This window comes from Massilia sp. (assembly GCF_032106685.1).
Taxonomy (GTDB): Bacteria; Pseudomonadota; Gammaproteobacteria; order Burkholderiales; family Burkholderiaceae_D; genus Telluria.
Genome location: NZ_DAMCPG010000039.1, coordinates 1 through 55,669, shown reverse-complemented (window position 1 = coordinate 55,669; position 55,669 = coordinate 1). Strand labels below are relative to the sequence as shown.

The following is a 55,669-nucleotide window of genomic DNA, read 5'->3' as shown; positions in this document are numbered from 1 at the left end:
CCAATGGCAATGGAAGCTGCTGCGCATGTACAGCAAGGCGACCATCGCGATGGTCAACGGCTGGTGCTTCGGCGGCGCGTTCTCGCCGCTGGTGGCCTGCGACCTGGCGATCGCCGCCGACGACGCCGTGTTCGGCCTGTCCGAAGTGAACTGGGGCATCCCGCCGGGCAACCTGGTCAGCAAGGCCGTGGCCGACACCATGGGTCACCGCAACGCCCTGCACTACATCATGACCGGCGACACCTTCACCGGCAAGGAAGCGGCCGCCATGGGCCTGGTCAACAAGAGCGTGCCGAAAGAGGAACTGCGCAATGCCGTGATCGAGCTGGCGAACAAGCTGCTGGAAAAGAACCCAGTGGTGCTGCGCTACGCCAAGATCGGCTTCAAGCGCGCCCGCGAACTGACCTGGGAGCAAGGCGAAGACTACCTCTACGCCAAGACCGACCAGTCGAACTACCGCGACCCCGAAAAGGGCCGCAAGGAAGGCCTGAAGCAGTTCCTGGACGATAAGACCATCAAGCCCGGCCTGCAGACTTATAAGCGGGCGTAATAGATAAAGCCCCGCATTCAGAACAAAACAATAATAATGGCGGCGGCCCTCCGAGGGCAGGTGAAAAAGCGCCAGGGCAAGGCGCATCGTTGAAGCCAGTACGCGCGTACGGCCAGACGATGCAACACAGCCATGGCGATTTTCACCTGCCCCGAACGTAAGGCCGCCTTCTATCCGATAAAACAGAGGAGACCTCTGATGTTCCAGACCGATCTGCTGATCAACGGGGAAGTCCGCCCCGCATCCAACGGCGCGACCTTCGAGCGCCGCAATCCCGCCACCGGCGACGTCGCCACCCGCGCCCCCGCCGCCACGCTCGACGACGTCGACGCCGCCGTCGCCGCGGCCCAGGCCGCCTTCCCCGCCTGGTCGGCCATGCCGCCGGGCGCGCGGCGCGCCCTGTTGCTCAACGCCGCCGACAAGATGGAAGCCCTGCGCGGGCAATTCGTGGAAGCGGCCGTGGCGGAAGCCGGCGGCGCCCCGGTGTGGTACCAGTTCAACGTGACCCTGGCCGCCAACATGCTGCGCGAAGCGGCGGCGATGACGACCCAGATCGCGGGCGAAGTCATCCCGTCCGACGTGCCGGGCTCGCTCGCGATGGGCGTGCGCCAGCCCTGCGGCGTGGTGGTCGGCATCGCGCCCTGGAACGCGCCGGTGATCCTGGGCACGCGCGCGGTCGCGATGCCGCTCGCCTGCGGCAACACCGTGATCCTGAAGGCCTCGGAGCTGTGCCCGGCCTTGCACCGCCTGATCGGCCAGGTCTTCGTGGAAGCCGGCTTCCCGGCCGGCGTGGTGAACGTCATCACGAATGCGCCGGACGACGCGCCGGCAATCGTCGAGCGCCTGATCGCCGCCCCCGCCGTACGCCGGGTGAACTTCACCGGCTCGACCAAGGTCGGCCGCATCATCGCCCAGACCGCCGCCAAGTACCTGAAGCCGGTGCTGCTGGAACTGGGCGGCAAGAACCCGGTCGTGGTGCTGGACGACGCCGACCTCGACGCCGCCGTCGAAGCGGCGGCCTTCTCGGCCTTCTTCAACCAGGGCCAGATCTGCATGTCGGCCGACCGCATCCTGGTCGCTAGCCAAGTAGCCGATGAATTCACCCGCAAACTCGCCGCGAAGACCGCTACCCTGAAGGCCGCGCGCAGCGACGCGCCGCTGGCCGGCATGGTCGACCCGGCGGCGGCCAGCCGCGTCGACGCCATGCTGCGCGACGCGCGCGAGCGCGGCGCGACCGTCACGCAAACCGAACAAGGCGTCGATGGCAACATCATGCAGCCGGCCATCGTCGACAAGGTCACGCCCGAGATGCTGGTCTACCAGGAAGAATCCTTCGGCCCGATCGTCTCGGTCATCCGTTTCGAGTCCGACGAGGAAGCGATCCGCCTGGCCAACGACAGCGAATACGGCTTGTCCTCGGCGGTGTTCAGCCGCGACATCGGCCGCGCGATGGCGGTCGCCCAGCGCATCGAGTCGGGCATCTGCCACATCAACGGTCCGACCGTGCACGACGAGGCGCAGATGCCCTTCGGCGGCGTGAAAGGCAGCGGCTACGGGCGCTTCGGCGGCAAGGCGGCGATTGCCGAGTTCACCGACCTGCGCTGGATCACGGTCCAGACCACCCCGCGCCACTACCCGATCTGAGCGGAGGCCGCCATGACCCAATCTTCGATTGCGGCAGGCGGCAGCGACGTGAAGCGGCGATTCGTCGAGCTCGGGCATCCCGAGGTCGCAGCGTACCAGGCGGACGGCGCCTGGCACGTGGACGCCGTCACGCCGCTGGCCCCCGTGCCGAGCCGCTTCACCGACCGCCTGGTCGAAGGCGCGCAGCAGCATCCGGATCGCACCCTGGTCGCCCAGCGCGGGCCGGATGGCGAATGGATCCGCCTGTCGTATGCCGAGGTGCTGCGGCGCGCGCGCCGCATCGGCCAGGCCCTGCTCGACCGCGGCCTGTCCGAGGAGCGCCCGCTGGCGATCCTGTCCGGGAACGACCTCGAGCACTTCCAGCTTGCCCTCGGCGCCATGTATGCCGGCGTGCCCTATTCGCCGCTGTCGCCGGCCTACTCGCTGGTGGCGTCCGATCCGGCCAAGCTGCGCGACCTGGTCGAGCAGCTTACGCCGGGCGCGCTCTACGCGACCGACGGGAATGCCTTCGCAGGCGCCATCGACGCCGTGCTGCCCGCCGGGACCGAACTGATCCTGGCCGATGGCGAGGTGCCCGGCCGCGCCGCCACCCGCTTCGCGGCGCTGCTCGAGACCGAGCCGACCACGGTCGACCTGCGCAACGTCCAGGTCGGACCGGCGACCATCGCCAAGTTCCTGTTCACCTCGGGCTCGACCAAGAAGCCGAAGGCGGTCATCACGACCCATGGCATGCTCTGCAGTAACCAGCAGATGCTGCTCCAGACCTTCCCCTTCCTCGGCATCGATCCGCCGGTGCTGCTCGACTGGCTGCCCTGGAACCATACCTTCGGCGGCAGCCACAACGTCGGCATCGTGCTCTACAACGGCGGCACGCTCTACATCGACGACGGCCGCGCCACGCGCCAGGACTTCGCACGCACGCTGCGCAACCTGCGCGAGATCGCGCCGACCGTCTACTTCAACATCCCGGCCGGCTTCGAGATGCTGGCCGAAGCGCTCGAGCACGACGACCGGCTCGCCGCCAACTTCTTCTCGCGCGTGAAGCTGTTCTTCTGCGCCGGCGCCGGCCTGTCGCAGGCCTGCTGGGACCACCTCGACCGGGTGGCCATGCAGCGCTGCGGCGAGACCATCCGCATCATGACGGGCCTGGGCATGACCGAGACCGCGCCGTCCTGCACCTTTGGCACCGGCCCCATCGTCAAGGCGGGCTACGTCGGCGTGCCGGCGCCCGGCTGCAAGGTCAAGCTGGTGCCGATCGGCGACAAGCTCGAAGCGCGCTTCCATGGGCCGCACGTGACGCCCGGCTACTGGCGCGCGCCGCACCTGACCGCCGAGGCCTTCGATGCCGACGGCTACTACTGCACCGGCGACGCACTGCGCTTCGTCGACCCAGGCCAGCCGACCCTGGGCTTCATGTTCGACGGCCGCATCGCCGAGGACTTCAAGCTCAGCTCGGGCACCTTCGTGAGCGTCGGGCCGCTGCGCGCGCGCGTCATCAGCCAGGGCGCGCCCTACGTGCAGGACGCGGTGGTCACGGGCCTGAACCGCGGCAGCATCGGCGTGATGGTGTTCCCGCGGATGGATCACTGCACGGCGCTCTCGGGCCTGCCCGCGGGCACGCCGGCCGCCGAGGTGCTGGCAAGCGGGCCGGTGCGCGATCACTTCAAGCGCCTGCTCGACCAACTGAATGTCGACGCCACCGGGTCATCGAAACGGATCGAACGCATGCTGCTGCTGGCCGAGCCGCCCTCGATCGACCACCGCGAGCAGACCGACAAGGGTTCGATCAACCAGGCGGCGGTGCTGAACCGGCGCGCGGCCCTGGTCGACGCGATGTACGACGGAACCGAGACACAGACGATTTTCAGCACGGTTAACGGTAATTAGCGGCACCTTTCAGCGGCACCTACCTAAAAAAACGAGGAGACGACATGAAACTGAAGACCCTGGCCTGCATCGGCCTCGCATTCCTGCCCTTCGCCAGCAGCGGCGCTTACGCGCAGAACGGCGACACGATCAAGATCGGCGTGATCGCCGCCCTGACCGGCCCCTTCGTCAACATCGGCAAGCCTTTCGAGGACGGCATCAAGACCTACATGAAGCAGCACGGCGACACCGTGGCCGGGAAGAAGATCCAGGTCATCTACCGCGACGACGGCGGCAGCAACGTCGAGCTCTCGAAGCGCGCGGCCCAGGAGCTGATCGGGCGCGAGAAGGTCAGCTTCCTGATCGGCTTCTCGCTGACCCCGAGCGCGCTGGCCGTGGCGCCGGTCGCAACCCAGGGCAAGACGCCGATGATCGTGATGAACGCGGTCACCACCGGCATCACGGCCAAGTCGCCCTACATGCTGCGCACCTCGATGACGATGCAGCAGATGACCGAACCCTTCGGCACCTGGACCGCGCAGAACAAGATCGGCAACGTGTACTCGCTGGTGAGCGACTACAGCACCGGGCACGACGCCGAGGCCAAGTTCGCCAAAGGCCTGACTGACGCCGGCGGCAAGATCGTCGGCTCCTCGCGCGTGCCGCTGGCCAATCCCGACTACTCGCCTTTCGTCCAGCGCGTAAAGGACCAGAAGCCCGACGCCCTGTTCTTCTTCGCCCCGGGCGCCGAGGACGGCGCCGGCCTGCTGAAGGCCTTCAGCGACAAGGGCCTGGACAAGGCCGGCATCAAGTTCCTCGGCGTGGGCGACATGACCAGCGACTCGCCGACCCTGGAAGCCCTGGGCGAACGCGCGCTGGGCGCGGTCACGGTGCTGAACTACTCCACCGCGCTCGACAACGAAGCGAACAAGGCCTTCCTCAAGGCCTACGCCGACGCCAACCCGAACCGCCCGGCGCCGACCTTCGTGACCGTTGCGGCCTACGACACCATGGGCATGATCTACGAGACCGTGCGCAAGCTGAACGGCAAGGTCACGGGCGACGCGGCCGTGAAAACCCTGTCGGGCATGAAGTGGAACAGCCCGCGCGGCCCGATCAGCATCGACCCCAAGACCCGCGACATCGTCCAGAACATGTACATCCGCGAGGTCAAGAAGGTGAACGGCAAGCTGGTCAACCAGCCGATCGGCGTGCTCAAGGACGTGATGCCGGACTAAGCCGCCAGCCGGTCAAGTCCAGACCCTACCCTATTCCCTGTAGTGCAGGTCCTGCCGCAGCCCGTCCACGGGCTGCGCCGGACCGATTCATCCCGACGTTTCGCCAATCCAACGGTTTCGCAATTGGAGAACATACGCATGCACCTCAAGCATTCCAGAACAATGCTCGCCGCGATCGCCGCCATCGGTCTCGCGGGCTGCAGCGGCAACGACAACGGCCACCAAGAACCTGCGCCGCAACAGCCGCCCCCAGTCGCCCAACTGCCCCAGTTGGCCCCGGCCGTCGGCGCCACGCTCGGCGCCTGTGCGGAGCTGGCCACCCGCGTCAATATTCCCGACACCACCATCACCGCCGCCAGCGAGATCGCGGCCGGCACCCTGGCGATTGCCGGCAAGCCGGTCGCTGCCCACTGCCAGGTGCTGGGCCAGATGTTCCGCCGCGTCAGCCCGGTCGACGCCAAGAGCTATGCGATCGGCTTCGAGATGCGCCTGCCGCGCAACTGGAACGGCCGCTTTTTCTACCAGGCCAACGGCGGCGTCGACGGCAGCGTGGTCACGGCCACCGGCCCGGTGGGCGGCGGCGGCCCGCTCGACAACGCGTTGAACCAGGGCTTCGCCGTGCTCAGCTCGGACGCCGGTCACGGCGCACCGACACCCTTCTTCGGCCTCGACCCGCAGGCCCGCCTCGACTACGGCTACCAGGCGGTCGGCAAGCTTACGCCGATGGCGAAGAGCCTGATCCAGGTCGCCTACGGCAAGGCGCCGGACCGCTCCTACATCGGCGGCTGCTCGAACGGCGGGCGCCACACCATGGTCGCGGCGGCGCGCTATGCCGAACAGTACGACGGCTACCTGGTCGGTAATCCCGGCTACCGCCTGCCGCTGGCCGCGCTGGCCAACATCGCCGGCGCCAAGACCTATGCCGCGCTGGCCTCGACCCCGGGCGACCTGGCGACCGGCTTCACCCAGGCCGAGCGCGCGCTGCTGTCGAACGCCGTGCTCGGCAAGTGCGACGCGCTGGACGGCGCCGCCGACGGCCTGGTCCAGGACACCGGCGCCTGCCAGGCCGCCTTCAGCCTGGAGCGCGACGTACCGACCTGCGCCGGCGCGCGCGACGGCACCTGCCTGTCCGCCGCCCAGAAGAGCGGCATCGCGGCCCTGTTCGCGGGTGCAAGCAGCGAGAGCGGCACGACGATCTACACCAGCTTCCCCTACGACGCGGGCTTCGCCACCAACGGCTGGGCCAGCTGGAAGTTCGGCGCCCCGATCGACCGCGATTCCGGCGCCGTCGCCTTCATCTGGGCGGTGCCGCCGGAAGACCCGGCCAGCTTCGACGGCCGCGACTTCGTCCTGAACGCGAACCTCGCCAGCCTGCTGGCGCGCATCAATGCGACGAACGCCGCCTATACCGAAAGCGGCACGTCCTTCATGACGCCGCCCGACGGCGCCAACCTGGCCAGGCTGAAGAACCGCGGCGCCAAGATGCTCGTCTACCACGGCACCAGCGACCCGATCTTCTCCAGCGCCGACACGACGAGCTGGTACGAGGCGCTGCGCAGCGCCAACGGCGGCGACGCCGCCAACTTCGCGCGCTTCTTCCGGGTACCGGGCATGAACCACTGCTCGGGCGGGCCGGCGACGGACCAATTCGACATGCTGACGCCGCTGGTCAACTGGGTGGAAAAGGGCCAGGCGCCCGACAGCGTACTGGCCAGCGCGCGCGGCGCCGGCAATGCGGGCGGCACGAATGCCGACCTGCCGGCCGCGTGGTCGGCGGCCCGCACCCGGCCGCTGTGCCCGTATCCGAAGGTGGCGCGCTACAAGGGCAGCGGGAATATCGAGGACGCGGCGAGTTTCAGCTGCCAGTAATCTTGCCGCTATCCGGTTTCAACGTAGGGTGGGCGCCCCTGCCCACGCGTGAACGATGCGTAGACGCGGCGCTTCATAAGCGTCGACACGACGCAGACGTCACGCGTGGGCACAGGGGCGCCCACCCTACCCGAACCGGCGCCGGTCAACGCCGCAGGAACTCCGTCGCCTGCGCCGCCGACATCGGCTGGCTGAACAGGAACCCCTGGAACAGGTCGCAATTCGCGGCCGCTAGCGCGTCGTGCTGGGCGCGCGTTTCGACGCCCTCGGCCACCACGTGCATGTCGAGCTTGTGCGCCAGCGCCATGATGCCGGCGCACAGGTCGGCGTCCTTCGGGTCGTCGGCGATGTTGCGCACGAAGGAGCGGTCCAGCTTGAGATAGTTGACCGGCAGCTGGCGCAGGTAGGCCATCGACGAGAAGCCGGTGCCGAAGTCGTCGATCGAGAGCGCGACGCCGCCGCGCCGCAGCCGGTTCAGGATGGCGATCGCCAGCTCGGGATCGGACATCATCATCGATTCGGTCAGTTCCATCTCCAGGCTGCCCGGGGCGAGCGCGTGGCGGCGGATGGTCTCGAACACGTAGTCCGGCAGCTCGGCGCTGGTCAGCTGGCTGGTCGACAGGTTGACCGCCACCGGCACCTCGCCCATTCCTTCATTGCGCCAGCGCGCGACCTGGCGGCAGGCCTCGTCGATCACCCAGCGCCCAAGGCCCAGCAGCAGGCCGAGCTGCTCGGCCAGCGGGATGAAACGGTCCGGCGCCACCAGGCCGACGCCGGGCCGGTTCCAGCGGATCAGCGCCTCGAAACCGGCCACCGTGCCGTCGCGCCGCATCTTCGGCTGGTAGTGCAGCATGAACTCGCCCGACCCCATCGCCGCGCGCAGGTCGCGCTCCAGCGCCACCCGCTCGGCGACGGTGGCGCCGAGCGAGCGCGAATAGAAGCGGTACTGGTCGCGTCCGTTGTCCTTGGCCGAGTACATCGCCGCCTCGGCCCGGCCGAGCAGTTCGTTGGCGCTGTTGCCGTCCGTGACCGACAGGCTGATGCCGGCGCTGAAGGTCAGGTGCAGGGGCTGCTGCAGGACCGGATAGGGTTGCGACAGGAAGGCGCGGACCTGCTCGACCTCGCGCGCAAGCTCCTCGACCGATCCGTCATAGGGCAGCGTGAAGGCGAATTCGTCGCCCGACAGCCGCGCCAGGTTGCCGATGCGGGCGCCGCATTGCTGCAGGCGCAGCGCGACCAGCTGGATCAGCTGGTCGCCGACGGCCTGGCCGAAATTGTTGTTGATGTACTTGAACTGGTCGAGGTCGAAGATGGCCACCGCCAGCCGGGTAGCGGACGCGGCGCCCGCGCGGGCTGCCAGCAGCTGCTCGTCGAGCGCGGCTTCGAACCTGAGCCGGTTGGCCAGCCCGGTCAGGGAATCGGTCACGCGCTCGTGCTCGAGCCGGGTGCGCAGGCCGCGCAGTTCCGTGATTTCGGTCGACAGGCCGAGCAGGCCGTTCGGATGCCCCGGCAGCGCGATCGGAATCTTGCGCGTCCAGAACAGGTGCTTGCGGCCCTGCGCGTCGGTGACGTGCTCCTCGACCGCTTGCGCCTGGCCGGCCAGCACGGCAAGGTCGTTCTCCAGCAGCGGCTTGGCGACCTCGGGCGGCAGGAAATCGGCATCGGTATGGCCGAGCAGTTCGCCGAGCGCGACACCCAGCAGGTCGAGCACGCGCTGGTTCGCATACAGGTAGCGCCCTTCGCGGTCCTTCATGAAGATGGAACTGTCGACGTTGGAGAGGATCGTGTCCAGCAGGAGGTTGCGCTTGATAAGCTCGTCCAGCGTGCGCCGCTCTTCGGTGATGTCGGTCGAGATACCGCACAGGCCGATGACGCGGCGCTGGGCGTCGAACAGCGGCAGCTTCACCGTGCGGAACACGCGGCGTCCGCGTTCGGGCAGGTAGAGTTCTTCGTCGCGCTCGAGCTTGGCGCCGGTGGCGAATACCTCGCGGTCGGTGACGAGGATCGAGTCGCAGCGGGCCAGGTCGACGAAGTCGCCGTCGCCGCGGCCGACGATGGCGACGGGGTCGGCATCGAACACGAGCCCGAGCGCGCGGTTCGCGAACAGGTAGCGGCCGTCCACGTCCTTGACGTAGAAGCAGGCGTCCAGGTTGTCGACCAGGGTCCACAGGCCCTGCAAGGGACCGGGACCGGCCGGCCCGGCCTTCTCCGACGCGTCCATGCGGCCTCCGGTGGCGGATTCGGGGCGCGGCCCGCCCCGGCAGGCGCGTGCGGTATTGCCCGTGCCCGGGAACAGTGTAACGCCGTCGCTGCGCAGCGCACGCGCGGCAGGACTTGTCGGGCGGCGAAACCGCGCAGAGGGCGTGCGCGCGCCGCAGCGCCTGCCCGCACCCGGCCCGAGCTTACTTGGTGACGGCCAGGACCGTGCGGCGCCCGCCCTTGAAGGTGTACAGGGTGATGGTGCCGTCGCGGATGTCGCCGCGCGCGTCGAAGGCGATCGGTCCGGTGACGCCCCTGGTCTCGATCTTCGCCAGCACCGGCAGGTACTTCGCCGGCGCCGAGGAACCGGCCTTGACCATGGCCTCGGCCATCGTCATCACGGCGTCGTAGGCGTAGGGCGCGTTGATCTGGACGTCGATGCCGAAACGCTTTTTGTAGTCGGCGCGGAACTTGTCCATCGCCGCCTTGCCGGAAGCATCGACGCCGCCGGCCTCGGCGCAGAATACCTGACCGTCCGCCATCGCGCCGCCCGACAGTTTATGGATCTCGTCCGAGCAGATGCCGTCGCCGCCCATCATCTTCACGTTCATGCCGAGCTGCTTCATCTGGCGAAGCATGGGGCCGGCCACCGCGCTCATGCCGCCGAAAAACACGAGGTCGGGCTTCTGGGCGCGGATCTTGGTCAGGATGGCGCTGAAGTCGCTGGCCTTGTCGTGGGTGAACTCGCGCGCGACCACGCTGGCGCCCTGCTGGCGCAGCCCCTTGGCGAATTCCATCACCAGGCCCTGGCCGTAGGCGGTGCGGTCGTCGATCACGGCGACGCGGCGCGCACCCATGTCCTTCACCGCATAACGCCCCAGTGCCTGGCCCAGCTGCACGTCGTTGGCCACCACGCGGAACGCCGTGTTGAAGCCCTGCTGGGTGTACTTCGGGCTGGTGCTCGACGGCGAGATCTGCGGGATGCCGGCCTGGTGGTAGATCTTCGAGGCCGGAATCGTGGTGCCCGAGGTCTCGTGGCCGACCACGCCGTTGACGCGGCCGTCGACCAGTTTCTGGGCCACGTTGGTGGCCTGCTTCGGGTCGCCGCCGTCGTCCTCGGCCACCAGCTCGAAGCGCGCCTTCTTGCCGGCGATCGTCACGCCCCGCGCGTTCAGGGCCTCGATCGCCATGCGCGCGCCGTTCTCGGTGTCCTTGCCGAAATAGGCGACCGGGCCGGTGACCGCGGCCGAGTGGCCGATCCGGACGACTTCCTGGGCCGATGCCAGGCTCGAAACCGCCAGGGCGGCGGCGGCCAGTGCTTGCTTCTTCATTGCTTCCTCATTGTTCGGTATTGCCACGCGCCGGGAGCGCGAAAGGAACAACTATAGCAAGGATGGGCCGTCCCGGTGCGGCGCCGTCAGACGGCGGCGCGGCACATGTAGAGCGCCACCGGCGGATAGCTCGCCAGCGCCAGCCGCGCGGCGTCGTCGCCGCAGGCGGCCTCGCGAAAGCCGAGCCGCTCCCAGAAACGCCGGGAATCCTGCACCGACACCAGCGCGCAATGGCCCAGCCCCTGCGCGCGCGCCAGCGCCAGCAGGCGCTCGACCAGCTGGCGCGCCAGGCCCTGGCCGGCGGCGGCCGGCGCCACCGACAGGTCGTGGATGTAGAGCGTGTCGCCCGCTTCCTGCACGTCGAAGGGGGCATCGAGCGGGGTGACCGCGCCCTTGCCGCTGCGGTAGGCGAACACGTAGGCACAGACTACGCCGCCGGACTCGGCGACGAAGGAGGTGGCGCCGGCGGCGCGGATGCGCGCGCGCACCACCTCGGCGTCTTCCTGCATGACGGGCGGATAGCAGGCGGCCTGGACGCACAGGACGGCGTCGAGGTCGTCTTCACGGATGGATCGGAGGGCGATGGGATCGTGCCGGGACATGTTAATGCTTGAGGGCAAAAGCGACATGCTACCGCATGCCGGAGGACAGCGCCGGGTTCACCCGGCCGGGCCGCCAGGTTCCGCCACGTTTTTGTCATTGAGCAATTTGTTTCCGCACGGTTTGATGCGCCCCGGCGGCGATCGCATTGCTTGCGGCATACTGGCGTCTCGTTTCCAACGCATCGGTCGGCGCCCGGCTGTCGGGGCCGGTTCTCCGGGAAAGGCCAGCATGACGCAGCAGCAGCCTCAGCAACGCGCCCAGGCGGAACAGGCCGCGGAACTGCCCTTCCGCACCCTGCTCTACCGCTTCATCTTCTTCGACTGGCTGTTCGCCGACGTCGGCCGGGCGCGCAACGCCATCGAGCGCCACGCCGCCTTCCAGCACAACCGGCGCATGAGCAAGTACCTGCCGGTCTACCTGCGCCGCTGGTCCTTCCTGACCGCCTTCGATTTCGCGCTCGGCTTCGTGCTCGAGCGCGCCATGCAGGCGACCCTGCTGTCGGCCTGGTTCTTCACCTGGTCGTGCATCACGGCGACCGGGATGGTGGTGATCGCGGTCGCCTGGTTGTTCCTGAACCAGCCGCCGCAGTCCTAAGCCGCGTGCTGCGTGCAAGCAATTTGCGCGGCGTATTCCCCGTCTTCGTTTCGTACGTACGCAACAGTTCAATAAAATCGACGCTTGACACCGAACTATATTCGGCCTACAGTCTCCTCAATGTCTATCCAACTGCACCTGTCGACTTCCCTCCCTGCCGCTGGCGCGCTATCGCTAGCGTCGCACCTACTACGCGCTTAATTGCCGCCGCCGCATCCGGCCCAGGGCCGGATTCCCGAAAGTAGTCGAAGGAAAGTTGTACGATGCAAACCATCACCCATCCCGTCGTTTCGTTCACCCGCAAGGCAGCATCGCTGTCGCCGGCTGCACTGCGCCTTCTGCCGGACGCGCTAGAACTACCGATCGGTTGCCGGGCCTAGCGTCCCGTGGCCCGTCCGGCAGCCCTCGCCACTCCCCACGCCTTCCAGGCAATCCAGCGCAGTCGTCCCGATTTTTTGTTTTCAAGCAGGAGCATTCGATCATGTTGAGCAATCCAGCCGCCAAATACCGTCCCTTCCCCGCCATCGCCCTCGAGAACCGCCAGTGGCCGGGCAAGACCATCACCCGCCCGCCGATCTGGATGAGCACCGATTTGCGCGACGGTAACCAGGCGCTGATCGAGCCGATGAGTCCGGAGAAGAAGCTGCGCTTCTTCCAGATGCTGGTGAAGATCGGCCTGAAGGAGATCGAAGTCGGTTTCCCCTCGGCCTCGCAGACCGATTTCGACTTCGTGCGGATGCTGGTGGAAGACAATCACATCCCCGACGACGTCAGCATCATCGTCCTGACCCAGGCACGCGACGAGCTGATCCGCCGCACGGTGGAGTCGGCGGTCGGCGCCAAGCGCGCCATCGTCCACATCTATAACTCGGTGGCTCCGGTGTTCCGCCGCGTGGTGTTCGGCATGGAACGCGAGGAGATCGTCGAGATCGCCGTCAACGGCACCCGCCTGATCAAGGAACTGGTGGCCGCCCATCCGGAAACCCGCTGGAGCCTGGAATATTCGCCGGAATCCTTCTCGACCACCGAACTCGATTTCTCGAAGCAGATCGTGGACGCCGTCAGCGCCGTGTGGCAGCCGACGCCCGACAATCCGATGATCGTCAACCTGCCGTCGACCGTGGAAGCGGCCACGCCGAACGTCTATGCCGACCAGATCGAATGGATGTGCCGCCACCTCGAGCGTCGCGAGTCCCTCGTCATCAGCGTGCACCCGCACAACGACCGCGGCACCGCCGTGGCGGCGGCCGAGCTGGCGGTGATGGCCGGCGCCGACCGCGTCGAGGGCTGCCTGTTCGGCAATGGCGAGCGCACCGGCAACGTCGACCTGGTGACCCTGGCCATGAACCTCTACACCCAGGGCGTGCACCCGGGCCTCGACTTCTCCGACATCGACGCCGTGCGCCAGGTGGTCGAAGAATGCAACCAGCTGCCGGTGCACCCGCGCCATCCGTACGCGGGCGACCTGGTGTTCACCGCCTTCTCGGGCTCGCACCAGGATGCGATCAAGAAGGGCTTCGCCCAGCAGAAGGCGGACGCGATCTGGGAAGTGCCCTACCTGCCGATCGACCCGCAGGACCTCGGCCGCAGCTACGACGCCGTGATCCGCGTGAACAGCCAGTCGGGCAAGGGCGGCATGGCCTACCTGCTCGAGCAGGAATACGGCCTGCAATTGCCGCGCCGCCTGCAGATCGAGTTCTCGCGCGTGGTGCAGCAGCTGGCCGACAGCAGCGGGCGCGAGATCGCGGCCAGCGACATCCACGATCTGTTCCAGCGCGAATACCTGGAGAACGAAGCGCCCTACCGCTACGTCTCGCACCGCATGAGCGAGGACAGCACGGGCGCGCAGCCGGTGCAGATCGAAATCACCGCGCTGCACGAGCGCGTGCAGGCGGTCAAGCGCGGCTTTGGTAACGGCCCGATCGACGCTTTCGTGAACGCCCTCGGCCTCGACATCCGCCTGATGGACTACCACGAGCATTCGATCGGCTCGGGCGCAAATGCGCGCGCCGCCTGCTACGTCGAGCTGCGCGTCGGGAACGGCCCGACCCTGTTCGGCGCCGGCATCGACAGCAACATCGTGACGGCTTCCTTCCGCGCCGTGCTGTCGGCGGTGAACCGCCATCTCGCTTCGGAAACCGCGAAGGCGCCCGCCATCGCTGCCTGACATCCGGCGCCCACGGGCGCCATTCCACCCGGTCCGGGAGCGTTCCCGGACCGTCCCCGGGCGATCGACCATCGCCGGGCAATCCCTTCCTGAACATCCGGCCCGGCCAGCACTTATAATCGTGCCCGGCCGTGCATCCGGCGCGGCATGTTCAATGATCGGAAAGCCCATGAAGAAAGCGCTCTACCTGCTCCTGCTCGCCTCCGGCGCCGCCGCCGCCGGCGATGACGCCGTGCTGAAATGCCGTGCCCTGACCGACGGCGCACAGCGCCTTGCCTGTTACGACGCCATGCCGCTCGGCGCCCCCGCGTCGGCCGCGCCCGGGCGCAGCGCCGAACAGAACTTCGGCATGACGCAAGCCGCCAGGGAACCGGAGCCGGACCAGATCGAGAGCAGCATCGTCGGCGATTTCGACGGCTGGAAAGCGAATACCAGGATCACGCTGGCCAACGGCCAGGTCTGGCGCATCAGCGACGGCAGCGAAGCGGTGCTGCCCCGCCTGCACAACCCCAAGGTGCGCATCACCCGCGGCCTGCTCGGCGGCGCCCTGTTCTTCAAGGTCGACGGCCAGAACAGCACGGCGCGGGTGCGCCGGGTGCAATAACAGCGGCATAATAGAGGCACTGCGCAGCGGCACGGGAAAGCCGCACTGCGCGCCCCCCGGCCGGCGCACGGCCGGCCTGGCGGAAAGCGAGTCTGTCATGAAGAAGAGCGAAGCGAGACGCCAGGCCATCCTGGATGCCGCGGCCGGCGTGTTCCATGCGTCCGGGTTCGACCGCGCCTCGATGTCGGACATCTGCAGCCGGGTCGGCTATTCGAAGGCGACGGTCTACGGCTATTTCAAGTCGAAGGAAGAGCTGCTGCTTGCGATCGCCCTCCATGCGGCCGAAGCGGAATTCGAGGCCGCGCTCGCGGCAATGGCGGCGTCGGCGCAAGCCGTCGCCGACCTCGCCGCAGTGCTCGACGGTTTCGGCCGGCGCTACCTGGCGTACACCTGCTCGTCCGAGGCGCTGGCGATGCGGCGCCTGATCCTTGCCGAAGCGGGGCGCCTCGGTCTCGGCAACCAGTGTTACGATCTCGGTCCGGCGCGGATCGTCGCCGCCCTGGCCGCCCTGCTGCACGCGGCCATGGACGCCGGCCAGCTGCGCGAAGCCGGCAGCGTGCTGGCGGCGCGGCACCTGAAAGCGCTGCTCGACGCGGAATGGGGAGAGCGCCTGCTGTTCCAGACGGCCGAGGCGCCGTCGCCCGCGCAGATCGAAGGCGCCGCCGAGCGCGCGGTGGCGGCTTTCATGGCGGCCTACCGTCCCGGCCGGCCGTTCCCCGCGTGAATCTTGCTTGAATCATGAAGACACTTTACCTGCTGTTCCTGCTCGGCCTGCCCCTCGGCGCCGGCGCGGCGGACCTGAACAATGGACAGCGTTTGTTCGGTACGCGCTGCTCGTCCTGCCACAGCGTCGGCCCGTCCGCGCGCTCCGGTTTCGGCCCCCAACTGAACGCCCTGTTCGGCCGGCGCGCCGGCACCCTGCCCGGCTACGGCTATTCGGCGGCGATGAAGCGCTCGAACATCGTGTGGTCCGACAAGACGCTCGCCGCCTTCCTCGACGACCCGGGCGACCTGGTTCCCGGCACCAAGATGCGCTTCTGGGGCATCAGCGACGAAAAGCAGGTCGCCGACCTGCTGGCCTACCTGCGCAGCCAGCAGCAGATCCAGGCGCGCTGAGGCGCGTCGAGGCAGGCACCGACCCGCGCCTGCCGAACGCGGACGCTTACCTGCGCGGGGCCAGGGCCGCGCCCAGGTCCTGGCCTGCCGGATCCACGTCCGCGCGCCGCAGGCGGTACAGGACGTGGCGCGACAGCCGGTGTCCGGGCGACAGCGCCGGATGGGCGAAGTCGCCGTCCGGATCGTGGCGCATCCCCAGGCGCTCCATGACCCGGCGCGAGCGCAGGTTGTCCGGCACCGTGAACGAAACGATCTCGTCGAGCCCGAGCGCGCCGAAGCCGTGCGCAATGCTCGCGCGCGCGCCCTCGGCGGCATAACCCTGCCCCCAGTATGCCCGGCCCAGGAACCAGCCCAGCTCGAAACAGGGCGCGAACGGCTGGTCGAAGTCCTGGTACTTGAGGCCGACGAAACCGGCCAGGGCGCCGCTCGCGCGCAGCACCGAGGCGAAGTAGCAGGTGCGGTCGCGTTCGTACAGGCGGTTCTGGTTCGCGAAGAAGGCGCTCGCCTTGTCGCGGGTCCAGGGGCCGGGCAGGAAGGCATGGACCTCGGGGTCGCTGCTCAAGCCGACGAAGGCGTCGATGTCGTCGTCGCGCCAGGTGCGCAAGGTGAGCCGCTCGGTGTGCAGGACGTTCATGCTCGCCTTTCGCGCATTTTCCGCGCATGGGTGGAGGATGGCATGCATTGTATGCCTTCGGACGGTGTCGCCGCAGATGGACGCCCGGCTTCGTGTCGCCGTGCGGCAGGTTCCCGCACCATTCCGCGTGGGCACAGGTGCCCACCCTACGAACCGCTCGCACCACACTACCTCACCGGCGGCCAGCCGCCGCCGCAGCGACCCGGGTTCGTAGGGTGGACACCTGTGTCCACGCCGTCTCACCATGAGCGCTCAGGCGACCGCGCCGGGAGTCACGTCGACAACCGGATCAGCCTTCGTCCGCCTCGCGCGCCAGATTGCTCCGCACCCGCTGCAACAGCGCATGCAACTGCTCCCGCTCCGCCTCGTCCAGCCCCGCCAGCCCCACCTCCGACAACGCCGTCCCGATCCGATGCAAGCGCGCATGCAGCTCCTGCCCCGCATCGCTCAGGTAAAGCCGCGTGCTGCGCCGGTCCGCCGCGTCGGCGCTGGCGTCCAGCAAGCCCCTGTCCCGCAGGCCGCGGATCAGCCGCGTCAGCTGGGCCTTGTCGCGTCCCGAGTGCGCCACCAGGTCGCTCAAGGTCGCCCCCGGCTCGCGCGCGAAGAAACGCAGCACCTTGCTCTCCATGTGGGTCAGCTCGTGCGCGCCGCCGGCGAAGGCGCGGAACTGCTGCGAACGGTAGAGGTGCATGATCGCATGGATGGCGTCGAACACGTCGCCCACGGCGCCGGACGCAGTATCCAACCCGGGTGCAGGCGGATTTTGGTTGACTTTATCAACTTGTTTTTTCATAATAGGAGACATTATCAACTAACTGGGTGAAACATGGAACAGCAAGAGAGCCGCCAGGTCCAACGCGTGCGCCACGCGCTGCGCATGCGCGAACTGACCGTCGCCCGCGTGGCCCCGGTCGGCGCGCATTTCGTCGCCGTCACCTTCGAAGGCGAGGCGCTGCACGACTTCGTCTCGCTGTCGTTCGACGACCACGTGAAGTTCATGGTCGACGGCGCCGACGGCGTCCAGGTGCGGCGCGACTATACGCCGCGGCGCTTCAGCGCCGACGCGCGCGAGCTGACGATCGAGTTCGCCCTGCACGGCGACGGCGCCGCATCGAACTGGGCGCGACAGGCGCGCATCGGGCAGAAAGTCGTCGTCGGCGGGCCGCGCGGCTCGATGATCGTGCCCATGGCCTTCGACTGGTACCTGCTGGCCGGCGACAGCACGGCCCTGCCGGCGATGCGGCGGCGTATCGAGGAGCTGCCGGCCGGCAGCCGCGTGATCGTGGTCGCCGCCGCCGATGCGGGCGACCGCCTGCCTTTCGCTGGCGCGGTCCAGCCTGAAGTCCACTGGGTCGAGGGTGACGACGCCCTCGTCGAGCGCGTACGCGCGCTCGTCCTGCCCGAGGGCGCGGGTTTTGCCTGGGGCGCCGGCGAAGCGGCCGCGATGCGCCGCCTGCGCGTCGTGCTGGCCGAGGAAAAAGGCATCGCCAAGGATGCGATGCGCGTCTCGGCCTACTGGAAACAGGGCGTGGCGGATCACCACGAGAATCTGGAGTAAAAGCATCTCGAGTAATCCGCCCGGCGCCGGAAACGCTCAGCGCTTTCTCGGATGCAGCGCCTGGCGCGCGCGCTTCCTTTCCTCGGCCCTGGCGAAGCGGCGCTTCTGGTCCTCGGTCTCCGGCACCAGCGCCGGCACCTGCTGCGGCTTGCGTTGCTCGTCCACCGCCACCATCGTGAAGTAGCAGCTGTTCGCGTGGCGCACCGTGCGCTGCTGGATGTTCTCGGTGACGACGCGGATGCCGACCTCCATCGAGCTCGTCCCCGTATAGTTCACCGAGGCCAGGAAGGTCACCAGTTCGCCGACGTGGATGGGCTCGAGGAACATCACCTGGTCCACCGACAGCGTCACCACGTAGGAGCCGGAATAGCGGCTGGCGCAGGCATAGGCCACGCTGTCGAGGAACTTCAGGATGGTGCCGCCGTGGACGTTGCCCGAGAAGTTGGCCATGTCGGGCGTCATCAGCACCGTCATGCTCAGCTCGTGGATGGGCCTGCCGTGTTGGTCGTTCATGATTCTGTACCGCTGGATGTGAAAACCTATTCTAGCGCCAAACCGGTTTACTTTCCGAGTCGCAAGAACTCCGGCAAGGGCCTGGCTGGCCGGCGAAAAATACGAAGTGCACAACAAATCGTCCGAATTGACCGATAATGTCGGTTTTGCGGGCGTCGTCACGCCCATTCCGCCGTTTCTGGAGACCGTATGAACAATGAAGGCCAATCGACGCTGTCGATCGAAAAATCCTTGATCCCCCTGCCACCCGCGGAGCGCTCGGCGCTGCTGCAGAACCCGGGCTTCGGCCGCGCGTTCAGCGACCACATGGTCACGATCCGCTACACCGAAGGCCGCGGCTGGCATGACGGCAAGGTCGAGGCGCGCGCCAACCTGCCGCTCGATCCGTCGACCATGGTGCTGCACTATGCGCAGGAAATCTTCGAGGGCCTGAAGGCCTACCGCCTGCCGCGGGGCGGCGCCGCGCTGTTCCGCCCCGACGCCAACGCCCGCCGCTTCCGCAATTCGGCGGTGCGCCTGGCGATGGCCCCGCTGCCGGAAGAACTGTTCCTGGAATCGGTGCGGGCCCTGGTCTCGGAAGACCGCGACTGGATCCCCGAAGCCGAAGGCTCGGCCCTGTACCTGCGCCCGTTCATGGTCGCCACCGAAGCGGCGCTGGGCGTGAAGCCCGCCAGCGAATACCTGTACTGCGTGATCGCTTCGCCGGTCGGCTCCTACTTCAAGGGCGGCGCGGCCGGCGTGACCCTGTGGGTGTCCGAGAACTACATCCGCGCCGCGCCCGGCGGCACCGGTGAAGCCAAGTGCGGCGGCAACTACGCCGCCAGCCTGGCCGCGCAGGCCGAGGCGATCCGCCAGGGCTGCGACCAGGTCGTCTTCCTCGACGCCGTCGAGCGCAAGTATGTGGAAGAACTGGGCGGCATGAACGTGTTCTTCGTGTTCGAAGACGGTTCGATCCAGACCCCGCCGCTGGGCGGCACCATCCTGCCGGGCATCACCCGCGATTCGCTGATCGTGCTGGCGCGCGACCTCGGCATCACCGTGCGCGAAGAGCCGTACTCGATCGACCAGTGGCGCGCGGACGCAGCCAGCGGCCGCCTGACCGAAGCCTTCGCCTGCGGCACCGCGGCGGTCGTCACCCCGATCGGCAAGGTCAAGGGCAGCAACTTCGAAGCCACCATCGGCGACGGCGGCGCGGGCCCGGTCACCACGAAGCTGAAGGCCGCCCTGCTCGACATCCAGAACGGCCGCGCGGAAGACCGCCACGGCTGGCTGCAGCGCGTGTTCTGATCTTCACGGCGCGGCCTCGCCGCGCCTATGCCGCGGGGCGCCGGCACGCGCCGGCGTCCCGCTCCCATGCTCTCACTCCCGACAGCGTCCCTCGCGCGCCCATGCTGAAACTCAGTCTCGACGCCCTGCTCACGGTCGACACCATCGCCCGCCGCGGCTCCTTCGCGGCCGCCGCCAAGGAATTGTTCCGGGTGCCCTCGACGATTTCGTATACCGTCGCCAAGCTCGAGGAAGACCTCGGCGTGCAGCTGTTCGAGCGCTTCGGCCCGCGCGTGACCCTCACCGGGGCCGGCGAGGAATTGCTGAAGGAAGGCCGCTACCTGCTGAAGGCGGCGGGCGACCTTGAACGGCGCGTGCGGCGCGTCGCCTCGGGCTGGGAGACCGAGTTCACGATTGCGATCGACTCGATGCTGGCGCCCTGCGGGCTGATCGGGGACATCGATGCCTTCTGCCAGGTCGCGGACCAGACCCGCCTGCGCCTGCTGAAGGAAGAACTTTCCGGCACCTGGGAAGCCCTGCTCGACCGGCGCGCCGACCTGCTGGTGGGCGCCGCCGGCACGGGTCCGTCCGGCGGCGGCTACACCGCGATGCCGCTGGCGACCGTCTCCTTCGTGTTCGTGGTCGCGCCCGGCCATCCGCTCGCCACGATTGACCGCCCGCTGTCGAAGGCCGACCTGGCGGCGCACCGCGCGGTGTCGGTGTCCGACTCGGCGCGCCAGCTGCAGGCGCGCACCGTCGGCCTGCTGTTCGGCCAGGACACCCTGGCCGTGCCGGACATGCAGACCAAATACGACTTCCAGCGCGCCGGACTGGGTTTCGGCTTCCTGCCCGAGCCCTGGGTGCGCGAGGACGTCGCCCAGGGACGCTTCGTCGCGAAACAGGTCGAGGAACCGAAGCCGGACGAGACGCTGCAGCTGGCCTGGCGTACCGGCGAGGAAGGCGCGGCCCTGGCGTGGTGGAAGGACAGGCTGCGCGCGTCGGATACGGTGGAGCGCATGCTGGCGCGGGAGTGACCGTAGGGTGGGCACTCCGTGCCCACGCGTGAAGCCTGCGTCGTGTTGGCGTTCATGAAGCGCCGCGTCAGCTCATCGTTTACGCGTGGGCACTCCGTGCCCCCCCCCTACCGCATCCGCCTTATCGCATCAGTGCGGCAGGTCGAACAGCATCACTTCCGCGTTCTCGGCGCCGTTCAGGACGATCGCGGCTTCGTCGTCGACGCGCACGGCGTCGCCGGCCTCGAGTGCGATGCCGTTCACGTTCAGCCGGCCGCGCGCCACGTGCAGGTAGCCGATGCGTTTGTCGCCGAGCGGGAAGCTCACCTCGTCGGCGCCATCCAGGATGCCGGCGTACAGCGAGGCGTCCTGGCGGATCGAGACCGAACCTTCGCGGCCGTCGTTCGAGGCGACCAGGCGCAGGCGGCCCAGCTTCGATGCGCGGTCGAAGTGCTTCTCCTCGTAGCCGGCCGGGGCGCCGGCCTGGTTCGGCTGGATCCAGATCTGCAGGAAGTGGACCGGCTCGCTCGCCGAGTGGTTGTACTCGCTGTGCACCACGCCCTTGCCCGCGCTCATGCGCTGCACGTCGCCGTAGCGCAGGACCGAGCCGTTGCCCATGCTGTCCTTGTGTTCGAGGGCGCCGTCGAGCACGTAGGAGATGATCTCCATGTCGCGGTGGCCGTGCGGATCGAAGCCGCCGCCGCCGGCGACGCGGTCCTCGTTGATCACGCGCAGCGGGCCCACGCCCATGTGCGCCGGATCGTGGTAGTGGCCGAAGGAGAAGGTGTGCTTCGAGTCCAGCCAGCCAAAGTTGGCAACGCCGCGTTCTTCGCTTTTACGTACTTTCAACATGATGCGCTCCTTTTTGATGGGCCGTTCGAACCGTTCGAACATCCGCGCCAACCGGTCTTCGTTTTCCGTTGTGCGCTGGGGCCGCGTTGTCGATGAAGTGCATTATGCCGGTGCGCGGCGCGCGCAAAAAGCGAGTAGTTTGCCGGCCTATCGTCGAAAAAATCGAACGTCATGCAAGTGCTATGCGCCGGGCTCGCTCCGGGCCTGCATCGGCTCGCCGATCGCATAGAAATGCCCCCCGGCGACGTGGTGGATGCTGCGCCACTCCGCCCCGGCGCTCTCGAAGTGCCAGTGCCCGTCCTTGAACACGCGCGCGTCGGCCCAGGCCGCCGTGACTTCGCCGATGAAAAGGTCGTAGGCCTGCTGGTTGTGCGGCTCCGGCACCAGGCGGCAGGCCAGCCAGGCCGAGCAGCCGGCGACGAAGGGCATGCCGGTCTCGCCGAGCCGGACCAGCTCGACGCCGGCCACGTCCAGCTTGTCCGGTTCGCTGGCGCGGCCGCGCGTGCCGACTTCATGGGTCAGCTGCAGCAGCCGCACGGTCGGCACCTGGATCACGAATTGGCCGCTGGCCTCGACCAGTGCCCGCGTATGCGTGCTCTTGTCGAGCACCACGGTGAGTTTCGGCGGCGCGAAGTCGAGGGCGCAGGCCCAGGCCGCGGCCATGACGTTGTCGACGCCCGCGTGGCGGGCCGAGACCAGGACCGTCGGCCCGTGGGTCAGCAGGCGGTAGGCCTTTTCCAGCGGGACGGGTTGGATGTGTTCGTTCATGCTTGGCTCCAGGTGGGATCTCGCGGCGCTCGGCACGGTCCGCCGCCCGATCGGATAAGATGCATTGTATGACAGGCCGATCGGGCGCCTGTCCACGGGAGAATCCATGAACCACGCGTCGGCCTGCGCGCCGGACACCGCGGCTGCCGACATTGCACCAGGCATGGTGCGCCTGCTGGCCTTTGCCGCCGGCCTGATCGTCGCCAACCTGTATTACGCCCAGCCCCTGGTCGGGCCGATCGCGGCCGCCACCGGCCTCTCGGCGGGCGCCGCCGGCCTGGTCGTCACCCTCACCCAGATCGGCTATGCGCTCGGCCTGTTCTTCATCGTGCCGCTCGGCGACCTGGTGGAGAACCGGCGCCTGGTGTTCGTCCTCTTGCTGGGCACCGCGCTGGCGCTGGCGGCGGCGGCCTTCAGCGAGCAGGCCTGGCTGTTCCTCGCCAGCTCGCTCGGCATCGGCCTCGGTTCGGTGGCGGCCCAGGTGCTGGTGCCCTTCGCGGCCCACCTGTCGCGCGACGAGACGCGCGGCTACAACGTCGGCAGGGTCGTCAGCGGCCTGCTGCTGGGGATCATGCTGGCGCGCCCGGTAGCCAGCCTGGTGGCCGACCACGCCGGCTGGCACAGCATGTTCGGCGCCGCCGCCCTGGTCGTGCTGGCGCTGGCCTTCCTCCTGCGCCGCCGCCTGCCGCTGCGCCAGCCAGGTTCTCCGCTATCCTACTGGTCGCTGATCGGGTCGCTGCGCCACTTGTTCGCCACGACGCCGGTGCTGCGCCGGCGCGCCGCCTACCAGGCCGCCATGTTCGGCTGCTTCAGCCTGTTCTGGACCGTGACGCCGCTGATGCTCGCCGGGCCCGCCTTCGGGCTGTCGCAGACCGGCATCGCGGTCTTCGCCCTGGTCGGCATGGCCGGCGCCGTCGCCTCGCCGATCGCCGGCAAGCTGGCCGACCGCGGCCACACCCTGCCGGCCACCGCCTGCGCGCTGCTGCTGGCGGTCGCCGGCTTCGCCCTGCCGCTGCTGGCGCCAGCAGCCGGGCCACATGCGCGCGACCTGGCCCTGGCCTTGCTGGTGATCGCCGCCATCGTGGTCGACATGGCCGTGGCCGCGAACATGGTGCTGGGCCAGCGCGCGATCTTCGCCCTCGGCGCCGAAGTGCGCGGACGCCTGAACGGCATCTACTTTTCGCTGTTCTTCGTTGGCGGCGCGGTGGGTTCGGCGGCCGGCGGCTGGGTCTACGCGCAGTACGGCTGGGATGCGGTCCTGCTGCTCGGCATGGCCCTGCCGGGCGCCGCCCTGCTGTACTGGGTCAGCGAATACCTGGCCAGCACCAGGACCGTACGCGAAACGGCTTAGGCTTCAGGCCAGGCGCGCCAGTTCCGCCTCGCTGAAACCGGCCCGGCGGCGCGCCTCGAGGTTGAACGGACCTTTCAACACCGGCGCCTTGTAGCGCGCCGTCAGCGCGTCGTAGGTGGAGATCGGCTCCAGGCCGCGTCCGGCGCACAGGTAGAGGTACCAGCGGTTGCCGATCTCCACGTGGCCTTCCTCGTCGCGCAGCAGGATGTCGAGAATCTCCGCCGCCGCCACGTCGCCGGCCTGGGCCAGCTTGGCGCGCAGCGGCGGGATCGCGTCCAGCCCGCGCGCCTCCAGCGTGCGCGGCACCAGGGCCATGCGCGCCAGCACGTCGCCGCTGGTCTTGCCGACCATCTCCCACAGGCTGTCGTGGCCCGGAAAATCGCCGTAGGCATAACCGAGGCCGGCCAGGTGTTGCGACAGCAGCGCGAAGTGATAGGCCTCTTCGCGCGCCACGCGCAGCCAGTCGGTGTAGTACGCAAGCGGCATGCCGGGGAAGCGCCACAGGGCGTCCAGCGCCAGGTTGACCGCGTTGAACTCGATGTGGGCCAGCGCGTGGATCAGCATGGCGCGCCCTTCGGTGGTCGCCATCGAGCGCCGTCCGACCAGGCGCGGCGGCACCAGCTCGGGCCTTTCGGGGCGGCCGGGAATGGCGCCGGCGGGTTGCAGCACCGCGGCATTGTCGACCCGGGCCTGGCCCTGGCTATGCAGCTCGGCAAGTTCCGCGACCATGCGGGTTTTCGCCGCCGGATCGGTTTCGAGCAGGGATGCCAATGCGCCAGCGCGCAGCTCGGTCGGAAGTGCCATGGTGTATGTCGTCGTCATCAAAGCGCGCAGTGTAGCAAACCGGGGCGTTGGCCGGCCATATGCGGAAAACAGATACGCATCTAGCAAAAGCTTCGTTCCCATCGGCCGGGCGAGTCTTTAAGGTATGCCTTACCTGATGACTTTTCCGGAACAATCATGATCAAGAATAAGCTGTTCGCCCTCGTCGCCGCCACCGTTGCCGCCGCCACCCTCCTGCAACCGGCCTTTGCCGCCGACATCAACCTGCTCAACGTCTCCTACGACCCGACGCGCGAGCTCTACCAGGACGTGAACGCGGCCTTCGCCAGGTCGTGGAAGGCGCAGACCGGCGACAACGTCAAGATCAAGCAGTCGCACGGCGGCTCCGGCAAGCAGGCGCGCTCGGTGATCGATGGCCTGGAAGCCGACGTCGTCACCCTGGCGCTGGGCTACGACATCGACGCCCTGGTCGACAAGGGCCTGCTGCGCCACGGCTGGCAGGCGCGCCTGCCGCACAACAGCGCGCCGTATACCTCGACCATCGTGCTGCTGGTACGCAAGGGCAACCCGAAAGCCATCAAGGACTGGAACGACCTGGTGAAACCCGGCGTCTCGGTGATCACGCCGAATCCGAAGACCTCGGGCGGCGCGCGCTGGAACCACCTCGCGGCCTGGGGCTATGCGCTGCGCCAGCCGGGCGGCAACGAGAACACCGCCAAGGAATTCCTGCGCAAGCTGTACAAGAACGTGCCGGTGCTCGATTCCGGCGCGCGCGGCGCCACCACCACCTTCGTCGAACGCGGCATCGGCGACGTGCTGATCGCCTGGGAGAACGAAGCCTACCTGGCGGTGAAGGAACTCGGCCCGGACAAGTTCGACATCGTCACGCCCTCGGTCAGCATCCTGGCCGAGCCGCCGGTGGCCGTGGTCGACCGTTTCGCCGACAAGCACCAGACCCGCAAGGTGGCCGAGGCCTACCTGAACTACCTCTACACCGACGAGGCCCAAGCCATCATCGCCAACAACTACTACCGTCCGGCCACGCCGAAGGCGGCCAGGCAGTTCGCGAACCGCTTCCCGAAGGTGAAGCTGTTCACCATCGGCGACGTCGCCGGCACCTGGGCCAACGCCCAGAAGACCCACTTCGCCGACGGCGGGGTGTTCGACCAGATCTACCTGAGCAAGTGATCGGTCGCCGGCGGGCCGGCGCCTGGGCGGGAAACGCGCGATAATCGTGGCTCCCGCAACCAGGAGATCGTGCGATGTACATCCCTGCCCACTTCGACGAGCCGCGCCGCGATGCCCTGCATGCGCTGATCCGGGATCATCCCTTCGGTACTTTGGTGACGCATGGCGCGCAGGGGCTGGACGCCAATCATCTTCCGTTCGCGCTGATCCACCAGCCGGACGGCCCCGGGCTGCTCCACGCCCACGTGGCGCGCGCCAATCCGCTCTGGCGCGAATGCGGTGACGGCGATGAGGTGCTGGTCATCTTCCAGGGCGGCGACGCCTATGTATCGCCCAACTGGTATCCGTCCAAGCACGACGAACACAAACAGGTGCCGACCTGGAACTACATGGTGGTCCATGCCCATGGCCGCATCCGGGTGCGCGACGACGAGCGCTTCGTGCGCGCCGTGGTCGGGCGCCTGACGAAGACCCACGAAGCGGCCCAGCCCGTGCCCTGGACAATGGCGGACAGCCCGCGCGGCTTCATCGACACCCTGCTGCAGGCGGTGGTGGGCATCGAGATCGAGATCACGCGCCTGGTCGGCAAGGCCAAGCTCAGCCAGAACAAGGACGTGCGCGACCTGCGCGGCGCGGCCCAGGGGGTGAAGGCAAGCGGCAGCGATGCGCTTGCCGACGCCATGCTGGCCTGCGCCCAGGCGAAGGAAAGCGGCCGCTAGTTTACGCGTGGGCACGGGGCGCCCACCCTACTAAAACGGCCCCCATCCACTCTGCTGGCAGGGCCAGAACGGCTTGAACCGGGTCAGACAGACCCTAAGCCGGCTCGACGGCGTCTCCAGCCGCCACCACGCAATTGCGCCCACCGCGCTTGGCCGCGTACAGCGCCCCGTCGGCGGCGGCGATCAGCGCCGCGGCATCGTTCAGATGCTCCCGGTCGAAGCTGGCCACGCCGATGCTGAGGGTGACGATGGGCCGCAGCGCCTGCGGCGCGTGTTCCAGCGCCAGCGAGGCCACGTGCTCGCGGATCGCATTCGCGTGCGCACGCGCCTGCTCGGGCGTGGTGTCGGGCAGGATCGCCGCGAACTCCTCGCCGCCGTAGCGCGCGGCGACGTCGGCCGGGCGCTTGAGCATGGCCGCCAGGGCCCGGGCCACCGTCGCCAGGCAGGCGTCGCCGCCCTGGTGGCCGAAGTGGTCGTTGTAGGCCTTGAAGGAATCGATGTCCATCAGCAGCAGCGAGAGCGCCCCGCCGCTGCGCTGGGCGCGGCGCAGCTCGCGCTCCAGGGCGACGTCGAAATAGCGCCGGTTGGCGATGCCGGTCAGGCCGTCGACGTAGGATCGGGCGCGCAGCGACTCCGCATGTTCCAGCAGCTGGCGCTCGCGCCCGAGCGCGCCGCTGACGTCGCGGATCTCGATCAGGCAGAACGGCTGGCCGTTCTCGGCGAAGGGCGTGACCAGCACCGCCTGCTCGATCCGTTCGCCGTCGAAACTGCCCGCCGCGCGCAGCGGAAACGGGGTGCGGTCCTGGGCCTGGGGCACGCGGGTCGTGATGTTGTCGAACAGGGCCGCCAGCACCGCCGCCTCCACGCGCGAGCCGCGCAGCCCGGCAAACACCTCGAACAACCCCTGTCCCGTCACCCGCGCCGCCGAACGGCCCGAGCGCGCGCTCATCCAGCGGTTCCAGAGCACGATGTGCTGCTGGACGTCGACAACGACCAGGCCGCAGTCGGCGAGGTTGACGGCCTGGCGGGAAAAGTCGGCTGCGGCGTCGTGAGTAGGGGCGGGCACGGTGACAGTTCGATAAGGAAACTATCGATGATACTGGAAAACACCGGACTTGCCGACCTCGGCGAAGGCGGCATTTGTCGGATAATCTTGCCATCGGCCACGGCACCCCCATCTGACGACCATGAACGATTCCGCCCTTCCCGCCAGCCTGCGCCACGACTTCCACCCGGCCGTCGCCGCCTGGTTCGCCGCCAGCTTCCCCGGCGCCACCGAGGCCCAGCTACGCGCCTGGCCGCTCATCCAGTCCGGGCGAGCCACCCTGGTCGCGGCGCCGACCGGCTCGGGCAAGACCCTGACCGCCTTCCTGGCCGCGATCGACGCCCTGGTGCGCGATAGCACCGACAAGCCGCTGCCGGACGAGACCCGGGTGCTCTACGTCTCGCCGCTGAAGGCCCTGTCGAACGACATCCGCGTCAACCTCGAGGGCCCGCTGGAGGGCATCGACCGCCAGCTCGCCGCGATGGGCCTGGCGCCGCACGGCATCCGCGGCGCCGTGCGCACCGGCGACACCACTACCGCCGAACGCAACGCCATGCGCCGCCGGCCCCCGCACATCCTGGTTTCCACCCCGGAGTCGCTCTACGTGCTGCTCGGCTCGGACAGCGGCCGCACCATGCTCGCCACCGTGCGCACCGTGATCGTCGACGAGATCCACGCGGTCGCCGGCAGCAAGCGCGGCAGCCACCTGACGCTGAGCCTGGAGCGCCTGGAGGCGCTGTGCGCGCAGCATGGGAACCCGGCCCCGGTGCGGATCGGCCTGTCGGCCACCCAGAAGCCGATTGCGAGCGTCGCCGACTTCCTGGTCGGCGCCGGCGCGTCCTGCGCCGTGGTCGACGTCGGCCACGTGCGCGCGCGCGACCTGGCGCTGGAGCTGCCGCCGGTGCCGCTGGAGGCGGTGATGCCGAACGACGTCTGGGAGCGGGTCTACGACCGCATGGCCGAACTGGTGGTGCTGCACCGGACCACCCTCATCTTCGTGAATACCCGGCGCATGGCCGAGCGCCTGGCGCGCCACCTGGGCGAGCGGCTCGGCGCCGGCCACGTGGCCGCCCACCACGGCAGCCTGGCCAAGGAATACCGCCTGGACGCCGAACAGCGCCTCAAGCGCGGCGAATTGCAGGCGCTGATCGCCACCGCCTCGCTCGAACTGGGGATCGACATCGGCGACGTCGACCTGGTCTGCCAGGTCGGCTCGCCACGCAATATCGCCGCCTTCCTGCAACGTGTCGGCCGCTCCGGCCACTTCGTCGGCGGCACGCCCAAGGGCCGCCTGTTCCCGACCTCGCGCGACGACCTGGTCGAATGCGCCGCCCTGCTCGACTGCGTGCGGCGCGGCGAGCTCGACGCCCTGCGCATCCCGCGCGCCCCGCTCGACGTGCTGGCCCAGCAGATCGTGGCCGAAGTGGCCTGCCGGGAGTGGAGCGAAGACGCCCTGTTCGCGCTGGTGCGGCGCGCCCGGCCCTACGCCGAACTGCAGCGGGAAAGCTTCGACGCCCTGCTGCGCATGCTGGCCGAGGGCTACACCACACGCGCGGGCGTGCGCGGCGCCTACATCCACCGCGACGCGGCGACGCATTCGCTACGCGGCCGGCGCGGCGGCAAGCTGGCGGCCGTGACTTCCGGCGGCACGATTCCCGAGAACGCCGACTACACGGTGCTGCTCGAACCGCAGGGCCTGTCGGTGGGCAGCGTGAACGAGGACTTCGCGGTCGAGAGCCTGGCCGGCGACGTGTTCCAGCTCGGGAACACCTCCTACCGCATCATGAAGATCGAATCGGGCAAGGTGCGGGTCGAGGACGCCCACGGCGCCGCGCCCAACATCCCGTTCTGGCACGGCGAGGCGCCGGGACGCAGCGACGAATTGTCCGCCGGCGTGGCGCGCCTGCGCGCCGAGGTCGAGCGCCAGCTGGCCGGGCCGGACGAGGGTCCGGCTCTCGACCGGGCGCTGGACTGGCTGGCCGAACACCTCGGCCTGAAGGACGCCGCCGCGTCGCAGATCGTCGATTACCTGGCCCGTTCACGCGCCGCGCTGGGCGCCCTGCCGACCCGGGACACGCTGGTGATGGAACGCTTCTTCGACGAGTCCGGCGGCATGCAGCTGGTGCTGCACAGCCCCTACGGCAGCCGCATCAACCGCGCCTGGGGGCTGGCGCTGCGCAAGCGCTTTTGCCGCAGCTTCAACTTCGAGCTGCAGGCGGCCGCCACCGAGGACGCGATCATCCTGTCGCTCTCGACCAGCCACAGCTTTCCGCTCGACGAGGTCTGGCGCTACCTGCGCTCGAACACGGCCGAGGCGATCCTGGTCCAGGCCCTGCTCGACGCCCCGGTGTTCAACGTGCGCTGGCGCTGGAACGCGACCACCGCCCTGGCCCTGCCGCGCTTCGCCGGCGGACGCAAGGTCGCGCCCCAGCTGCAGCGCATGAAGAGCGACGACCTGCTGGCCTCGGTCTTCCCGGACGGGGCGGCCTGCCTGGAAAACATCGTCGGCGACCGCGAACTGCCCAGCCACCCGCTGGTCGACCAGACCCTGGACGACTGCCTGCACGACGCCATGGACAGCGAGGGCTGGCTGGCGCTGCTGCGGCGCGTGGAGGCGGGCGAGGTGCGCCTGCTGGCGCGCGACCTGCCGGCGCCCTCGCCGCTGGCGGCCGAGATCCTGAACGCGCGGCCCTATGCCTTCCTGGACGACGCCCCGCTCGAGGAGCGCCGCACCCAGGCGGTGCTGAACCGGCGCTGGAGCGATCCCGCCTCCAGCGACGACCTCGGGGCCCTGGATGCCGACGCGATCGCCGCCGTCGCCGAGGAAGCCTGGCCGCGCGCCCGCAGCGCCGACGAAGTGCAGGAAGCGCTGGTCGCGCTGGGTTGCGTCACCGAGGACGAGGCGCAAGGCCAGGAAGGCTGGCCCGGCTGGCTGGCGCAACTGGCCGAGGCCGGCCGCGCGGCGCGCATGCGCGCTCCAGGCGGGGCGGATCTCTGGGTCGCGCTCGAACGCCTCGACTGCCTGCGGGCGGTGTATCCGGATGCCGCCATCGCGCCGCCTTTGGTCGTCCCCGACAGCCACCGCGGCAACGCGGGCGAGCCCTGGACCTTCGACACCGCCCTGGTGGAAGTCGTGCGCGCCCGGCTGTCGGGCAGCGGGCCACGGCCGCTCGGCGCCATCGCCGCCGGCCTGTCGCTGCCGGCCGGGGCAGTCGGCATCGCCCTGGCTGCGCTGGAAAGCGAAGGCCATGTCATGCGCGGCCGCTTCACGCCGGGCGCGCCTGACGAGGAATGGTGCGAACGCCACCTGCTGGCGCGCATCCATCGCTACACCATCAAGCGCCTGCGCCGCGAGATCGAGCCGGTCGAACTGCAGGACTTCATGCGCTTCCTGTTCGACTGGCAGCACCTGACGCCCGACACCCAGTGGCGGGGCCAGGAAGCGCTGCCCCAGCTGCTGGCCCTGCTCGAAGGCTATCCGGCCCCGGCCGGCGCCTGGGAGCCGGACCTGCTGGCCCTGCGCATGCCCGACTATTCCATCCTCTGGCTGGACGAGCTGTGCCGCGCCGGCAAGCTGGTCTGGACCCGCATCGATGCGCCGCGTTCGGTGGCCGGCGGCCCGGTGCGCTCGACCCCGATCGTGCTGCTGCCGCTCCGCCAGACGGCGCTCTGGCATGCGCTGCCGCAGGATGCCGGCGCACCCGACGTGTCGCCGCGCGCGGCCGTGGTGCTGGAGGCGCTGCGCCGCCACGGCGCCCTGTTCTTCGACGAACTGGTGCACGAGGTGCGCATGCTGCCGGTGGAACTGGAGAACGCGCTGGGCGAACTGGTGAGCCTGGGCCTGGCGAACGCCGACAGCTTCGCCGGCATGCGCGCCATGCTGCAGCCGGTGGCGAAACGCGCAAGCATGGACCGCAAGCGCCGCCGCGGCGCCGGCCCGGGCATGGAGGAAGCCGGGCGCTGGGCGCTGGTGCGGCGCGCCGGCGTGGACGATACGCCGCCACAGGACGCAAGCGCGCCGCGCCGGCGCCGGCTGGCCCCGGAGACGCTCGAATATGTCGCCCTGACGCTGCTGCGCCGCTACGGCGTGATGTTCTGGCGCCTGCTCGAGCGCGAGGCGCCCTGGCTGCCGTCCTGGCGCGAGCTGCTGCCGGTCTACCACCGGCTCGAGGCGCGCGGCGAGATCCGCGGCGGGCGCTTCGTCGCCGGCTTCTCGGGCGAGCAGTTCGCGCTGCCGGAGGCGATTCCCCTGCTGCGCGAAGTCCGGCGGCGCCCGCACGACGGGAAGCTGGTCTGCCTCTCCGGGATCGATCCGCTGAACCTCTGCGGCACCCTGCTCCCGGGCGACAAGGTGCCGGCGCTGGGCGGCAACCGCATCCTGTTCCGCGACGGCCTGCCGGTGGCCCACATCGTCGCCGGCAAGATCGGCTACCCCGCGCCGCCCGGCGCCGACCGCGAACTGTTCCACGCGCACCTGGTCGGGCGCGGCAGGCTCTAGGTACCGGACTTGGACGCGCCGCGGTCGGGTGGTATCGTTTGCGTCCCACTCCACAACGAAAGATCGGCATGCAAGCGACGCACTACGACACAAACAATTCCTTCGCCCGCATCCTGCGCGGCGAACTGCCTTCGATCCGGGTCTACGAGGACGCGGCCACCATCGCGATCATGGACATCATGCCCCAGGCCGATGGCCACGTCCTGGTGATCCCGAAGGAAGCCGCCGCCGATATCTTCGAACTGTCCGAAGACAATGCCGCCGCCTGCATCCGCACCACGAAACGGGTCGCCGCCGCGGTCAAGGCCGCGCTGCAGGCCCCGGGCGTGATGATCGCCCAGTTCAATGGCAGCGCGGCGGGCCAGACCGTGCCCCACGTGCACTTCCACATCGTCCCGCGCCATGCGGACATTCCCCTCAAGCCGCACGCCGGCGTTCCGGCGGACACCGGCCGGCTGCGCGAACTTGCCGAGCGCATCGTCGCCGCCTTGCCGGCAGGCGACGCGTAAGGAGCGCACCGCGGGCGGGCGTTGCGGTCAAGCGACGCCCTCGTCCTGTCGATCCAGGAAATCCGCCGCTGCGCAAGGGCGCCAAACGGACGCGAGGATCCCGCATGGCATACTGGGCCGGCCGTCGAACCGGACGGCGCCGCCCGGAACCGCACGCATTCCGGCCTGGCAGGATGCGAACCCGGCGTGCCCGATGTGGTCGAACCTCCTTTGCCGAGCATCGTCGCCATGGACCCACATGAAGCGGTACGCATCGCAGCACCTCCGGGCGACGCCTGCCCGCGGCCGACGCTCGGCCTGCGTGCGGCGGTCGCCCTGATCGTCGGCGTCGTCATCGGCGCCGGCATCTTCAAGGCGCCCGCGCTGGTCGCCGCCATGAGCGGCAGCGCCACCGCGATGTTCGCGCTGTGGGCGCTCGGCGGCCTGGCGTCCCTGGCCGGCGCCCTGTGCTACGCCGAGCTCGCCACCGCCTATCCGCATGCCGGCGGCGACTACCACTTCCTGCGGCGTGCCTATGGCCGCACGGTGTCCTTCCTGTTCGGCTGGGCGCGCTTTTCCGTCATCACCACCGGCTCGATCGCCCTGCTCGGCTTCGTCTTCGGCGACTACCTGCAGCAGGTCCTGCCCTTCCCGGGGCTGGCGCGCGGCGCCGGCGCCACCCTGTATGCCTGCGCCGTGATCGTCGTGCTCACCCTGCTCAACCTGCGCGGCATCCGCACCGGCGCCGCCACCCAGGGCTGGCTCACGCTGCTGGAGGTCGTCGGGCTGCTGCTGATCGCGGGGGCCGCCGCCTTCCTGGCCGATCCGGCTCCCGCCGCGCCTGTTCCACCGACGCCGGCCGAGGGCGCCGCGGCCTCCTACGGCATGGCGATGGTGTTCGTGCTGCTCACCTACGGCGGCTGGAACGAGGCCGCCTACATCAGCGCCGAGGTGCGCGACGCTCGCCGCTGCATGGCCAGGGCCCTGACCCTGTCGATCCTCGTCATCACCGGCCTCTACCTGCTCGTCACCTGGGCCTGCTGGCACGTGCTCGGGCTGGGCGGCATGGCGGCGTCCGAGGCGCTGGCCGCGGACGTCATGCGCGCCACCCTCGGCCCCGTCGGCGAAACCGTGATCGCGCTGCTGGTCGCCGTCTCCGCCCTCACCTCGATCAACGCCACCATGATCGTCGGCGCCCGCACCGGCTACGCCATGGGCTGCGACTGGCCGCGCCTGCGCCGGCTCGGGCGCTGGGACGGCGAGCGCGATTCGCCGGCCGCCGCCATGCTGGTGCAGGGCATCGCCGCCCTGGTGCTGGTCGGCGTCGGCAGCGCCGTCGGCAGCGGTTTCAAGGCCATGGTCGAATTCACCGCGCCCGTGTTCTGGCTGTTCTTCCTGCTCGCCGGCATCTCGCTGTTCGTGCTGCGCCGGCGCGAGCCCAGCCTGCCGCGCCCCTTCAAGGTGCCCCTGTATCCCTTGCTGCCGCTGCTGTTTTGCGCCACCTGCGCCTGGATGCTCTGGTCCAGCCTGTCCTACGTGGTCAGCCAGTCGCTCGGCGGCCTGAACGCGGCCTGGATCGGCGTGGCCGTGCTCGCCGCCGGCCTGCTGCTGTTGCCGCTCCTGGGCGGCCGCAAGGATGCGCCGGGCGCCTCCCCGTCACCCTGAACCCGCCTCGCTCACGCCCTGACCACTCAAGGAGAATCCCGATGAATTCCCCCTCCAGCCGGCGCCAGCTTCTGCTCCTGGGCGCCACCGCGACCGGACTTGGCCTCTTGACCGCACGTCCCCTGCTGGCCCAGCCGGCGCTTGCCAAGCCGACGCTCGACGTGCCCTACGTACCGACGCCCCAGGCCGTCGTCGACCGCATGCTGTCGCTGGCCAGGGTCGGCAAGGACGACGTCCTGTTCGACCTGGGCTGCGGCGACGGGCGCATCGTCGTCACCGCGGCCAGCCAGTTCGGCGCCCGCGGCACCGGCATCGACATCGATCCCGAGCGGATCGCCGAGGCCAGGGAGAACGCGCGCAAGGCCGGCGTCGAGAAACAGGTGCAGTTCAAGCAGGCCAACCTGTTCGAGACCGACCTCTCGAAGGCGTCCGTGGTCTCGCTCTACCTGCTGCCGACCATCAACGTCAAGCTGCGCCCGCGCCTGTGGCAGCAGTTGAAAGTCGGCTCGCGCGTGGTATCGCACGCCTTCGACATGGGCACCGAGTGGCCGGCGGACAAGACCGCGACCGTCGACGGGCGCACGATCTATTTCTGGACCATTACCGACGCGCAGAAACGGCAAGCAAGGGCCTGAGCCGCAGCCGTGCTGGGCGGAAGGTGTTTGCACGCATGGCGATCCCGTGTACACTGTAATGAGAATCATTCGCATCGACGGCGGCATATCCCTCCCCGGGCATATCGCCGCTTGCGGCTGCATCTACACCGGCAATCGTTCACGCAAAGGAAGCGCATGTGCGACAAACACCCTTCGCCCGGCCTCGCCGGGCTGGCCCTCCCTGGTCGGCAAGGCTCGCGCCGTCGGCGGATCTGGGAACTGCCCCGCAACTGCCACTGCCCGCTGGTCGGCGTCGGCCTGCCGCTGGCCCTGCTGCGCCGCCTGGCCGAGAAGGCCGCGGGCGGCGCGCTGCTGCACGACGACTACGAAGTGCACGTCGGCGCTGTCAGCGATTGCGGCCACCGCAACCGGCTGGCCGAGGCGATCCAGAAAGAACTCGACCGGCGTTATGCCCCCGTGGTCTTCCGCTTCCGCAGCGCCAGGAGCGCCGCCGAGGTGGGCGCGCTGTGGGATGCCGCGGTCGCGGCGGGCGACGTCGCCGGCGCCTTCTGGGCCGGGCTGAGCCACCCGGCCTGCGTGCCCGCGCTGGAAGAAAGGATGTGCCGCGACATCCACATGGTCCAGCACCAGGCCGGCGCCTGCGCCCGCGCCGACATGGGCAAGTACAAGGCCGCGTTGGCGGAGAATGCCCGGCTGGAGGCGGAACTGGCGCGCGCGCAGGCGCGCTGCAATGCTCTGATGCAGGAAAAGAAGCGCGAAGCGGACCGCTACGCCAGGGAAAGCATGGTCGCGCGCGCCGCCGCGATCGGCAAGGACACCGAGATCCTCGCGCTGCGCGGCGACATCGCGCGCTTGCGCGCCGAGGTTCCCGAGCTGGACAGCCGCAAGCGCCTGGCGAACCGGCTGGCGCGGATGGAATTGCGCGAACAGGCGCTGCGGGTCCGGCTCGCCGCATTGAAGGCGGCGCGCCAGGATGCCGCGCCGCAAGCCGCCGGGGTTTCCGCGCCTTCCGATGGATCCGTCGCCGCTCCCGCCGCGCAAGCCGGAACGACAGCGGCGGCCACGGCGGCGCCGACGATCCCGATCCACCTGGTCAACCGCAGCGTGCTGTGCGTCGGCGGGCGTAGCGGCAACCTGCCGTTCTATCGCCGCATGATCGAAGACGTGGGCGCCCAGTTCGCCCACCACGACGGCGGGCTGGAAGACGGCAGCCGCCAGCTCGAGGCCAGCCTGGCCGCGGCCGACCTGGTCATCTGCCAGACCGGCTGCATCAGCCACGGCGCCTACTGGCGCGTGAAGGAGTATTGCAAGCGCACGGGCAAGCGCTGCGTATTCGTCGACAACCCGAGCGTGTCCGGCCTGGCGCGCGGGTTGCGCGAGATCGGCGCGGACCGTGCACCTGACGATGCGCAGGAGCAAATCACGGCGGGCAGCGCGGCCTGCAAGGCTTGAGATTGACAAGCGGAACGGCCTGCGGCGGGCACGGTTTGGCACGCCGCAAGGGAAGTCGCCGTTCAATCGGAACAGGGTTGGAAGCACGCCGCGGGTGGCGTAGAGTGCTGCCACCGTTACACGACGAGGACGCCATGCACGCAACGAACTGGGGAAGTTTTTCTGCACTTGGGGCAATGGCCCTGAAGAACATGGACCGCTCGCGGCAGGCGCGCGGCAAGATGTACGAGCGCGCCGGCTATGGCCCGCAAGAGACAGCCTCCACCATCCTGCACACCGAGCCCGGCATGCAGTTGCGCCGCTACGGCGCCGCCGGCGACGGCCCGGCCGTATTGCTGGTGCCGGCGCCGATCAAGCGCTCCTACATCTGGGACCTGGCGCCCGAGATCAGCGTCGTGCAACGCTGGCTCGAACGCGGCTACCGGGTCTACCTGGCCGAATGGGTGCCGCTGGACGACGCCGCGCTCGACTTCGGCCTGGCCGACTACGGCGACCGCCTGCTGAGCCAGGCGCGCCGGGCGATCGCGGCCGACAGCGGCGAACACGGGGTCGTCGTCGCCGGCCACTCGCTGGGCGGCATCCTGGCCGCCATCCACAGCTGCCTGTATCCGGACGCCGTGCGCGCCACCGTGCTGCTCGAGGCGCCGCTGCATTTCGAGCCGAGCACCTGCTGCTTCTCGCCGCTGATCAAGCAAACTCCCGATGCGCGCAAGATCGCCGACACCTTCGGCCAGGTGCCCGGCGTGTTCCTGAACATGATGAGCGCAATGGCCGAGCCCCAGGCCTTCCAGTGGGAGCGCATGCTCGACCGCTGCATGTCCATGGCCCCCCCCCAGGCGCTGGCCACCCACATGCGCGTCGAGCGCTGGACCCACGACGAGTTCCCGCTGCCGGGCCGGCTGTTCGTGGACCTGGTCGAATCGCTCTACCGCAAGGACGAATTCATGCAGGGCCGGCTCGCCATCGGCGCCCGCACGGTCGGCCCGGCCGACCTGCGCAGCCCACTGGTCAGCGTCGCCGACCCGCGCAGCAAGGTGATTCCGCCCCAGGCCGTGATTCCCTTCCACGACGCGGCATCGAGCCCGGCCAAGCTGCTGCTCGAATACGGCGGCGACATCGGCGTCAACCTGCAACACGTCGGGGTGCTGGTCGGCCGCAGCGCGCACGCGCGCATCTGGCCGGCGATCTTCGCCTGGCTGGAAACCCAGCGCGTTCCAGGCCTGGCCGCGCTCGCGGACGACACTGCGGCCGGCGGCTGAAGCCGCGCCGCGGCTCACCGCAGACACCGCTTTTTCCGGAGGATGCGGTGCCTGCCGCAGGCGACACGAGGCGGCGCCTGCCAACAAAAAATGCGCAAGAGCAAGCAAGGCAGCGTAGAATCGCGTTTTTGCCCGGTGCCCGCGCATGACTACCCAACCCAAGCTGCCCGCCTCCGCCTCGACCTCCGCCGCCTCCTCCCAAGCCCCCACCGAACTCGTCCTCGGTCTCGAAGACCGGCCCGCCCCCCTGGTCGGCATGCTCGCCGCCCTCCAGCACCTGCTGGCCATCATCGTCCCGATCGTCACGCCTGGCCTGCTGATCTGCCAGGCCCTCGGCGTCTCGGCCCGCGACACCAACCTGATCGTCTCGATGTCGCTGGTGATTTCCGGCATCGCCACCTTCGTCCAGTGTCGCCGCTTCGGTCCGCTCGGCGCGGGCCTGCTGATCGTCCAGGGCACCAGCTTCAATTTCGTCGGCCCGCTGATCGCCGGCGGTTCGCTGATGGTCAAGCAGGGCACGCCGGTGGAAGCGGTGATGGCCGCGATCTTCGGCGTGGTGGTGGCCGGCTCCTTCGTCGAGATGGGCGTCTCGCGCGTCCTGCCCTTCGTGAAGCGCATGATCACGCCGCTGGTCACCGGGATCGTGGTGCTGATGATCGGCCTCACCCTGATCAAGGTCGGCCTGATCAGCATGGGCGGCGGCTTCGGCGCCATGGCCAACGGCAGCTTCGCCAACGGCGAGAACCTGCTCCTGTCGGGCCTGGTCCTGGCGATCATCGTGATCCTGAACCGCACCCGCGTGGTCTGGCTGCGCAGCAGCGCCATCGTGATCGCGCTGGCGGTCGGCTACGCGCTGGCCGGCTGGATGGGCCGCCTGGATTTCACGGGCATGCGCGAGGCCCCGGCCTTCCAGGTGCCGGTGCCGCTGCACTTCGGCCTCGACTTCTCGTGGTCGCTGTTCATCCCGATGATCGTGATCTACCTGGTCACCTCGCTGGAAGCGATCGGCGACGTCACCGCGACCAGCAAGATCTCGCGCGAGCCGGTCGAAGGGCCGGTCTGGATGAAGCGCATCAAGGGCGGCGTGCTGCTCAACGGCGCCAACTCGCTGCTGGCCGGCGTGTTCAACACCTTCCCCAGCTCGATCTTCGCGCAGAACAACGGCGTGATCCAGCTGACCGGCATCGCCAGCCGCCACATCGGCGTCTGGATCGCCCTGTTCCTGGTCGTGCTCGGCCTGTTCCCGAGCGTGGCCGGCGTGATCCAGGCCGTGCCCGAACCGGTGCTGGGCGGCGCCGCGATGGTGATGTTCGGCGCGGTCGCCGCGGCCGGCATCAACATCCTGGCCAGCGTGCAGCTCGACCGCCGCGCCCTGCTGATCATCGCCGTCTCCCTGGCCCTGGGCCTGGGCGTGTCGCAGGTGCCGGAATTCCTGGTGCACATGCCGGCGGCGATCCGCAACGTGCTCGAATCGGGTGTGGCCACCGGCGGCATCTGCGCCGTGCTGCTGAACTGGTTCCTGCCCGACAGCACCGAGCCGGCCGCCCACTGACGGCCCGCTTCGTTCCGGCGGCCGGCATCCTCGCCGGCGGCTGGGGGCGCGGTCCCGTATCGTTCCGCACAACGTTCTTCACCCGCACCCGACCGCACAGCGGCAGCCGATATCGCTCATCGGCGATGGTTGTCGGTCGCCCCCCTCTGGCCTGCAAGCTTTGTTTGCTGGTTATTAGCGTTTCCGTAGTCGCCAGCTGTCGATACATCGGTTTTAGTTGGGTTTTATGTTGGTTAGTTACATTTCGGAGCATAGGACCGCGCTTCCAGGCAGCTCCGATCCCAGGCCCTGTCTCCTTGCTCCGTGCCCGCTGGCGGCTGTTCGCTACATCCGGCGATGGCGCATCCGCCGCCCGGCGTGAAGGAACAGCCGGGCGCGCTCGCGGTCGCCGCGGTCGGCGGCGCCGATCGCTTCCCTGCCGAGGAATTCGTCCAGCCAGCATGCGTACTATCCCTTATTTCATTCATGAACTGTTCATTGATAAACTATGCCTCGACGGACCGATAACGGCCCGCCAGACCTCATCCCAACGACAAGGCAAACAACATGAAGAACACTCTCCTCCCCGCCCTGCTGCTCTCGCTGGTGGCCGGCTGCGCGTCGACCAGCCCGGCAGTTGCCGACGACCCGGTACGCGCCCGCGTCCTGGCCGAGCTCGAACAAGCCAAGGCCGACGGTTCCTACCCGATCACCGAGGCGCAGTATGCGAATCTCCCGGCGCCGCGCGCCTCCCAGGCCGCGGTCCAGCCCGCAGCGGGGAGCGGCGCGAACGGCGCGGCCGCGGCGCCTTGATATCAAGCGGCTACAATCCCTCTCTTTGTTTGCACGACAAGGAACAACGATGAGCGACTTTGGACCGACCGACCAGCGGCTGCGCCGCGTCGAGGCGCGCTTGCCGGGCTTTCCGGTGGACGCGATGCGGATGGTGCGCATGACCAACCACCTGAACAAGACCTTCCGCGACCGGACCAATGCGCTGGTCAGGAAATACGACCTGACCGATTCGAGCTATACGGTGCTGGCGATCCTGTATGGCTGCGTCGACGAAAGCTCGAGCGCATCGGAGCTGAGCGAGGCCTGCCAGGAAAAGCCGGCCAACCTGACCCGGGTTTGCGACGAGCTGGCGGCGCGCGGCCTGGTCGAGCGCGCTCCGAAACCGGGCGACCGCCGCTCCGTGATGATCAGGCTGAGCGAACGCGGCCGCGCGCTGGCCGAGCAGGCCATCCCGGAAGTCTCGGCGATGGTCATCGAAGCCTGCGGCGACTTCGATCCCGGCGAGCTGCGCCGGCTGTGCGAGCTGTACGCGCGCCTGCTGCGCCACCAGGACCGGCGCGCCTGAGGCAGCCGGCAAGCCGCCCGATTCCCGATGAGGCGGGCCAGGAGCGGTGCGCGTTCGCGGCATCGGCGCATGCGCAAGGCAGGCGCCGCCCGCGTATGCCGGGGGCTGCCGGAGCGCCGCAACCGGCGGGCCGCGCGGCACACCGGTCTCGTTCGCTGGGGCAGCCGAGAGCGCCTGACAAAACCCATGGCCGCGTTGCATCGTCTCGCCGTACAGGCATAGTGTCTTCGACGCTGCGCCGGGTGGCCGTATCCCTTGACCTGAAAGTCTTGTCAGGCGCCCTTGGTCCTTTGGTCCAATTGAACGTGCGCCCCCTTCCCGATCATCATGGCATTTTCCAACGCGGGTTCACCCGGAGGTGCCACATGATGCCTGCTCATCGTTTTCATCGGCCATCGCGGATCCTGGCGGCATGTGCTGTGCTCGCCTTGGCCGGGTGTGCCAGCAACAAGGTCCTGGACAACCAGCTCGCCAACAGCCAGGAGGCGATCGACCAGGCCCGGATCGCCGGCGCCGCCGACGCCGCGCCGGCCGACCTGTCGGCTGCGGTCGACAAGCTCGAGCGCGCGAGGGGCTCGGCCGGCCACCGCCGCGGCAAGGACGCGATGCGCCTGGCCGAGGAAGCGCAGGTCGACGCCAACCTGGCGCGCGCCAAGACCGACTCGGCCCAGGCCAGGATCGCGGCAGCTGAAATTACCAAGAGCAACCAGGTCCTGTATGACGAACTCAAGCGCATACGGCAGAACCAGTCGAGGTGAAAGATGAAGAACATGATCCGATCCAGCAGCGGCGCGCTGCTTGTCGCCATGATCGCGGCGGGCTGCGCCAGCAAGCCGCCGGCATCCGAGGTCGCGGCCGCCGAGACCGCCATCGGGAACGCCACGCAGGTGGTCGAACGGGCGGGCGCCGATCCCCACGTCACCCAGTACGCCGGCACGGAACTCGACCGCGCCAACGGTTCGCTGGACCAGGCCAGGCAGGCCTGGAGCAAGCACCATGACGTGAAGGCCGCCACCCACCTGGCCTACATCGCCCAGCGGCGCGCGGCGACCGCGGAACATCTTGCGAACGCACGCGCGGCGGAGGAAACCGTGAAGCTGGCGGCGGTCGAGCGCGACAAGGCGGCGGCGATGGCGGCCGCCGAGCGGCGCGGCAGGCCGACGCGGGAACTGATGCAGGAAGCGCTCACGGCCTTCCGCTCCGGCTCCGCCAAGCTGCCGCCCAGCGCCAACGACGCGATCAACGCGCTGGCGGTCAACTTGCGCAACAATCCGGAACAGGTGGTCGTGATCGAGGGCCACACGGACAATGTCGGCAAGCCCGCCTACAATCACAAGCTGGCCATGCAGCGGGCGGAAGCGGTGCGCATGGCCCTGATACGGCGTGGCATCGACAGCAGCCGCATCACCCTGCGCTCGCTCGGGGAAGACACGCCGGTGGCCAGCAACGACACCCGCATGGGCCGTAGCGAAAACCGGCGCGCCCAGATCATCGTCGGCGACATGGAAGGGACCGCGATGGGGTCGTCGCAGGGCGGCGCCACCGGTTCCGGCGGCGCACGCCACGAGCCGGGCAAGCATTGATGCCCAGGCCGGCAGGCTTCCTTCCGGGCCCCTGGCGCGCGGAAGGAAACCTGCCCCTTTCGCCCTCCTCCTCCCTGCCCGCTCCTTCGGTTCCGCGCGCCGCGCCGTCCGCCGCCCAGGCTTCGCGTGCGGTATGATCGCGGGGTCGCGCCGCTTCGCGCCACTTCGCCCCACCTCTCCACGATCCATGTCAGCCACCGAGCACGCCCCCGTCCAGGTCACCGATCGCTTCGTCCACCATCCCCAGGGCCGCCTCTTCGTGCGCAGCTGGCACCTTGACGGAAGCGCCGGCGACGCCGCACCCATCGTCCTGTTCCACGATTCCCTCGGCTGCGTCGCGTTGTGGCGCGGCTTCCCGGCCGCGCTGGCCGCCGCCACCGGCCGCCGCGTGATCGCCTACGACCGCCTCGGCTTCGGCCGTTCCGACCCGCGCAGAGGCAGCCTGGCGCCCGGATTCGTCGCCGAGGAAGCCGACATCGCGCTCCCGGCGCTGCAACGCGAAATGGGCTTCGGCCGCTTCGTCGCTTTCGGCCACAGCGTCGGCGGCGGCATGGCCGTGCACTGCGCGGCGCGCCACCCGGACGCTTGCCTCGCCCTGGTCACCGAGTCGGCCCAGGCCTTTGTCGAAGAGCGCACGCTGGCGGGGATCCGGGAAGCAAAGAGCGGCTTCCAGGATCCGGCCCGGTTCGCGCGCCTGGCGCGCCATCACGGAGAAAAGGCGCGCTGGGTACTCGATGCCTGGACCGAGACCTGGCTGGCCCCGGCGTTTCGCGACTGGTCGCTGGCCGACGCGTTGCCGCAAGTGGCCTGTCCGGTGCTGGCCCTGCATGGCGAGCACGACGAATTCGGCACGCCGCGCCACCCCGACATCATCGCCCGGCTCGCCGCCGGCCCCGGCCGGGTCGAGATCATCGGCGGCGCCTTCCACGTCCCGCATCGCGAACAGCCGGCCCTGATTCTGCGGCTGGCGACCGATTTCCTCGCAGCGCGGCCGGCCTGAAGGGCCGCCGGCCAGCACACTCCGCCGGCCGCGCGCGCATGCGCTGTGCGCGCATCGACACATCATCGTGCGGTTTCGCACAGCAGAACGATTTTCCCGCGTTTTCCCTGCGTTTTGGCCGCCGTTCTCCCTGCATGTGGATGCAAGGAGACAAAACAACGCGGCGCTCCCTACCCTTGCTGATTACCCATTAATAATTGTTGACAGTGTTGTCACATGAAAATAGAGTTTCACTATAGACGGCTGAGTTCCACCAAGAGAAACGGTGCCGCTATGCAGCTCTAGTGCGTTCGGCCTCGCCGGGGCCGAGCATCATAAAAATGAGGAGACAGCATCTGTGAAGAAGCACATCATCGCCATGGCCGCGCTCTGCGCCTGCATGTCCGCCGCATCGGCGCAAACCAGCGTCACCATCTACGGCATCGTCGACGCCGGCATCACCCACGTCAACAATGACGGCCCGAACGGCGGCCGCACCACGGTCGAAGCCGGCCAGATGCAGGTGTCGCGCTGGGGCTTCAAGGGCGTGGAAGACCTGGGCGGTGGCCTGAAGGCGCGCTTCGGCCTGGAAGGCACCCTGCTCAACGACACCGGCGCCGCCGGCGTCGGCACCGGCAACCCGCCGACCACCAGCCTGTTCGACCGCGAAGCCACCGTCGGCCTGACCGGCAACTTCGGCTCGATCGACTTCGGCCGCCAGAACATCCTGGGCGTGCTCTCGGTCGGCATGGCCGATCCGATGGGCCTGGCCTTCGCCGCCACCAGCCCAAACGTGCTGTTCGCCGCGATGAACCACGCCGGCGTCTACGGCGCCTACGGCGCCAACGGCAGCGGCACCGCGCTGCGCCAGAATAACTCGATCCGCTACGTCTCGCCTTCGTTCAGCGGCTTCGGCTTTGCGCTGATGCGCGCCTTCGGCGAGCAGGCGGGCGATTCGCAGCGCAACTCCTACCTGGGCGCCTCGGCCTTCTACAATGCCGGCCCGCTGAACCTGTACGGCGCCTATGCCCGCATGAAGAACAACGCGGCCAGCCCCGACCTGCTGCACTCGCACGCGATCGGCGTCAAGTACACCATGTCGCGCGCCGTGCTGAAGTCGACCTACTCGGAAAACAAACTCGACAGCACCGGCCGCAAGATCAGCGTCTTCGGCGCGGGCGTCGACGTCCCGGTGGCACCGGCCATCACCCTGACCGGCGCCTTCTATAACACCCGCCGCTCGGGCGACCTGAAGGACGACTCGCAGCAGTACATCTTCATCACCCGCTACGCGCTGAGCAAGCGCAGCACGGCCTACTTCTCGTACGGCCACGCCGCCACCGACCGCATCGTGTCGGCAACCGACATCAACCTGGCCCAGGGCTTCGTCTCGGTGGGCAGCGATTCGGCGAACCGCCTGACCGTGGGCGTGATGCACATGTTCTGATCGTTCTCGCGGACGACAAAAAGCCGGCTGGGCGCAAACCCAGCCGGCTTTTTTATTGTTATCGCATCATTCGTCGGGCGGGGTCATCCCGCCATCGCCTCGCGCTTGCCCTGCAGGTCGCGCCACTGCACCTTGCCGGTCGCCGACTTCGGCAGCGTGTCGCGGAACTCCACGATGCGCGGGCTCTTGTAGGCGGCCATGTTCTCGTGCGCCCAGGCGATGATGTCCTCTTCGCTGACGCTGCCGGCGAAGCCGTCCTTCAGCGCCACCACCGCCTTCACCGTCTCGCCGCGGCGCTCGTCGTGCGCGGCCACCACGCACACCTCGCGGATCGCCGGGTGCCGGTACATCAGCGACTCGACCTCGGCCGGCCAGACCTTGTAGCCCGAGGCGTTGATCATGCGCTTCAGGCGGTCGACCATGAAGAAGTAGCCATCCTCGTCGACCCGTCCGAGGTCGCCGGTCCGAAGAAAACGCTTGCCGTCGATCTCGACGAAGGTTTCGTTCGTCGCCTGCGGATTGTTCCAGTAGCCGCGCATCACCTGGGGCCCGTGGACGACGATCTCGCCGACCTCGCCCACCGCCAGTTCGCGCATGGTATCGGGATCGACCACGCGCGCGTCGACGTCGCAGATCGGGATGCCCAGGCACTGCTTCTTCGGTCGCTCGCCGGGGTTGATGTGGGTCGGGGCCATGGTCTCGGACATGCCGTAGCCCTCGACGTACTTGACGCCCATGAGATCCTGCATGCGCTGGGCGATCGCGTCGGGCATCGCCGCGCCGCCGCCGCTCATGCGCCGGATGCTCGACAAATCGTACTCGGCCACGCGCGGGCTCGACAGCATGTCGACCACCATGGTCGAGATCAGCTGGGTCGAGTTCACCCCGTAGCGCCGGATGCATTCGGCCGCCGTGTCGCGGTCCCAGCGCGACAGGATGACCACGGTCCCGCCGATGAAGATCGAGCCGTTCATCCCGCCCTGCATGCCGGTCACGTGGAAGAAAGGCAGCACGCACAGGGCGATCGAATCCTGCTGGGCGCCGAACCACTGCACGCCCGCCACCGTGTTGTACATCACGCTGCGGTGGGTGTGCATGCAGCCCTTCGGATTGCCGGTGGTGCCCGAGGTATACGGCATGCAGCACAGGTCGTCCGGCCCCGCCGTCAGCGGACCCGGGCGGCAGCCGCGCGCCAGCACGTCGCTCCACAGCACCATGCCCTCGCCCTCGATGGCGCGGCGCGGGGCGGCGACGAAGTCCGGCACCTTGAGGTCGGTGTCGCGCTCGATGTAGTCGGAATAGGCGGCAACCACCACGTGGCGCAGGCCGCCTTCGCCCAGCAGCGGCCGCACCTGCTCGACCAGGTCCTGGGGCGCGAAGATGGTGGTGGCGCCGGTGTCGCCGACGTAGTGGCGCAATTCCTCGGTCAGGTTCATCGGATTGACCGGCACCACCACCGCGTTGGCGCGCAGGATGGCGTAATAGGCAAGGATGAACTGCGGGCTGTTCTGCATGTAGAGCAGCACCCGGTCTCCCTGCCCCACGCCGCACTCGGCCTGCAGGAAGCCGGCGATGGCGTCGACCTCGTCCTTGAACTCGCTGTAGCTGATCGGCGTGTCGTAGTAGATGGCGAAGGTCTTGTCCGGGTAGCGGGTGGCCGACACCTCGAGGTTGTAGTACAGGTTCGTTTGCGGCACGCTCAGGTGCCGCGGCAGGCCCGTGGGCCAGAATGGGAAGTGGCGCTCCGACATCTTGTCTCCTGTAGTGTGGAGGCGGCTTGGATCCGCTCTTCTACTCTTGTGCTCGTCGATTCAGCGGTATTTTGCCAGCTCCAGCTTGGCGATCGCGTTGCGGTGCACTTCGTCCGGGCCGTCGGCCAGGCGCAGCGAACGCGCGCTGGCATAGGCCTGGGCCAGGCCGAAGTCCTGGCTGACGCCGGCGCCGCCATGGGCCTGGATCGCCCAGTCGATCACCTTGCAGGCCATGTTCGGCGCGATCACCTTGATCATCGCGATCTCGCGCGCCGCGACCTTGTTGCCCACCGTGTCCATCATGTGCGCCGCGTTGAACACCATCAGGCGCGCCTGGTCGATCAGGATGCGCGACTCGGCGATGCGCTCGCGCCAGACGCCCTGGTCGGCGACCTTGCGCCCGAAGGCGACACGCTCGAGGGTGCGCCGGCACATCGCCTCGAGCGCCATCTCGGCGCGCCCGATCAGGCGCATGCAATGGTGGATGCGGCCCGGGCCCAGGCGGCCCTGGGCGATCTCGAAGCCGCGGCCCTCGCCGAGCAGGATGTGGTCGAGCGGCACCCGCACGTTCTCGAACAGGACCTCGGCGTGCCCATGCGGCGCGTCGTCGTAACCGAAGACGTGCATGTCGCGCACGATGGACACGCCCGGGGTGTCGGTCGGCACCACGATCATCGACTGCTGGCGGTGGCGCTCCGGATTGTCGGGATCGGTCTTGCCCATGAAGATCATGACCTTGCAGCGCGGATCGGCCGCACCCGAGGTGAACCACTTGCGGCCGTTGACGACGTATTCGTCGCCGTCGCGCACGATGCTGGCCGTAATGTTGGTCGCATCCGACGACGCCACCTCCGGCTCGGTCATGGCGAAGGCCGAGCGGATCTCGCCGGCCAGCAGCGGCGCCAGCCAGGTCTTCTGGATCGCGGGCGACGCGTAGCGCACCAGTGTTTCCATGTTGCCGGTATCCGGCGCCGAGCAGTTGAACACTTCGGGGGCGATCGGCACCCGGCCCATCAGTTCGCACAAGGGCGCGTACTCGAGGTTGGAGAGGCCGGCGCCGTGCCCGGACTCGGGCAGGAACAGGTTCCACAGGCCGGCTTCCTTCGCCTTCGCCTTCAGGCGCTCCATGGTGTGCGGCACGGTGAAGCCATTGCCGGCCCGGCGCGCGGCGTCGACCTCTTCCTTGTAGGCGGCCTCCTGGGGGACGATCTCGGTGTCGATGAAATGCTTAACGCGCCGCTGCAGCTCGAGGGCGCGCTCGGAAAACTGGAAAGCCATATGTCTCCTGTTTTTGTGTGTAGGTACCGCACAGTGAAACGTAGTTTTACTTGCCACGTTTTACGCCCGACGAGTGTATCAGTCGAGAAAATGGAAGTAAACGACCGATCCGCGCTGCGAAACGCATGCACGTTGGTGCGGTACGGCAGGGTTGACACATGCCCTGTCGTGTTTTACTGTGCAAAATCAACACGTCGTCTATAGAACGGCGCACACAGGCAAAACCATGACATCACACGACACGAACACGCAAGCGCCGCCCGGCTTCGAGCGCCTGAAACGCGGCGGCCCCTACATGGCCAACCTGGGGGATCTGTACTGCAAGCGCGAGAACGGCGCCACCATCATCGCGATGCGCATCACCGAACAGCACACCAACATGCGCGGCATCGCCCACGGCGGCATGCTCGCCAGCCTGGCCGATTCGGCGCTCGGCCTGGGCCTGACCATGCATTGCGAGGGGCGCCAGTCCTTCGTGACCGTGAACCTCAGCACCGACTTCGTCGACGCCGCCCGTCCCGGCGACTGGGTCGAGGCCCACGTCGACATCCAGAAGCTGGGCGGGCGCGTCGCCTTTGCCAACTGCTTCCTGCAAGTGGGATCGAAACGCATCCTGCGCGCCAGCGGGGTGTTCGCGGTGATGAATGCGCTGACGCCGGAGCAGTTGAAGGCGGGGTATTGAAAACGGCCGGTCCGGATTGGCCTACCGTGGGACAAGGCTGTCCGGCTTGACGCACGCGTCCATCGTCGCCCGGTCATGGTCCACGAGCCAGGCATTGTGCGTATCATGGAGCGCCTTTGGAGCGGAAGCGTTTCGCCCAAGGACGTCCATCCCATGTCGTCGTACGGGTGCACGAATACGAAATCGATTACCGCTACACACCAGAGCAGGCTTCGCAAATTCGCGACCGGGGCCTCGAATGCAGGATGAACCCAGCCTCCACCGCCGAGTTTGCGGGATATGGCTGACTTAGCCAGCCAGCCGGTCGCTCCTCACGACTCCAGCCGCGACGCGATCTCGATCAGCCGCGGCCTGACCTCGTTCAGCAGGAACTCGGTCGACACGCTCGACGACGGCCCGCCGCAGTTGATCGACATGAGCTGGCTGCCGCCGATCGGGAAGAAGCCGACCGCGATGCCGTTGACGTCCTTCTGCCATTCGCCGAAGGAGGTGGTGCAGCCGAACTGCGCGTAGTCGCGCAGGCCCCGTTCCAGCCCGTCCTTCATGGCGGTGAAGGCCATCTCGTCGAGCTCGAGCGCGCGGCTGAGGATGTCCTTGCGCTCCTGCTCGGAGGCCTTGACCAGGTAGGCGCGGCCGATGGCGGAGATGGCGAGCGGCATGCGCGAGCCGACCTGCAGCGACAGCGACAGCGCCGCCGTGCTGCGGCAGACCTCGACGTAGATCATCGACAGCCGGTCGCGCATCGCGATCGAGACCGTGGTGCCGGAAAAATCGGCCAGCTCCTGCATCATCGGCCGCGCCAGCTGGCGGATGTCGAGGCGCGCCAGCATCGCGCTTCCCAGGCCCAGGGTGGCCGTGCCGAGCATGTAGCGCCCGCCCGTCTCCTGCACCAGGTAGCCGAGCCGCGTCAGGGTGTAGGTGATGCGCGTGACCGTGGACTTCGGCAGGCCGCAGCGTTCGGCGATCTGGTGGTTGGTCAGGCCCTTGTCGGCCGAGCGGAAGCAGGCCAGCACCTCGAGCCCGCGCGCGAGGGCCGTGATGTAGTAGCGGTCCTCGTTGTTCTTCGACGCGTCCAGGCCCTCGCCTGTCTCGGACTCGTCGGCATTGCGGTTCATCTCGCTTGCTTGCATGGCTCACCCCAGTTTGAATGCCGCGGCAAAGCGCGGCAGAAGACGAATACGAATGCGCGAATTCTTTTGCTATTGCACCGAAGACTCTTTCCGAGATCGATTTCGCATGGCAAACTGGCTGAACCGTTCTGCATAGCGTTCCGGGTCCACGCCAGCGGCACCTTGGCGCGGCACGGATTCATCGATGGGAGGCGTTGCGCCCCGCTGATGAACTAACCGTTGCTACCGATGCAAAAGTGTCGTATTCTTTTTTCGTTCCATTTTACACCGCTTTGTTTCACCTAGCAAAACGAATGATCTGAATACCCATGGGTTCCCAGGAACCCGCGCACAGGAGTCAGAAGCATGTTGAAAGCTCAGGTTTTGTCGAGCACGAACGGATCGCACGACGCATTGCACGTCACGTCTCACGGCCGGGGTCACCCGTCCGCTTCCCCATCCACCACCCCATTCCCGCCCGGCGGGATGGCGCGCCGCGCCTGACGCGCACGCAATCAACCAAGGAGGATGGCTTCATGAGCGAAACCAGGTACCAGCGCGCCAAGGCCGTGGTCTGCCGCACCACCGGGGAACCGGTGGTGGTCGAGGAGATCGAGGTCGAATTCCCGCGGCGCGGCGAGGTGATGATCAAGACGGCGGCCTGCGGGATCTGCCACAGCGACCTGTCCGCCACCAACGGCACGATCCCGATGCCCGCTCCCCTCGTGCTCGGGCACGAAGGCGCCGGCGTGATCGTCGCCGTCGGCGAAGGCGTGAGCGAATACGCGGTCGGCGACCACGTGCTCAGTTCTTTTGTGAGCATGTGCGGCAAGTGCCGCTGGTGCCAGACCGGCCGGCCGCAGCTGTGCGACCAGGCCGCCAGGGCCGCGATCTCCCTGCCCGACGGCACGGTGCGCACCCGCGGCCTGGACGGCCAGCCCATCAACATCTTCTCCGGCTGCGGCGTGATGGCCGAATACGCCACCCTGCACGTCGATAACGTAGTCAAGATCGCCCAGGACGTGCCGCTCGACCGCGCCTGCCTGGTCGGCTGCGGCGTCATGACCGGCGTGGGCGCCGCCACCAACACCGCGAAAGTCGAACCCGGCTCGATCGCCGTCGTCTTCGGCTGCGGCGGCGTCGGCCTGAACGCGATCCAGGGCTGCCGCATCGCCGGCGCCGCGATGATCGTCGCCGTCGACATGTCCGACGCCAAGCTCGCGATGGCGCAGGAGTTCGGCGCCACCCACAGCATGAACGCAGCCACGCCCGACCTGGTCAAGGCCCTGCGCAAGCTCACCAATGGCGGCGCCGACTACGCCTTCGAGTGCGTCGGCAAGGGCGAGATCGTGGCCCAGGCCTACGCCGTGCTGGCCAAGGGCGGCAAGGCGGTCGCGGTCGGCGTGGCGCATCCGAAGGACACGACCACGGTGCGCACCGGCAGCCTGACCTTCGAGGAAAAGACGCTTACCGGCAGCTACTTCGGCTCGGCCCGTCCGCGCCAGGACTTTCCGCGCCTGCTGGCCCTGTACCGCGCCAAGCGCCTGAAGCTCGACGAACTGATCACGCGCCGCTACCGCATCGAGGAAGCGCCGCAGGCCTTTGCCGACCTGGCCGAAGGACGCAACGCACGCGGGGTCATCATGTTCGACTAAGCTTCGCCCCTCCGTACGGCATCCAAAAGCAACAGCACCACATATAAAATAATGGAGACAGATTTTGGAGCTTTTCCTGCAACAGGTCCTCAACGGACTCACCCTGGGCGGCGTCTACAGCCTCGTCGCGCTGGGGCTCACGCTGGTGTACGGCATCCTGCACGTGCCCAATTTCGCGCACGGCGCCTTCTACATGGCCGGCGCCTACTCGGCCTTCTTCATCATCGATAAACTCGGCATGAACTACTGGTGGGGCATGCTCGGCGCCGCCGTCGTCGTCGCGCTGATCTCGGTGCTGTCCGAACGCCTGGTCTTCCATCCGCTGCGCAAGGCGCCCTACCTGCACCACATGATCGCCTCGATCGGCATCCTGCTGTTCCTGGAAGCCGGCGCCCAGGCCATCTGGGGCGCGGACTTCCACCGCATGGCCACGCCCTACAACCAGATCCTCACCTTCGGCGGCCTGACCATGCCGGCCCAGCGCGTGCTGATCATCGTCGCGGCCTTCCTGCTGGTTGCGCTGCTGCAGCTGTTCCTGAAGAAGACCGTGACTGGCGCCACCATCGTCGCCATGGCCCAGAACCGGGAAGGCGCCGCCCTGGTCGGCATCGACGCCACCCGCGTCGCCATGCTCACCTTTGCGATTGCCGGCGCCCTGGCCGGCATGGCGGCGGTGCTGTACGCGCCGATCAACCTGGTCTACACCTCGATGGGGAACCTGGTGATCACCAAGGCCTTCGTCATCATCGTGCTGGGCGGGATGGGCAGCGTGCCCGGGGCGATCGTCGGCGGCCTGATCATCGGCTTCGCCGAAGCCTTCGGCGCCTTCTACATCTCGACCGACTACAAGGACATCATCGCCTTCGCGCTGCTGGTGCTGATCCTGTCGCTGCGTCCTCAGGGCCTGTTCGCGAAAGGGGCACACTGATGAAACTGTTCAACGCAAAGCTCGGCTGGGGCCTGCTGCTGGTGCTGGCACTCGCCTTCCCCTTCATGGCCGGTAACGACTACCACCTGACGGTGATGTCGACCGCCTACATCTACGCGATCGCCACCATCGGCCTGAACCTGATCACCGGCTACACCGGCCAGTTCAACCTGGCCCACAGCGGCTTCATGGCGGTCGGCGCCTACACGGTCGGCATCCTGACGGTCGACTACGGCGTCTCGTTCTGGCTCGCCTTTGCCCTGTCGGGCGTGGTCGCGGCCATCCTCGGCTTCTTCGTCGGCATCGTGTCGCTGCGCCTGAAGACCCACTTCTTCTCGATCTTCACGCTGTGCGTGGGCTACATCATGTACCTGGTCATCGAGAAGTGGGAAAGCTTCACCCACGGCACCGTTGGCATCATGGGCATCCCGGCCCCGGAGAGCATCGGCTCGCTCGACTTCTCCGAGCCGCGCACCCAGTACTACCTGGTGCTGTTCTTCCTGGTCGCCAGCCTGTGGATCATGCACCGCATCGTCCACTCGCTGCTGGGCCGCACCTTCATGGCGATCCGCAACAGCGATGAACTGGCCCAGGCGCTTGGCATCAACCTGATGCGCAACAAGCTGCTGGCCTTCATGCTGTCGGTGTTCTTCTCGGGGATGGCAGGCGGCCTGTACGCCGGCTACGTGCGCTTCCTGGGCCCGGGCGTGGCCAGCGTCGAGCACACCTTCGACATGACCATGTACATGCTGGTCGGCGGCATCGGCACCCTGCTCGGCCCCCTGCTCGGCGCGATCTCCGTGCCGTGGCTGACCCAGTACCTGCAGTTCCTGCAGGAGTACCGCTTCGTGGTGTTCGGCCCGGTGCTGGTCCTGCTCGTCATCTTCCTGCCGCACGGGATCGTCGGCACCTACCTCAACCGCCAGCGCAGGAAGGCCGCCATGCGCGCGCCGGCACAGGCCTTGCCGCCTGCGGCAGCGCCGGCGCCGGATACGTCCCATGCCGCACCGAAGGGAGAAGCCAAGCATGCTTAAGATCGACCACCTGACCAAGCGCTTCGGCGGCCTGGCCGCCGTCAACGACGTCAGCGCAAGCTGCGAGCGCGGCACCATCAACGCCATCATCGGACCGAACGGCGCCGGCAAGACCACTTTCTTCAACCTGATCAGCGGCGCGATCGCGCCGACCTCGGGCAAGGTACTCTTCGACGGCAAGGACGTGACCGGCCTGCGCGCCGACCAGGTTGCGCGCCTCGGCATGGCGCGCACCTTCCAGACCACGACCCTGTTCGACACCGCCACCGTGCTCGACAACCTGATCGTCGGCCACCGCCTGCGCACCGGCTCGACCCTGGTCGACGCCGTGCTCGGCACCCGGCGCATGAAGGAGGAAGAACGCCGCTGCCGCGAGAAGGCGCGCGCCGCCCTCGACTTCGTCGGCCTGTCGCACATCGAATCGCGCATCGCCGGCGACATCTCGCAGGAGGAAAGGAAGCGCGTCGCCTTCGCCCTGGCGCTGTCGACCGACCCGACCCTGCTGCTGCTGGACGAGCCGGCCGGCGGCGTCAACCCGGAAGAAACCGAGGGCCTGGCGCGCCTGATCCGCAAGATGGCCGACAGCGGCCTGACGGTCTGCCTGATCGAACACAAGATGGACATGATCATGAACCTGGCCGACCGCATCCTGGTGCTGAACTACGGCGAACGCATCGCCGAGGGCACGCCCGCCGAGATCCGCACCAACCCGGTCGTGATCGAAGCCTACCTGGGGAGCGAACATGCTTAGACTCGACAAGGTGAATCTTTCCTACGGCAGTTTTCGCGCGCTGCACGACGTCAGCCTGCATGCGGACGAAGGCGAGCTGGTGGTGCTGCTAGGCTCGAACGGCGCGGGAAAGAGCTCGATCTTCCTCACCATGAGCGGCTTGAACAAGGCCTCCTCGGGCACGATCCGCTTCGGCTCGCAGAACCTGGTCGGCCGCAAGCCCTCGCAGATCGTGGCCGACGGCCTGATCCACTGCCCGGAAGGGCGCAAGCTCTTCCCCGGCATGTCGGTACTGAAGAACCTGACGCTGGGCGCCTACGTGCACCGCGGCGACAGCCGCGGCACCCAGCGCACGCTGGACGAGGTGTTCGAGCTGTTCCCGATCCTGCACGAGAAGAAGGACAGCCCGGCCGGGTCGCTCAGCGGCGGCCAGCAGCAGATGGTGGCGATCGGGCGCGCCCTGATGGGCCGCCCGAAGGCGCTGCTGCTCGACGAGCCTTCGCTGGGCCTGGCGCCGCTGGTGGTCAAGCAGATGTTCGAGATCATCGCCCGCATCAACAAGGCCGGCACCACGGTGCTGCTGGCCGAGCAGAATGCCTATGCGGCGCTGAACATCGCCAGCCGCGCCTACGTCATCGAACAGGGCCGCATCGTGATGGAGGGCGGACGCGACGAATTGCTGAACAATGCGCAGGTGCGCAAAGCCTACATAGGCGCTTGACACGTTTTTGCAGTAACCGGGGTTTCATCAGTAGTACCTACAACAAGCAAAACCAAGGAGACACCACCATGAAGATGCAAGCGAAACTGACCCGCCGCACCCTGCTGGCCGCCGCCGCGGCCACCCTCGCCCTGGCCGGCGGCGCCGCCCACGCCCAGGAAGTCATCAAGATCGGCTTCTCGGGCCCGCTGAGCGGCGGCGCCGCGCTCTACGGCAAGAACGTCCTGTCCGGCATGGAGATGGCGGCCGCCGAGATCAACGCCAAGCCGCTGGAAATCGGAGGCAAGCGCTACAAGGTCGAGATCGTGGCCCTGGACGACAAGTACAACCCGTCCGAGACCGCGATCAACGTGCAGCGCCTGGTCCAGCAGCACAAGACCCCGGCCGTGCTGGTGCCGCACTCGGGCGGCGTGTTCGCGGTCCAGGCCTTCAACGAAAAGTCGAAGGTGCTGCTGCTGGCCTACACCAGCCTGCCCCAGGTGACCGAGCGCGGCAACAAGCTGACGATCCGCATCCCGCCCGACTTCACCGGCTACATCGCCCCGTTCACCAAGGCCATGATGGCCAAGCACGGCAAGAACGTCGCCATGGTCCAGGCCGACCACGACTACGCGAAAGCCTGGGCCGCCGCCTTCAAGCCGGTGTGGGAAGCCAACGGCGGCAAGGTCGTCGCCGAAAACCCGATGTCCTACAACAAGGCGACCGACTTCTACAGCGGCGTGAGCCGCGCGATGCAGGCCAAGCCGGACGTCATGTTCATCGGCGGCGCGTCCGAGCCGACCGCGCTGGTCGCCAAGCAGGCGCGCGAACTGGGCTTCAAGGGCGGCTTCATCATCCTCGACCAGGCCAAGATCGACGAGATGGCGAAAGTCGTCGGCGGCATCGCCCCGCTGGAAGGCTCGATCGGCGTGATGCCGCTGGCGAACGACGACCGTCCGGAAGCGGTCGCCTTCACCCAGCGCTACCGCAAGCTGAACCCGGGCAAGGACCCGAGCACCGAGATCAGCCTGAACTACTCGACCGTGCACGCGACCGTCGCCGCCATGAAGCTGGCCGGCACCACCACCGACGCCGAGAAGATCCGCGCCCAGATGGAAAAGGCCTACACCACGCTGCCGCCCGAGTACAACCCGAACGACATCGACGGCCTGGACGCCAAGGGCGGCACCATCGCGAACGTCATCCTCGGCACCGTCGAGGGCGGCAAGGTCAAGGGGCAGTTCCTGCGTGCGATCAACGCGGCGAAGTGATCGATTCGAGGCGGCTTGCAAGGCCGCCAAATAAATGAAAAGCCCGCTACCGCTTCCGGTAGCGGGCTTTTTTGTAGGGTGGGTCGGGCCGCGCAAGGCTCTTGAACCCACGGGGTCTTTCGTGCGCTTGCGTGCCCCGACAGACGTTTCTACCCGCACCCGCCGCACCGCGTGGGTTCGA

At 68.3% G+C, this 55,669-nt stretch carries 50 protein-coding genes; 36 read left to right on the top strand and 14 right to left on the bottom strand.

Annotated elements, in window-relative coordinates; genetic code table 11:
- The 5 genes from RT688_RS18720 to RT688_RS18700 form a co-directional block, all read left to right on the top strand.
- The coding region (locus RT688_RS18720; protein WP_313706357.1) for a p-hydroxycinnamoyl CoA hydratase/lyase at positions 1 to 550 on the top strand (550 nt) is incomplete at its 5' end.
- Between the two features lie 198 nt (positions 551 to 748).
- Positions 749 to 2,194, top strand: a complete 1,446-nt coding sequence (locus tag RT688_RS18715; RefSeq protein ID WP_313706356.1) for an aldehyde dehydrogenase — start codon at positions 749 to 751, stop codon at positions 2,192 to 2,194.
- A gap of 12 nt (positions 2,195 to 2,206) precedes the next feature.
- Positions 2,207 to 4,081 (top strand): feruloyl-CoA synthase, encoded by a 1,875-nt coding sequence (locus RT688_RS18710; protein WP_313706355.1) that lies wholly within the window; start codon positions 2,207 to 2,209, stop codon positions 4,079 to 4,081.
- Between the two features lie 44 nt (positions 4,082 to 4,125).
- Positions 4,126 to 5,298 carry an ABC transporter substrate-binding protein gene (locus tag RT688_RS18705; RefSeq protein ID WP_313706354.1) on the top strand — a complete coding sequence of 391 codons (1,173 nt, stop codon included), beginning with the start codon at positions 4,126 to 4,128 and terminating at the stop codon, positions 5,296 to 5,298.
- 138 nt (positions 5,299 to 5,436) lie between these two features.
- Complete coding sequence (locus RT688_RS18700) at positions 5,437 to 7,167, top strand: tannase/feruloyl esterase family alpha/beta hydrolase (protein ID WP_313706353.1); 1,731 nt, start codon at positions 5,437 to 5,439, stop codon at positions 7,165 to 7,167.
- A 145-nt stretch (positions 7,168 to 7,312) separates the two neighbouring features.
- Here RT688_RS18700 and RT688_RS18695 read toward each other — a convergent pair whose 3' ends face one another.
- From RT688_RS18695 to RT688_RS18685, 3 genes are all read right to left on the bottom strand, one after another.
- Positions 7,313 to 9,388, bottom strand: coding sequence for an EAL domain-containing protein (locus RT688_RS18695; protein WP_313706352.1), 2,076 nt, complete (start codon positions 9,386 to 9,388; stop codon positions 7,313 to 7,315).
- Between the two features lie 181 nt (positions 9,389 to 9,569).
- Positions 9,570 to 10,697, bottom strand: coding sequence for a branched-chain amino acid ABC transporter substrate-binding protein (locus tag RT688_RS18690; protein WP_313706351.1), 1,128 nt, complete (start codon positions 10,695 to 10,697; stop codon positions 9,570 to 9,572).
- An 86-nt stretch (positions 10,698 to 10,783) separates the two neighbouring features.
- Positions 10,784 to 11,299, bottom strand: a complete 516-nt coding sequence (locus RT688_RS18685; RefSeq protein ID WP_313706350.1) for a GNAT family N-acetyltransferase — start codon at positions 11,297 to 11,299, stop codon at positions 10,784 to 10,786.
- 229 nt (positions 11,300 to 11,528) lie between these two features.
- On the opposite strand from RT688_RS18685, the gene RT688_RS18680 reads away from it, so the two are divergent.
- The 5 genes from RT688_RS18680 to RT688_RS18660 all read left to right on the top strand — a co-directional run bounded on the left by RT688_RS18680 (position 11,529) and on the right by RT688_RS18660 (position 15,781).
- A complete protein-coding gene (locus tag RT688_RS18680; protein ID WP_313706349.1) occupies positions 11,529 to 11,894 on the top strand; it encodes a hypothetical protein in 366 nt (121 codons plus the stop codon).
- Positions 11,895 to 12,372: 478 nt separating this feature from the next.
- A complete protein-coding gene (gene leuA, locus RT688_RS18675) occupies positions 12,373 to 14,061 on the top strand; it encodes a 2-isopropylmalate synthase (protein WP_313706360.1) in 1,689 nt (562 codons plus the stop codon).
- A gap of 169 nt (positions 14,062 to 14,230) precedes the next feature.
- On the top strand, positions 14,231 to 14,665 hold the full coding sequence (locus tag RT688_RS18670) for a hypothetical protein (protein WP_313706348.1): 435 nt from the start codon (positions 14,231 to 14,233) through the stop codon (positions 14,663 to 14,665).
- 97 nt (positions 14,666 to 14,762) lie between these two features.
- Positions 14,763 to 15,389 (top strand): TetR/AcrR family transcriptional regulator, encoded by a 627-nt coding sequence (locus RT688_RS18665; protein WP_313706347.1) that lies wholly within the window; start codon positions 14,763 to 14,765, stop codon positions 15,387 to 15,389.
- 14 nt (positions 15,390 to 15,403) lie between these two features.
- Positions 15,404 to 15,781: a cytochrome c family protein gene (locus tag RT688_RS18660; protein WP_313706346.1), complete on the top strand. Its 378-nt coding sequence runs from the start codon at positions 15,404 to 15,406 to the stop codon at positions 15,779 to 15,781.
- Positions 15,782 to 15,827: 46 nt separating this feature from the next.
- Here the strand turns inward: RT688_RS18660 and RT688_RS18655 are convergent, their stop codons facing one another.
- Both RT688_RS18655 and RT688_RS18650 read right to left on the bottom strand, forming a co-directional pair.
- Positions 15,828 to 16,415: a GNAT family N-acetyltransferase gene (locus RT688_RS18655; RefSeq protein WP_313706345.1), complete on the bottom strand. Its 588-nt coding sequence runs from the start codon at positions 16,413 to 16,415 to the stop codon at positions 15,828 to 15,830.
- Between the two features lie 289 nt (positions 16,416 to 16,704).
- Positions 16,705 to 17,208 carry a MarR family winged helix-turn-helix transcriptional regulator gene (locus tag RT688_RS18650; protein ID WP_313706344.1) on the bottom strand — a complete coding sequence of 168 codons (504 nt, stop codon included), beginning with the start codon at positions 17,206 to 17,208 and terminating at the stop codon, positions 16,705 to 16,707.
- 33 nt (positions 17,209 to 17,241) lie between these two features.
- Between RT688_RS18650 and RT688_RS18645 the strand changes: the two genes are divergently transcribed.
- Positions 17,242 to 17,973, top strand: coding sequence for a siderophore-interacting protein (locus RT688_RS18645; protein ID WP_313706343.1), 732 nt, complete (start codon positions 17,242 to 17,244; stop codon positions 17,971 to 17,973).
- Between the two features lie 36 nt (positions 17,974 to 18,009).
- On the opposite strand, the gene RT688_RS18640 is transcribed toward RT688_RS18645, so the two are convergent.
- The gene (locus RT688_RS18640) at positions 18,010 to 18,486 is read right to left on the bottom strand and encodes an acyl-CoA thioesterase (protein WP_313706342.1); all 477 of its coding nucleotides are present in this window, start codon (positions 18,484 to 18,486) and stop codon (positions 18,010 to 18,012) included.
- Between the two features lie 189 nt (positions 18,487 to 18,675).
- Here RT688_RS18640 and RT688_RS18635 point away from each other — a divergent pair, with 189 nt between their 5' ends.
- A complete protein-coding gene (locus RT688_RS18635; RefSeq protein ID WP_313706341.1) occupies positions 18,676 to 19,773 on the top strand; it encodes a branched-chain amino acid aminotransferase in 1,098 nt (365 codons plus the stop codon).
- A gap of 101 nt (positions 19,774 to 19,874) precedes the next feature.
- Complete coding sequence (locus tag RT688_RS18630; protein ID WP_313706340.1) at positions 19,875 to 20,786, top strand: LysR substrate-binding domain-containing protein; 912 nt, start codon at positions 19,875 to 19,877, stop codon at positions 20,784 to 20,786.
- A gap of 129 nt (positions 20,787 to 20,915) precedes the next feature.
- Here the strand turns inward: RT688_RS18630 and RT688_RS18625 are convergent, their stop codons facing one another.
- A complete protein-coding gene (locus RT688_RS18625; protein ID WP_313706339.1) occupies positions 20,916 to 21,617 on the bottom strand; it encodes a pirin family protein in 702 nt (233 codons plus the stop codon).
- A gap of 180 nt (positions 21,618 to 21,797) precedes the next feature.
- Positions 21,798 to 22,385, bottom strand: a complete 588-nt coding sequence (locus RT688_RS18620; protein ID WP_217619171.1) for a flavin reductase family protein — start codon at positions 22,383 to 22,385, stop codon at positions 21,798 to 21,800.
- Positions 22,386 to 22,491: 106 nt separating this feature from the next.
- On the opposite strand from RT688_RS18620, the gene RT688_RS18615 reads away from it, so the two are divergent.
- A complete protein-coding gene (locus RT688_RS18615) occupies positions 22,492 to 23,736 on the top strand; it encodes an MFS transporter (protein WP_313706338.1) in 1,245 nt (414 codons plus the stop codon).
- 3 nt (positions 23,737 to 23,739) lie between these two features.
- On the opposite strand, the gene RT688_RS18610 is transcribed toward RT688_RS18615, so the two are convergent.
- On the bottom strand, positions 23,740 to 24,540 hold the full coding sequence (locus RT688_RS18610; protein ID WP_313706337.1) for a ferritin-like domain-containing protein: 801 nt from the start codon (positions 24,538 to 24,540) through the stop codon (positions 23,740 to 23,742).
- 156 nt (positions 24,541 to 24,696) lie between these two features.
- Here RT688_RS18610 and RT688_RS18605 point away from each other — a divergent pair, with 156 nt between their 5' ends.
- Together RT688_RS18605 and RT688_RS18600 are read left to right on the top strand one after the other, a co-directional pair.
- Positions 24,697 to 25,707 carry a sulfate ABC transporter substrate-binding protein gene (locus RT688_RS18605; protein WP_313706336.1) on the top strand — a complete coding sequence of 337 codons (1,011 nt, stop codon included), beginning with the start codon at positions 24,697 to 24,699 and terminating at the stop codon, positions 25,705 to 25,707.
- Positions 25,708 to 25,781: 74 nt separating this feature from the next.
- A complete protein-coding gene (locus tag RT688_RS18600) occupies positions 25,782 to 26,426 on the top strand; it encodes an FMN-binding negative transcriptional regulator (protein WP_313706335.1) in 645 nt (214 codons plus the stop codon).
- Positions 26,427 to 26,520: 94 nt separating this feature from the next.
- Here RT688_RS18600 and RT688_RS18595 read toward each other — a convergent pair whose 3' ends face one another.
- The gene (locus tag RT688_RS18595; protein ID WP_313706334.1) at positions 26,521 to 27,492 is read right to left on the bottom strand and encodes a diguanylate cyclase domain-containing protein; all 972 of its coding nucleotides are present in this window, start codon (positions 27,490 to 27,492) and stop codon (positions 26,521 to 26,523) included.
- A 121-nt stretch (positions 27,493 to 27,613) separates the two neighbouring features.
- Here RT688_RS18595 and RT688_RS18590 point away from each other — a divergent pair, with 121 nt between their 5' ends.
- The 13 genes from RT688_RS18590 (at position 27,614) to RT688_RS18530 (ending at position 44,350) form a co-directional block, all read left to right on the top strand.
- Positions 27,614 to 31,969: a DEAD/DEAH box helicase gene (locus tag RT688_RS18590; RefSeq protein ID WP_313706333.1), complete on the top strand. Its 4,356-nt coding sequence runs from the start codon at positions 27,614 to 27,616 to the stop codon at positions 31,967 to 31,969.
- A 68-nt stretch (positions 31,970 to 32,037) separates the two neighbouring features.
- Positions 32,038 to 32,478, top strand: a complete 441-nt coding sequence (locus tag RT688_RS18585) for an HIT family protein (RefSeq protein WP_313706332.1) — start codon at positions 32,038 to 32,040, stop codon at positions 32,476 to 32,478.
- A gap of 228 nt (positions 32,479 to 32,706) precedes the next feature.
- Positions 32,707 to 34,122 (top strand): APC family permease, encoded by a 1,416-nt coding sequence (locus tag RT688_RS18580; RefSeq protein ID WP_313706331.1) that lies wholly within the window; start codon positions 32,707 to 32,709, stop codon positions 34,120 to 34,122.
- Positions 34,123 to 34,163: 41 nt separating this feature from the next.
- A complete protein-coding gene (locus RT688_RS18575; protein WP_313706330.1) occupies positions 34,164 to 34,757 on the top strand; it encodes a class I SAM-dependent methyltransferase in 594 nt (197 codons plus the stop codon).
- Between the two features lie 156 nt (positions 34,758 to 34,913).
- Positions 34,914 to 36,191 carry a DUF2325 domain-containing protein gene (locus tag RT688_RS18570; RefSeq protein WP_313706329.1) on the top strand — a complete coding sequence of 426 codons (1,278 nt, stop codon included), beginning with the start codon at positions 34,914 to 34,916 and terminating at the stop codon, positions 36,189 to 36,191.
- A 134-nt stretch (positions 36,192 to 36,325) separates the two neighbouring features.
- Complete coding sequence (locus RT688_RS18565) at positions 36,326 to 37,450, top strand: alpha/beta fold hydrolase (RefSeq protein ID WP_313706328.1); 1,125 nt, start codon at positions 36,326 to 36,328, stop codon at positions 37,448 to 37,450.
- A gap of 145 nt (positions 37,451 to 37,595) precedes the next feature.
- Complete coding sequence (locus RT688_RS18560; RefSeq protein WP_313706327.1) at positions 37,596 to 39,002, top strand: nucleobase:cation symporter-2 family protein; 1,407 nt, start codon at positions 37,596 to 37,598, stop codon at positions 39,000 to 39,002.
- A 546-nt stretch (positions 39,003 to 39,548) separates the two neighbouring features.
- Positions 39,549 to 39,794, top strand: a complete 246-nt coding sequence (locus RT688_RS18555) for a DUF4148 domain-containing protein (protein ID WP_313706326.1) — start codon at positions 39,549 to 39,551, stop codon at positions 39,792 to 39,794.
- Positions 39,795 to 39,843: 49 nt separating this feature from the next.
- Positions 39,844 to 40,341 (top strand): MarR family winged helix-turn-helix transcriptional regulator, encoded by a 498-nt coding sequence (locus RT688_RS18550; RefSeq protein WP_313706325.1) that lies wholly within the window; start codon positions 39,844 to 39,846, stop codon positions 40,339 to 40,341.
- Positions 40,342 to 40,760: 419 nt separating this feature from the next.
- Positions 40,761 to 41,099 carry a DUF4398 domain-containing protein gene (locus RT688_RS18545; protein WP_313706324.1) on the top strand — a complete coding sequence of 113 codons (339 nt, stop codon included), beginning with the start codon at positions 40,761 to 40,763 and terminating at the stop codon, positions 41,097 to 41,099.
- 12 nt (positions 41,100 to 41,111) lie between these two features.
- Positions 41,112 to 41,924: an OmpA family protein gene (locus RT688_RS18540; protein ID WP_313706323.1), complete on the top strand. Its 813-nt coding sequence runs from the start codon at positions 41,112 to 41,114 to the stop codon at positions 41,922 to 41,924.
- A 187-nt stretch (positions 41,925 to 42,111) separates the two neighbouring features.
- Positions 42,112 to 42,924 (top strand): alpha/beta fold hydrolase, encoded by an 813-nt coding sequence (locus RT688_RS18535; protein ID WP_313706322.1) that lies wholly within the window; start codon positions 42,112 to 42,114, stop codon positions 42,922 to 42,924.
- A gap of 337 nt (positions 42,925 to 43,261) precedes the next feature.
- Positions 43,262 to 44,350, top strand: coding sequence for a porin (locus RT688_RS18530; protein WP_313706321.1), 1,089 nt, complete (start codon positions 43,262 to 43,264; stop codon positions 44,348 to 44,350).
- Between the two features lie 83 nt (positions 44,351 to 44,433).
- On the opposite strand, the gene RT688_RS18525 is transcribed toward RT688_RS18530, so the two are convergent.
- Positions 44,434 to 46,101, bottom strand: coding sequence for a long-chain fatty acid--CoA ligase (locus tag RT688_RS18525; RefSeq protein ID WP_313706320.1), 1,668 nt, complete (start codon positions 46,099 to 46,101; stop codon positions 44,434 to 44,436).
- A 60-nt stretch (positions 46,102 to 46,161) separates the two neighbouring features.
- Positions 46,162 to 47,379: an acyl-CoA dehydrogenase family protein gene (locus tag RT688_RS18520; protein ID WP_313706319.1), complete on the bottom strand. Its 1,218-nt coding sequence runs from the start codon at positions 47,377 to 47,379 to the stop codon at positions 46,162 to 46,164.
- A 226-nt stretch (positions 47,380 to 47,605) separates the two neighbouring features.
- Between RT688_RS18520 and RT688_RS18515 the strand changes: the two genes are divergently transcribed.
- A complete protein-coding gene (locus RT688_RS18515) occupies positions 47,606 to 48,061 on the top strand; it encodes a PaaI family thioesterase (protein ID WP_313706318.1) in 456 nt (151 codons plus the stop codon).
- A 21-nt stretch (positions 48,062 to 48,082) separates the two neighbouring features.
- Here the strand turns inward: RT688_RS18515 and RT688_RS23875 are convergent, their stop codons facing one another.
- Positions 48,083 to 48,211, bottom strand: a complete 129-nt coding sequence (locus tag RT688_RS23875; RefSeq protein ID WP_409521945.1) for a DUF3885 domain-containing protein — start codon at positions 48,209 to 48,211, stop codon at positions 48,083 to 48,085.
- A 161-nt stretch (positions 48,212 to 48,372) separates the two neighbouring features.
- Entirely contained in the window at positions 48,373 to 49,176 is an 804-nt protein-coding gene (locus tag RT688_RS18510) for an IclR family transcriptional regulator (RefSeq protein ID WP_313706359.1), read from the bottom strand.
- Between the two features lie 530 nt (positions 49,177 to 49,706).
- Between RT688_RS18510 and RT688_RS18505 the strand changes: the two genes are divergently transcribed.
- From RT688_RS18505 to RT688_RS18480, 6 genes are all read left to right on the top strand, one after another.
- The gene (locus tag RT688_RS18505; protein ID WP_313706317.1) at positions 49,707 to 50,825 is read left to right on the top strand and encodes a Zn-dependent alcohol dehydrogenase; all 1,119 of its coding nucleotides are present in this window, start codon (positions 49,707 to 49,709) and stop codon (positions 50,823 to 50,825) included.
- A gap of 64 nt (positions 50,826 to 50,889) precedes the next feature.
- Positions 50,890 to 51,753, top strand: coding sequence for a branched-chain amino acid ABC transporter permease (locus RT688_RS18500; RefSeq protein ID WP_313706316.1), 864 nt, complete (start codon positions 50,890 to 50,892; stop codon positions 51,751 to 51,753).
- Positions 51,753 to 52,787: a branched-chain amino acid ABC transporter permease gene (locus RT688_RS18495; RefSeq protein WP_313706315.1), complete on the top strand. Its 1,035-nt coding sequence runs from the start codon at positions 51,753 to 51,755 to the stop codon at positions 52,785 to 52,787. The genes RT688_RS18500 and RT688_RS18495 overlap by 1 nt, the downstream gene beginning before the upstream one ends.
- Positions 52,780 to 53,538: an ABC transporter ATP-binding protein gene (locus RT688_RS18490; protein ID WP_313706314.1), complete on the top strand. Its 759-nt coding sequence runs from the start codon at positions 52,780 to 52,782 to the stop codon at positions 53,536 to 53,538. Before RT688_RS18495 ends, RT688_RS18490 begins: the two co-directional genes overlap by 8 nt.
- On the top strand, positions 53,531 to 54,238 hold the full coding sequence (locus tag RT688_RS18485) for an ABC transporter ATP-binding protein (RefSeq protein WP_313706313.1): 708 nt from the start codon (positions 53,531 to 53,533) through the stop codon (positions 54,236 to 54,238). Before RT688_RS18490 ends, RT688_RS18485 begins: the two co-directional genes overlap by 8 nt.
- Positions 54,239 to 54,312: 74 nt before the next feature.
- The gene (locus tag RT688_RS18480; RefSeq protein ID WP_313706358.1) at positions 54,313 to 55,488 is read left to right on the top strand and encodes an ABC transporter substrate-binding protein; all 1,176 of its coding nucleotides are present in this window, start codon (positions 54,313 to 54,315) and stop codon (positions 55,486 to 55,488) included.
- Positions 55,489 to 55,669: the final 181 nt, after the last annotated feature.

Bases quoted from the DNA above. Each gene is read 5' to 3' on its own strand.
- RT688_RS18700 (WP_313706353.1), top strand. From the start codon at position 5,437: ATGCACCTCAAGCATTCCAGAACAATGCTCGCCGCGATCGCCGCCATC.
- RT688_RS18680 (WP_313706349.1), top strand. From the start codon at position 11,529: ATGACGCAGCAGCAGCCTCAGCAACGCGCCCAGGCGGAACAGGCCGCG.
- RT688_RS18630 (WP_313706340.1), top strand. From the start codon at position 19,875: ATGCTGAAACTCAGTCTCGACGCCCTGCTCACGGTCGACACCATCGCC.
- RT688_RS18625 (WP_313706339.1), bottom strand. From the start codon at position 21,617: ATGTTGAAAGTACGTAAAAGCGAAGAACGCGGCGTTGCCAACTTTGGC.
- RT688_RS18660 (WP_313706346.1), top strand. From the start codon at position 15,404: ATGAAGACACTTTACCTGCTGTTCCTGCTCGGCCTGCCCCTCGGCGCC.
- RT688_RS18640 (WP_313706342.1), bottom strand. From the start codon at position 18,486: ATGAACGACCAACACGGCAGGCCCATCCACGAGCTGAGCATGACGGTG.
- RT688_RS18655 (WP_313706345.1), bottom strand. From the start codon at position 16,415: ATGAACGTCCTGCACACCGAGCGGCTCACCTTGCGCACCTGGCGCGAC.
- RT688_RS18535 (WP_313706322.1), top strand. From the start codon at position 42,112: ATGTCAGCCACCGAGCACGCCCCCGTCCAGGTCACCGATCGCTTCGTC.
- RT688_RS18645 (WP_313706343.1), top strand. From the start codon at position 17,242: ATGGAACAGCAAGAGAGCCGCCAGGTCCAACGCGTGCGCCACGCGCTG.
- RT688_RS18580 (WP_313706331.1), top strand. From the start codon at position 32,707: ATGGACCCACATGAAGCGGTACGCATCGCAGCACCTCCGGGCGACGCC.
- RT688_RS18575 (WP_313706330.1), top strand. From the start codon at position 34,164: ATGAATTCCCCCTCCAGCCGGCGCCAGCTTCTGCTCCTGGGCGCCACC.
- RT688_RS18665 (WP_313706347.1), top strand. From the start codon at position 14,763: ATGAAGAAGAGCGAAGCGAGACGCCAGGCCATCCTGGATGCCGCGGCC.
- RT688_RS18550 (WP_313706325.1), top strand. From the start codon at position 39,844: ATGAGCGACTTTGGACCGACCGACCAGCGGCTGCGCCGCGTCGAGGCG.
- RT688_RS18480 (WP_313706358.1), top strand. From the start codon at position 54,313: ATGCAAGCGAAACTGACCCGCCGCACCCTGCTGGCCGCCGCCGCGGCC.
- RT688_RS18685 (WP_313706350.1), bottom strand. From the start codon at position 11,299: ATGTCCCGGCACGATCCCATCGCCCTCCGATCCATCCGTGAAGACGAC.
- RT688_RS18505 (WP_313706317.1), top strand. From the start codon at position 49,707: ATGAGCGAAACCAGGTACCAGCGCGCCAAGGCCGTGGTCTGCCGCACC.
- RT688_RS18525 (WP_313706320.1), bottom strand. From the start codon at position 46,101: ATGTCGGAGCGCCACTTCCCATTCTGGCCCACGGGCCTGCCGCGGCAC.
- RT688_RS18490 (WP_313706314.1), top strand. From the start codon at position 52,780: ATGCTTAAGATCGACCACCTGACCAAGCGCTTCGGCGGCCTGGCCGCC.
- RT688_RS18690 (WP_313706351.1), bottom strand. From the start codon at position 10,697: ATGAAGAAGCAAGCACTGGCCGCCGCCGCCCTGGCGGTTTCGAGCCTG.
- RT688_RS18615 (WP_313706338.1), top strand. From the start codon at position 22,492: ATGAACCACGCGTCGGCCTGCGCGCCGGACACCGCGGCTGCCGACATT.
- RT688_RS18650 (WP_313706344.1), bottom strand. From the start codon at position 17,208: ATGAAAAAACAAGTTGATAAAGTCAACCAAAATCCGCCTGCACCCGGG.
- RT688_RS23875 (WP_409521945.1), bottom strand. From the start codon at position 48,211: ATGGACGTCCTTGGGCGAAACGCTTCCGCTCCAAAGGCGCTCCATGAT.
- RT688_RS18560 (WP_313706327.1), top strand. From the start codon at position 37,596: ATGACTACCCAACCCAAGCTGCCCGCCTCCGCCTCGACCTCCGCCGCC.
- RT688_RS18670 (WP_313706348.1), top strand. From the start codon at position 14,231: ATGAAGAAAGCGCTCTACCTGCTCCTGCTCGCCTCCGGCGCCGCCGCC.
- RT688_RS18510 (WP_313706359.1), bottom strand. From the start codon at position 49,176: ATGAACCGCAATGCCGACGAGTCCGAGACAGGCGAGGGCCTGGACGCG.
- RT688_RS18695 (WP_313706352.1), bottom strand. From the start codon at position 9,388: ATGGACGCGTCGGAGAAGGCCGGGCCGGCCGGTCCCGGTCCCTTGCAG.
- RT688_RS18495 (WP_313706315.1), top strand. From the start codon at position 51,753: ATGAAACTGTTCAACGCAAAGCTCGGCTGGGGCCTGCTGCTGGTGCTG.
- RT688_RS18600 (WP_313706335.1), top strand. From the start codon at position 25,782: ATGTACATCCCTGCCCACTTCGACGAGCCGCGCCGCGATGCCCTGCAT.
- RT688_RS18620 (WP_217619171.1), bottom strand. From the start codon at position 22,385: ATGAACGAACACATCCAACCCGTCCCGCTGGAAAAGGCCTACCGCCTG.
- RT688_RS18515 (WP_313706318.1), top strand. From the start codon at position 47,606: ATGACATCACACGACACGAACACGCAAGCGCCGCCCGGCTTCGAGCGC.
- RT688_RS18715 (WP_313706356.1), top strand. From the start codon at position 749: ATGTTCCAGACCGATCTGCTGATCAACGGGGAAGTCCGCCCCGCATCC.
- RT688_RS18635 (WP_313706341.1), top strand. From the start codon at position 18,676: ATGAACAATGAAGGCCAATCGACGCTGTCGATCGAAAAATCCTTGATC.
- RT688_RS18540 (WP_313706323.1), top strand. From the start codon at position 41,112: ATGATCCGATCCAGCAGCGGCGCGCTGCTTGTCGCCATGATCGCGGCG.
- RT688_RS18485 (WP_313706313.1), top strand. From the start codon at position 53,531: ATGCTTAGACTCGACAAGGTGAATCTTTCCTACGGCAGTTTTCGCGCG.
- RT688_RS18605 (WP_313706336.1), top strand. From the start codon at position 24,697: ATGATCAAGAATAAGCTGTTCGCCCTCGTCGCCGCCACCGTTGCCGCC.
- RT688_RS18520 (WP_313706319.1), bottom strand. From the start codon at position 47,379: ATGGCTTTCCAGTTTTCCGAGCGCGCCCTCGAGCTGCAGCGGCGCGTT.
- RT688_RS18705 (WP_313706354.1), top strand. From the start codon at position 4,126: ATGAAACTGAAGACCCTGGCCTGCATCGGCCTCGCATTCCTGCCCTTC.
- RT688_RS18590 (WP_313706333.1), top strand. From the start codon at position 27,614: ATGAACGATTCCGCCCTTCCCGCCAGCCTGCGCCACGACTTCCACCCG.
- RT688_RS18710 (WP_313706355.1), top strand. From the start codon at position 2,207: ATGACCCAATCTTCGATTGCGGCAGGCGGCAGCGACGTGAAGCGGCGA.
- RT688_RS18570 (WP_313706329.1), top strand. From the start codon at position 34,914: ATGTGCGACAAACACCCTTCGCCCGGCCTCGCCGGGCTGGCCCTCCCT.
- RT688_RS18555 (WP_313706326.1), top strand. From the start codon at position 39,549: ATGAAGAACACTCTCCTCCCCGCCCTGCTGCTCTCGCTGGTGGCCGGC.
- RT688_RS18585 (WP_313706332.1), top strand. From the start codon at position 32,038: ATGCAAGCGACGCACTACGACACAAACAATTCCTTCGCCCGCATCCTG.
- RT688_RS18565 (WP_313706328.1), top strand. From the start codon at position 36,326: ATGCACGCAACGAACTGGGGAAGTTTTTCTGCACTTGGGGCAATGGCC.
- RT688_RS18610 (WP_313706337.1), bottom strand. From the start codon at position 24,540: ATGGCACTTCCGACCGAGCTGCGCGCTGGCGCATTGGCATCCCTGCTC.